The 56,391-nt window shown below is 54.8% G+C and carries 59 protein-coding genes, 5 tRNA genes, 2 rRNA genes and 1 riboswitch (1 of these 67 only partly in view); of the genes, 61 read left to right on the forward strand and 5 right to left on the reverse strand.

Features of this window, described 5'->3' with window-relative positions:
• From BM181_RS09540 to BM181_RS09660, 26 genes are all read left to right on the forward strand, one after another.
• Positions 1–267, forward strand: a 23S ribosomal RNA gene (locus tag BM181_RS09540); the annotation flags it as partial.
• Positions 268–455: 188 nt separating this feature from the next.
• Positions 456–572, forward strand: a 5S ribosomal RNA gene (rrf, locus tag BM181_RS09545).
• 6 nt (positions 573–578) lie between these two features.
• Positions 579–654: transfer RNA gene (locus BM181_RS09550), tRNA-His, on the forward strand.
• Between the two features lie 11 nt (positions 655–665).
• Positions 666–741: transfer RNA gene (locus BM181_RS09555), tRNA-Trp, on the forward strand.
• 7 nt (positions 742–748) lie between these two features.
• Positions 749–839: transfer RNA gene (locus BM181_RS09560), tRNA-Ser, on the forward strand.
• A gap of 114 nt (positions 840–953) precedes the next feature.
• A riboswitch (purine riboswitch) is annotated at positions 954–1,057 on the forward strand.
• Positions 1,057–2,391: an NCS2 family permease gene (locus BM181_RS09565; RefSeq protein WP_075444399.1), complete on the forward strand. Its 1,335-nt coding sequence runs from the start codon at positions 1,057–1,059 to the stop codon at positions 2,389–2,391. (Overlaps the previous riboswitch by 1 nt.)
• Before the next feature lie 241 nt (positions 2,392–2,632).
• Positions 2,633–2,944 (forward strand): 50S ribosomal protein L21, encoded by a 312-nt coding sequence (rplU, locus tag BM181_RS09570; protein ID WP_074515810.1) that lies wholly within the window; start codon positions 2,633–2,635, stop codon positions 2,942–2,944.
• 3 nt (positions 2,945–2,947) lie between these two features.
• Entirely contained in the window at positions 2,948–3,259 is a 312-nt protein-coding gene (locus BM181_RS09575) for a ribosomal-processing cysteine protease Prp (RefSeq protein WP_075444402.1), read from the forward strand.
• A 14-nt stretch (positions 3,260–3,273) separates the two neighbouring features.
• Positions 3,274–3,567 (forward strand): 50S ribosomal protein L27, encoded by a 294-nt coding sequence (gene rpmA, locus BM181_RS09580; protein WP_075429921.1) that lies wholly within the window; start codon positions 3,274–3,276, stop codon positions 3,565–3,567.
• Between the two features lie 183 nt (positions 3,568–3,750).
• On the forward strand, positions 3,751–5,031 hold the full coding sequence (gene obgE, locus BM181_RS09585) for a GTPase ObgE (RefSeq protein WP_075444405.1): 1,281 nt from the start codon (positions 3,751–3,753) through the stop codon (positions 5,029–5,031).
• 23 nt (positions 5,032–5,054) lie between these two features.
• Complete coding sequence (gene yhbY, locus BM181_RS09590) at positions 5,055–5,357, forward strand: ribosome assembly RNA-binding protein YhbY (RefSeq protein WP_075444408.1); 303 nt, start codon at positions 5,055–5,057, stop codon at positions 5,355–5,357.
• A gap of 15 nt (positions 5,358–5,372) precedes the next feature.
• Positions 5,373–6,500, forward strand: coding sequence for a glutamate 5-kinase (gene proB / locus BM181_RS09595; protein WP_075444411.1), 1,128 nt, complete (start codon positions 5,373–5,375; stop codon positions 6,498–6,500).
• 20 nt (positions 6,501–6,520) lie between these two features.
• Positions 6,521–7,777, forward strand: coding sequence for a glutamate-5-semialdehyde dehydrogenase (locus tag BM181_RS09600; RefSeq protein ID WP_075444414.1), 1,257 nt, complete (start codon positions 6,521–6,523; stop codon positions 7,775–7,777).
• Complete coding sequence (locus BM181_RS15315; protein WP_177207194.1) at positions 7,774–7,941, forward strand: hypothetical protein; 168 nt, start codon at positions 7,774–7,776, stop codon at positions 7,939–7,941. The genes BM181_RS09600 and BM181_RS15315 overlap by 4 nt, the downstream gene beginning before the upstream one ends.
• Positions 7,938–8,555: a nicotinate-nucleotide adenylyltransferase gene (gene nadD, locus BM181_RS09605; RefSeq protein WP_075444417.1), complete on the forward strand. Its 618-nt coding sequence runs from the start codon at positions 7,938–7,940 to the stop codon at positions 8,553–8,555. The genes BM181_RS15315 and nadD overlap by 4 nt, the downstream gene beginning before the upstream one ends.
• Positions 8,552–9,148, forward strand: a complete 597-nt coding sequence (gene yqeK, locus BM181_RS09610; RefSeq protein ID WP_371263028.1) for a bis(5'-nucleosyl)-tetraphosphatase (symmetrical) YqeK — start codon at positions 8,552–8,554, stop codon at positions 9,146–9,148. Before nadD ends, yqeK begins: the two co-directional genes overlap by 4 nt.
• 22 nt (positions 9,149–9,170) lie before the next feature.
• Entirely contained in the window at positions 9,171–10,202 is a 1,032-nt protein-coding gene (locus BM181_RS09615) for an LCP family protein (protein WP_143092158.1), read from the forward strand.
• Between the two features lie 5 nt (positions 10,203–10,207).
• Positions 10,208–10,549: a ribosome silencing factor gene (rsfS, locus tag BM181_RS09620; protein ID WP_371263029.1), complete on the forward strand. Its 342-nt coding sequence runs from the start codon at positions 10,208–10,210 to the stop codon at positions 10,547–10,549.
• Between the two features lie 12 nt (positions 10,550–10,561).
• Entirely contained in the window at positions 10,562–11,434 is an 873-nt protein-coding gene (locus BM181_RS09625; RefSeq protein WP_075444423.1) for a CvfB family protein, read from the forward strand.
• A 119-nt stretch (positions 11,435–11,553) separates the two neighbouring features.
• Entirely contained in the window at positions 11,554–12,504 is a 951-nt protein-coding gene (locus BM181_RS09630) for a chemotaxis protein (protein WP_075444425.1), read from the forward strand.
• A 105-nt stretch (positions 12,505–12,609) separates the two neighbouring features.
• The gene (locus tag BM181_RS09635; RefSeq protein WP_075444427.1) at positions 12,610–13,653 is read left to right on the forward strand and encodes an ABC transporter substrate-binding protein; all 1,044 of its coding nucleotides are present in this window, start codon (positions 12,610–12,612) and stop codon (positions 13,651–13,653) included.
• Positions 13,654–13,784: 131 nt separating this feature from the next.
• Positions 13,785–15,116, forward strand: coding sequence for a 30S ribosomal protein S12 methylthiotransferase RimO (rimO, locus tag BM181_RS09640; protein WP_075444429.1), 1,332 nt, complete (start codon positions 13,785–13,787; stop codon positions 15,114–15,116).
• A gap of 11 nt (positions 15,117–15,127) precedes the next feature.
• Positions 15,128–15,610 carry a CinA family protein gene (locus BM181_RS09645; RefSeq protein ID WP_075444431.1) on the forward strand — a complete coding sequence of 161 codons (483 nt, stop codon included), beginning with the start codon at positions 15,128–15,130 and terminating at the stop codon, positions 15,608–15,610.
• Positions 15,611–15,618: 8 nt separating this feature from the next.
• On the forward strand, positions 15,619–17,187 hold the full coding sequence (locus tag BM181_RS09650) for a DEAD/DEAH box helicase (protein WP_075444525.1): 1,569 nt from the start codon (positions 15,619–15,621) through the stop codon (positions 17,185–17,187).
• A gap of 31 nt (positions 17,188–17,218) precedes the next feature.
• Positions 17,219–17,860: a hypothetical protein gene (locus tag BM181_RS09655; protein WP_143092159.1), complete on the forward strand. Its 642-nt coding sequence runs from the start codon at positions 17,219–17,221 to the stop codon at positions 17,858–17,860.
• A gap of 79 nt (positions 17,861–17,939) precedes the next feature.
• On the forward strand, positions 17,940–18,497 hold the full coding sequence (locus tag BM181_RS09660; protein WP_075444433.1) for a hypothetical protein: 558 nt from the start codon (positions 17,940–17,942) through the stop codon (positions 18,495–18,497).
• 104 nt (positions 18,498–18,601) lie between these two features.
• Here BM181_RS09660 and BM181_RS09665 read toward each other — a convergent pair.
• Positions 18,602–18,677, reverse strand: a tRNA-Gln gene (locus BM181_RS09665).
• An 83-nt stretch (positions 18,678–18,760) separates the two neighbouring features.
• A complete protein-coding gene (locus BM181_RS09670; RefSeq protein ID WP_082336259.1) occupies positions 18,761–20,407 on the reverse strand; it encodes a DUF4127 family protein in 1,647 nt (548 codons plus the stop codon).
• A 177-nt stretch (positions 20,408–20,584) separates the two neighbouring features.
• Here BM181_RS09670 and rsmD point away from each other — a divergent pair, with 177 nt between their 5' ends.
• Genes rsmD through BM181_RS09685 form a run of 3 tightly spaced genes read left to right on the forward strand, consistent with a single transcriptional unit; the run spans position 20,585 to position 22,240 of the window.
• Complete coding sequence (gene rsmD, locus BM181_RS09675; protein ID WP_075444437.1) at positions 20,585–21,160, forward strand: 16S rRNA (guanine(966)-N(2))-methyltransferase RsmD; 576 nt, start codon at positions 20,585–20,587, stop codon at positions 21,158–21,160.
• Complete coding sequence (gene coaD / locus BM181_RS09680; RefSeq protein ID WP_075444439.1) at positions 21,157–21,645, forward strand: pantetheine-phosphate adenylyltransferase; 489 nt, start codon at positions 21,157–21,159, stop codon at positions 21,643–21,645. The genes rsmD and coaD overlap by 4 nt, the downstream gene beginning before the upstream one ends.
• A 7-nt stretch (positions 21,646–21,652) precedes the next feature.
• The gene (locus BM181_RS09685) at positions 21,653–22,240 is read left to right on the forward strand and encodes an ATPase (protein ID WP_075444441.1); all 588 of its coding nucleotides are present in this window, start codon (positions 21,653–21,655) and stop codon (positions 22,238–22,240) included.
• A 67-nt stretch (positions 22,241–22,307) separates the two neighbouring features.
• Here BM181_RS09685 and BM181_RS09690 read toward each other — a convergent pair whose 3' ends face one another.
• The gene (locus BM181_RS09690) at positions 22,308–23,783 is read right to left on the reverse strand and encodes an AcpB/EbpR/MafR family transcriptional regulator (RefSeq protein ID WP_075444443.1); all 1,476 of its coding nucleotides are present in this window, start codon (positions 23,781–23,783) and stop codon (positions 22,308–22,310) included.
• 175 nt (positions 23,784–23,958) lie between these two features.
• On the opposite strand from BM181_RS09690, the gene larA reads away from it, so the two are divergent.
• The 17 genes from larA (at position 23,959) to BM181_RS09775 (ending at position 38,102) form a co-directional block, all read left to right on the forward strand.
• Positions 23,959–25,230: a nickel-dependent lactate racemase gene (larA, locus tag BM181_RS09695; protein WP_075444445.1), complete on the forward strand. Its 1,272-nt coding sequence runs from the start codon at positions 23,959–23,961 to the stop codon at positions 25,228–25,230.
• A 42-nt stretch (positions 25,231–25,272) separates the two neighbouring features.
• Positions 25,273–25,995, forward strand: coding sequence for a D/L-lactic acid transporter LarD (gene larD / locus BM181_RS09700; RefSeq protein ID WP_075444447.1), 723 nt, complete (start codon positions 25,273–25,275; stop codon positions 25,993–25,995).
• Positions 25,996–26,102: 107 nt separating this feature from the next.
• Positions 26,103–26,861 carry a nickel pincer cofactor biosynthesis protein LarB gene (gene larB / locus BM181_RS09705; protein WP_075444449.1) on the forward strand — a complete coding sequence of 253 codons (759 nt, stop codon included), beginning with the start codon at positions 26,103–26,105 and terminating at the stop codon, positions 26,859–26,861.
• A 4-nt stretch (positions 26,862–26,865) separates the two neighbouring features.
• Positions 26,866–28,095, forward strand: a complete 1,230-nt coding sequence (gene larC / locus BM181_RS09710; protein WP_075444451.1) for a nickel pincer cofactor biosynthesis protein LarC — start codon at positions 26,866–26,868, stop codon at positions 28,093–28,095.
• An 89-nt stretch (positions 28,096–28,184) separates the two neighbouring features.
• Positions 28,185–28,646, forward strand: a complete 462-nt coding sequence (locus tag BM181_RS09715; RefSeq protein ID WP_075444453.1) for an RpiB/LacA/LacB family sugar-phosphate isomerase — start codon at positions 28,185–28,187, stop codon at positions 28,644–28,646.
• A 78-nt stretch (positions 28,647–28,724) separates the two neighbouring features.
• The gene (locus tag BM181_RS09720; RefSeq protein WP_075444455.1) at positions 28,725–29,228 is read left to right on the forward strand and encodes a YceD family protein; all 504 of its coding nucleotides are present in this window, start codon (positions 28,725–28,727) and stop codon (positions 29,226–29,228) included.
• A 42-nt stretch (positions 29,229–29,270) separates the two neighbouring features.
• Positions 29,271–29,450, forward strand: a complete 180-nt coding sequence (gene rpmF, locus BM181_RS09725) for a 50S ribosomal protein L32 (RefSeq protein WP_033170368.1) — start codon at positions 29,271–29,273, stop codon at positions 29,448–29,450.
• A 154-nt stretch (positions 29,451–29,604) separates the two neighbouring features.
• Positions 29,605–30,183, forward strand: coding sequence for a transcription factor FapR (fapR, locus tag BM181_RS09730; RefSeq protein WP_075444457.1), 579 nt, complete (start codon positions 29,605–29,607; stop codon positions 30,181–30,183).
• Complete coding sequence (gene plsX / locus BM181_RS09735) at positions 30,180–31,208, forward strand: phosphate acyltransferase PlsX (RefSeq protein WP_075444459.1); 1,029 nt, start codon at positions 30,180–30,182, stop codon at positions 31,206–31,208. Before fapR ends, plsX begins: the two co-directional genes overlap by 4 nt.
• Before the next feature lie 44 nt (positions 31,209–31,252).
• Positions 31,253–32,200: an enoyl-[acyl-carrier-protein] reductase FabK gene (gene fabK, locus BM181_RS09740; RefSeq protein ID WP_075444461.1), complete on the forward strand. Its 948-nt coding sequence runs from the start codon at positions 31,253–31,255 to the stop codon at positions 32,198–32,200.
• A 16-nt stretch (positions 32,201–32,216) separates the two neighbouring features.
• Positions 32,217–33,161: an ACP S-malonyltransferase gene (fabD, locus tag BM181_RS09745; RefSeq protein WP_075444463.1), complete on the forward strand. Its 945-nt coding sequence runs from the start codon at positions 32,217–32,219 to the stop codon at positions 33,159–33,161.
• Between the two features lies 1 nt (position 33,162).
• Positions 33,163–33,906, forward strand: coding sequence for a 3-oxoacyl-[acyl-carrier-protein] reductase (gene fabG, locus BM181_RS09750; RefSeq protein ID WP_075444465.1), 744 nt, complete (start codon positions 33,163–33,165; stop codon positions 33,904–33,906).
• A gap of 42 nt (positions 33,907–33,948) precedes the next feature.
• Positions 33,949–34,176 carry an acyl carrier protein gene (locus BM181_RS09755; RefSeq protein ID WP_014423880.1) on the forward strand — a complete coding sequence of 76 codons (228 nt, stop codon included), beginning with the start codon at positions 33,949–33,951 and terminating at the stop codon, positions 34,174–34,176.
• Positions 34,177–34,260: 84 nt separating this feature from the next.
• On the forward strand, positions 34,261–35,205 hold the full coding sequence (locus BM181_RS09760; protein ID WP_075444467.1) for an NAD(P)H-dependent flavin oxidoreductase: 945 nt from the start codon (positions 34,261–34,263) through the stop codon (positions 35,203–35,205).
• A 48-nt stretch (positions 35,206–35,253) separates the two neighbouring features.
• Positions 35,254–36,498 carry a beta-ketoacyl-ACP synthase II gene (fabF, locus tag BM181_RS09765; protein WP_075444469.1) on the forward strand — a complete coding sequence of 415 codons (1,245 nt, stop codon included), beginning with the start codon at positions 35,254–35,256 and terminating at the stop codon, positions 36,496–36,498.
• A gap of 12 nt (positions 36,499–36,510) precedes the next feature.
• Positions 36,511–37,227, forward strand: a complete 717-nt coding sequence (rnc, locus tag BM181_RS09770; protein ID WP_075444471.1) for a ribonuclease III — start codon at positions 36,511–36,513, stop codon at positions 37,225–37,227.
• Positions 37,228–37,292: 65 nt separating this feature from the next.
• The gene (locus tag BM181_RS09775; RefSeq protein WP_075444473.1) at positions 37,293–38,102 is read left to right on the forward strand and encodes an MBL fold metallo-hydrolase; all 810 of its coding nucleotides are present in this window, start codon (positions 37,293–37,295) and stop codon (positions 38,100–38,102) included.
• Between the two features lie 43 nt (positions 38,103–38,145).
• On the opposite strand, the gene BM181_RS09780 is transcribed toward BM181_RS09775, so the two are convergent.
• The gene (locus BM181_RS09780) at positions 38,146–38,583 is read right to left on the reverse strand and encodes a MarR family winged helix-turn-helix transcriptional regulator (protein ID WP_075444475.1); all 438 of its coding nucleotides are present in this window, start codon (positions 38,581–38,583) and stop codon (positions 38,146–38,148) included.
• A gap of 193 nt (positions 38,584–38,776) precedes the next feature.
• On the opposite strand from BM181_RS09780, the gene BM181_RS09785 reads away from it, so the two are divergent.
• The 8 genes from BM181_RS09785 (at position 38,777) to BM181_RS09820 (ending at position 49,271) form a co-directional block, all read left to right on the forward strand.
• Entirely contained in the window at positions 38,777–39,994 is a 1,218-nt protein-coding gene (locus BM181_RS09785) for an efflux RND transporter periplasmic adaptor subunit (RefSeq protein WP_177207195.1), read from the forward strand.
• Between the two features lie 12 nt (positions 39,995–40,006).
• A complete protein-coding gene (locus BM181_RS09790) occupies positions 40,007–43,195 on the forward strand; it encodes an efflux RND transporter permease subunit (protein ID WP_075444477.1) in 3,189 nt (1,062 codons plus the stop codon).
• Between the two features lie 142 nt (positions 43,196–43,337).
• On the forward strand, positions 43,338–44,384 hold the full coding sequence (gene recA / locus BM181_RS09795) for a recombinase RecA (RefSeq protein WP_075444479.1): 1,047 nt from the start codon (positions 43,338–43,340) through the stop codon (positions 44,382–44,384).
• Between the two features lie 36 nt (positions 44,385–44,420).
• Positions 44,421–44,903, forward strand: a complete 483-nt coding sequence (locus BM181_RS09800; RefSeq protein WP_075444481.1) for a regulatory protein RecX — start codon at positions 44,421–44,423, stop codon at positions 44,901–44,903.
• Between the two features lie 130 nt (positions 44,904–45,033).
• On the forward strand, positions 45,034–46,566 hold the full coding sequence (gene guaA, locus BM181_RS09805) for a glutamine-hydrolyzing GMP synthase (protein WP_082336261.1): 1,533 nt from the start codon (positions 45,034–45,036) through the stop codon (positions 46,564–46,566).
• Between the two features lie 144 nt (positions 46,567–46,710).
• On the forward strand, positions 46,711–47,475 hold the full coding sequence (locus BM181_RS09810) for a zinc ribbon domain-containing protein (protein WP_075444485.1): 765 nt from the start codon (positions 46,711–46,713) through the stop codon (positions 47,473–47,475).
• 76 nt (positions 47,476–47,551) lie between these two features.
• Positions 47,552–47,628, forward strand: a tRNA-Pro gene (locus tag BM181_RS09815).
• Between the two features lie 86 nt (positions 47,629–47,714).
• Complete coding sequence (locus tag BM181_RS09820; protein WP_075444487.1) at positions 47,715–49,271, forward strand: ABC-F family ATP-binding cassette domain-containing protein; 1,557 nt, start codon at positions 47,715–47,717, stop codon at positions 49,269–49,271.
• An 87-nt stretch (positions 49,272–49,358) separates the two neighbouring features.
• Here the strand turns inward: BM181_RS09820 and BM181_RS09825 are convergent, their stop codons facing one another.
• Complete coding sequence (locus BM181_RS09825) at positions 49,359–49,904, reverse strand: NADH peroxidase (protein WP_075444489.1); 546 nt, start codon at positions 49,902–49,904, stop codon at positions 49,359–49,361.
• A 320-nt stretch (positions 49,905–50,224) separates the two neighbouring features.
• On the opposite strand from BM181_RS09825, the gene tsaE reads away from it, so the two are divergent.
• The 7 genes from tsaE to BM181_RS09860 form a co-directional block, all read left to right on the forward strand.
• The gene (tsaE, locus tag BM181_RS09830; RefSeq protein WP_075444491.1) at positions 50,225–50,707 is read left to right on the forward strand and encodes a tRNA (adenosine(37)-N6)-threonylcarbamoyltransferase complex ATPase subunit type 1 TsaE; all 483 of its coding nucleotides are present in this window, start codon (positions 50,225–50,227) and stop codon (positions 50,705–50,707) included.
• Positions 50,688–51,422 carry a tRNA (adenosine(37)-N6)-threonylcarbamoyltransferase complex dimerization subunit type 1 TsaB gene (tsaB, locus tag BM181_RS09835; protein ID WP_075444493.1) on the forward strand — a complete coding sequence of 245 codons (735 nt, stop codon included), beginning with the start codon at positions 50,688–50,690 and terminating at the stop codon, positions 51,420–51,422. Before tsaE ends, tsaB begins: the two co-directional genes overlap by 20 nt.
• A complete protein-coding gene (rimI, locus tag BM181_RS09840; RefSeq protein WP_075444495.1) occupies positions 51,422–51,874 on the forward strand; it encodes a ribosomal protein S18-alanine N-acetyltransferase in 453 nt (150 codons plus the stop codon). The genes tsaB and rimI overlap by 1 nt, the downstream gene beginning before the upstream one ends.
• A 16-nt stretch (positions 51,875–51,890) precedes the next feature.
• Positions 51,891–52,931, forward strand: a complete 1,041-nt coding sequence (gene tsaD, locus BM181_RS09845) for a tRNA (adenosine(37)-N6)-threonylcarbamoyltransferase complex transferase subunit TsaD (RefSeq protein WP_075444497.1) — start codon at positions 51,891–51,893, stop codon at positions 52,929–52,931.
• A gap of 120 nt (positions 52,932–53,051) precedes the next feature.
• Positions 53,052–54,509 (forward strand): sensor histidine kinase, encoded by a 1,458-nt coding sequence (locus tag BM181_RS09850; protein ID WP_075444499.1) that lies wholly within the window; start codon positions 53,052–53,054, stop codon positions 54,507–54,509.
• Between the two features lie 5 nt (positions 54,510–54,514).
• On the forward strand, positions 54,515–55,102 hold the full coding sequence (locus tag BM181_RS09855; protein WP_075444501.1) for an ANTAR domain-containing response regulator: 588 nt from the start codon (positions 54,515–54,517) through the stop codon (positions 55,100–55,102).
• A gap of 205 nt (positions 55,103–55,307) precedes the next feature.
• Positions 55,308–56,391, forward strand: partial view of a BglG family transcription antiterminator gene (locus BM181_RS09860; RefSeq protein ID WP_075444503.1) — the 5' portion only. Its footprint extends 1,031 nt past the window's final position; only the first 1,084 of its 2,115 coding nucleotides appear in the window; the start codon lies at positions 55,308–55,310; its stop codon lies beyond the right edge, outside the window.

Below are 56,391 nucleotides of genomic sequence, written 5' to 3' on the forward strand. Positions count from 1 at the left end.
ACATGAGGGAAGCTGCTCCTAGTACGAGAGGACCGGAGTGGACGGACCGCCGGTGTACCAGTTGTTTCGCCAGAAGCATAGCTGGGTAGCTGCGTCCGGAAGGGATAAACGCTGAAAGCATCTAAGCGTGAAGCCTGTCCCGAGATGAAGTATCTCATAGAGTTAATCTAGTAAGACTCCTTGAAGAAGACAAGGTAGATAGGTTGGGAGTGGAAGTGCCGTAAGGCATGCAGCGGACCAATACTAATAAGTCGAGGGCTTAACTTAAGCAGGGCGTTATGCTTGAAGGAGCAGAGCGACGCGCAAGCATTTACGCATCGCTTATGCAAAATTCACGAAGTGAATTTTACGTTCCTATAAAACTGAACGAGCATAGCAAGCCAGTCCTAAAATGGTCTGAATTACATTTTATCTTCTGTATAGTTTTGAGTGGACATGGTTCATTCAACTGAATATCCGGTGACGATGCCTGTATGGTTCCACCTGTTCCCATACCGAACACAGTAGTTAAGCATACAGAGGCCGAAAGTACTTGTCTGGAGACGGACTGGGAGGATAGGTAGTTGCCGGTTTTCATGGCGGCTTTGGTGAAGCGGTTAACACACTGGATTGTGGCTCCAGCATGCATGGGTTCGATCCCCATAAGTCGCCCCATTTTAACTATTAGGGGTATAGCTCAATTGGTAGAGCAACGGTCTCCAAAACCGTAGGTTGTGAGTTCGATTCTTACTGCCCCTGCCATATATATGGAGTGGTACTCAAGAGGCTGAAGAGGACGGTTTGCTAAATCGTTAGGCTGGGTAACCGGTGCGGAGGTTCGAATCCTCTCCACTCCGCCACTTGCAAATATAAGCTCTGACTGATGTCAGGGCTTTTTTTGTTATGTCTTGCCAGAAAATATCTGAAAATTATGGTTTATTTTTCAAATTGACAAGTGTCCCTTTCTTTGCTATCCTGTATTTCGTCATAATTCTTGTATAAGCCCATTGATACGGAATGGGTGTTTCTACCAGACAGCCGTAAACTGTCAAAGTCTATGAGGAGGCTAATTTCTTTATGCAAGCACAAACGGGTCAGCCGACCTTCCTGGAGCGCTTTTTCAAGCTCCGGGAGAAAAACACGACGGTCAAGACGGAGGTTCTTGCCGGCTTCACGACGTTCATCGCATTGGCGTACATCATGTTTGTCAATCCGAACATCCTGGCCGATGCAGGGGTACCGAAAGAGGCCGCAATCGCTTCGACGATATGGATTGCAGCACTTTCGACCATGGTCATGGGCGTGTTCGCTAATTATCCGGTAGCTTTGGCTCCGGGCATGGGACTCAATGCGTTCTTCGCTTACTATGTATGTGGCGTCCTGCATCTGCATTGGACGGTAGCTCTGGGCGCAGTTTTCTTCTCGGGTGTATTGTTCCTTATCCTGACCATCAGTCATATCCGTCAGGCCATCATCAATGCGGTTCCGCAGAATCTGCGCGTAGCAATCGGTGTTGGTATCGGTCTTTTCATCGCGTTCATCGGCCTCAAGGGGACGGGGCTCATCATCAGTGATCCGGCTACTTTCATCACGCTGGGACATGTCACGCAGCCGACGACAGCGCTGGCCCTGTTCGGTTTGATCTTCACCGGGGCATTGATGGCCCGCGAGGTCCAGGGATCAATCCTGCTGGGTATCGTTGCGACGACGTTGCTTTCGATGTGCCTGGGCTATTCGCCGGTGCCGCATTCGTTCACGGATGTCATCAGTACGTCGCTGCCGCATATGGGGGAGACATTCGGTAAGCTCGATATTGCTGGTGCATGGAACTATGGTATCGTATCCATCATCTTCACGTTCACCGTGGTTGAGTTGTTCGATAATATGGGTACGCTGATCGGTCTGACGGCAAAGGCCAAGATGGTCAAGCCAAATGGTGAGATTGAGAACATCGACCGTGCTCTGACGACAGATGCTGTTGGCACGATCTGCAGCTCGATCTTCGGTACGTCGACGGTCACTTCCTATATCGAGAGTGCTGCTGGTATTGCTGCTGGTGGCAAGACGGGGCTTACGGCGGTGACGGTGGCTATCCTGTTCTTGGTTTCGCTGCTGTTTGCACCGCTTATCGGTCTGGTTCCGGGATATGCGACGGCACCGTCGCTGATCCTGGTTGGTGCCCTGATGATGAGCGAGGTCGGCAAGGTGAATTTCGAGGATTTCACCGATGCACTGCCGGCATTCCTGACCATCATCATGATGCCGCTGACGTCATCCATTGCCAATGGTTTTGCTTTCGGCTTTATCAGCTTTGCGTTCATCAAGACGCTTGGCGGCAAGGCTCGTGAGGTGAGCCCCATCATGTGGCTCGTCAGCATCGCGTTCCTGATCAATCTGTTCATGCGCTCGTAACGAGAAACTACTATATAACAACAAGAGACATCACAGTTTTTGGCTGGATGTCTCTTGTTATTTTGGCGATAGTTTTCCTTGACATTGGGCAAGGGCTATGATAAACTTTTCTACTGTAGACGCAAGACGTGCGTCTTGATTGGGCTATAAGGCCCATCCCCAACCGCACAGCGGGGTTCCGTAAATCAGCTGTGTAACAGCTGTACCGCAGCTGGCGAGTAATCTATAGGGAGGTGTTTTCATGTACGCTATTATCAAAACTGGTGGCAAGCAGTACAAGGTTTCCGAGGGTGATGTTATCACGGTCGAGAAGCTGGCTGCAGCTGAAGGCGAGGCTGTTGTCTTTGACGAAGTCCTGACGGTTGTCAACGATGGTGATGTCAAGGTCGGCAAGCCGGTTGTCGCAGGTGCCAAAGTAACGGGTAAAGTCGAGGCTCAGGGCAAAGATAAGAAGATCCTTGTTTTCAAATACAAGGCTAAATCCAACTATCGCAAACGTCAGGGTCATCGTCAGCCGTTCACGAAGGTTGTTATCGAGAAAATCGAAGCTTAATCGATGATTGAGATTCGCATCTTTTCGCAAGCAGATGGGAAGATATCCGGTTTTTCGGTCACGGGCCATAGCGGCACGGCGGAGCGGGGACAGGATATTGTCTGTGCTGGTGTTTCCTCACTGACACAGACCGCTCTTTTGGGCATTATGGAGTACCTGCATCGCGAGGTCGATTACGACATAGCGAGTGGAAAGCTCACAGTGAGGCTCCAGAGCGCACCCGATGATCTCACAGAAGCTATTATGCAATCGATGCTTCTAGGACTGATGGAGATTCAGAAGCTCAGTCCGGAGGCTGTCCGTATCTCAAGGTAACGGAGGTGAATCTAATGTTCATTTTTGATTTGCAGCTGTTCGCTCACAAAAAGGGTGTCAGCTCCACGCGTAACGGCCGCGATAGCGAGTCCAAGCGCCTGGGCGTCAAGGAGCAGGCTGGCACGATCGTAACGGCTGGCAGCATCCTCGTCCGTCAGCGCGGTACGCACTTCCATCCGGGCCACAACGTCGGCATCGGTAAGGATGACACGCTGTTCGCGAAGGTAGCCGGTAAGGTTGCTTTCGAGCGTAAAGGCCGCTACAACCGTCAGGTTAGCGTCTACACGGCTGAAGAACAGGCTATGTAAGCCATGATATATACGGTACCTGCGCGCTTTTTTGAGCTGCGCAGGTATTGTTATATTGAACATATAGTAACGGCGTTAAGTTGCGTTGTGGTGCATAAAGGTAAGAGCCGGTATTGAACACAATGCCGGCTTTTACTTTTATTCATCACAGGGCAGAGAAAAGGTAAGGTTAAGGAGGATACTATGCAGTTTATCGATCGTACACGCGTCATCGTCAAGGCAGGCGATGGTGGTCACGGAAAATCGGCATTCCGGCGTGAAAAATTTGTGCCGAAGGGCGGCCCCTCTGGCGGTGACGGCGGCCGTGGCGGCGATGTCATCTTCGTCGTCGATCCCAATATGAATACCCTGCTGTATTTCCGCTTCCATCGGAAATTTGCGGCGAAGAACGGTGAGAACGGTGATATCAAGAACCAGTATGGTGCTAATGCGCCGGCCTGCTATGTCAACGTGCCGCCAGGGACGATCGTCAAGGACGAGGCAACCGGACAGGTATTGGCTGATCTTACGGAAATCGGCCAGCAGGCAGTTGTCTGCAAGGGAGGCCGTGGTGGCCGCGGCAATGCGAAGTTTGCCAATTCCGCCAACCGCACGCCGACTTTTGCTGAGTTCGGTGAGCCAGGAGAGGCCCGCAACCTGATCCTTGAGCTCAAGCTGCTGGCGGATGTCGGTCTGGTCGGCTACCCGAGCGTCGGCAAGTCGAGTCTGGTGGCCAGCTGCTCGGCAGCACGTCCAGAGATTGCGGAGTATCATTTCACGACGATCACACCGGTCCTCGGCGTCGTCAAGACGGATTATGAGAAGAGTTTTGTCATGGCAGATATTCCGGGACTAATCGAAGGCGCTGCTGACGGTGTGGGCCTGGGGCATGATTTCCTGCGCCACGTCGAGCGCACGAAGCTAATCTTACATATCGTCGATGCTTCGGGGCTGGAAGGACGCGATCCGGTGGATGATTATTACAAAATCAACACCGAGCTCAAGAAGTACAGCGAGAAGATCGCTCGCCGTACGCAGATCCTCGTTGCCAACAAGATCGATATTCCTGAGGCTCAGGAGAACCTGCCGCGCCTCAAGAAGCTGGCCGAGCAGGAAGGGCTGAAGTTCTTCGAGATTTCGGCAGCGACGCGCCAGGGGGTCAGCGACCTCATCAGCTACGTCGGCGAGTGGCTTGACAATTATGTGGAGGAGCCGGAAACGGAAGAGGAAGTCAAGGTCTATGATGAGAATGAGGAGGATCCCGAGAAGGTCACGATCTCGCGCGATATCAGCGGTGACTTTGTCGTCTCGGGCAAATCCTTGGAGAAACTCGTGGCGATGACGAACTTCCTCAACGATGAGGCAGTGCGCCGCTTCCAGTATATCTGGCGCATCAAGGGCATCGACGCAAAACTCAAGGCTAAGGGCATCAAAGAGGGCGATACGGTGCATATCGGTTCGATGGAATTTGAATTCCGCGAATAAATCATTATATAGGAGGAAATAGATTGCTTAGAAATTCATTGACTGGCAAGCAGAAGAGTTTTTTGCGCTCGCTGGGCCAGAAACTCGAACCCGTTGTCATGATGGGCAAGGAAGGCGTCACGCCGACTGTGGTTGAGGCTGCTCGTGAAGCCATCAAGAAGCGTGAACTTATCAAGGTCCGCGTCCTGCAGAACTGCATGGAGGAGCCGGAAGACGCAATCACGATGCTGGCAGAGCGTGCGGATGTGAATCTTGTGCAGATCATTGGCCGCAATGGTCTGTTGTATAAACGTAATTTTGACAAGCCGAAAATCGAACTGCCGTAAAACGGGGGCGATCCTATGAACGCAAGAGAGCGGCTGCGCGATGCCAAGCGCATTGTCGTCAAGGTAGGGACGAGCACGCTGGCCCATGAGACTGGCAAGCTCGATCTTCACCGCATCGATCATCTGATCCGCGAACTCGCGGATCTCCGGAACCAAGGCAAGGAAATGGTACTCGTGTCGTCGGGGGCGATTGCTGCCGGCCTCGGGAAACTGGGATTAGCGAAGAAGCCGGACTCCATTCCGGAGAAGCAGGCCATCGCGGCTATTGGCCAAGGTGTGCTCATGCATATCTATGAAAAATTCTTTGCCGAGTATGGGCAGATCATGGGGCAGGTCCTGCTGACCAAAGAAAATTCGGTCCGTCATAACCAGTACATCCATTCCCGCGATTCCCTGCTGGCACAGCTGGCCATGGGGGCGATACCGGTCATCAATGAGAATGATGCCGTCGCTGTCGACGAAATAAAGATAGGCGACAATGACAATCTTTCCGCCATGGTGGCAACCCTGGTAGATGCCGATGCGCTCATTATCTTATCGGATATCGAAGGGCTCTATACGGCGAATCCGTCCACGCATCCGGAGGCAGAGCTGATCTCTGAGATCCCTGAGATCACGCCGGAAATCGAGAAGATCGCTGGCGGGGCAGGCTCGAAGCTTGGTACTGGCGGCATGATGACGAAAATCCAGGCGGCGCAGGTGGCAATGAGTGCTGGCGTGACGATGGTCATTGCCTCGGGAGCCCGCGATGGCATCATCCGTGATGTCCTGGCTGGCAAAACGGTGGGGACAGTGTTTCCCGCACGCGAGTCGCATCTGCGGGTCCGCAAGAGCTGGCTGGCTTTTGGCAAGCGGCTGGCCGGCGAGCTGGTCGTCGATGACGGCTGTGCGGCGGCAATGCGCGAGAAGGGGTCAAGCCTGTTGGCCGCAGGTGTTGTGGCTTGTGATGGCGACTTTCATGAGGGCAATACGGTGCGCGTGCTCAACCTGCGGCAGCAGGAGATCGCTCGCGGTATCGTGAATTATAATGCCGAGACTTTGCAGAAACTGCTGGGCCATAAGACCGAGGAGTTCTCGCGTCTGATCGGTGGTGAGGGGCCGGAGGAGGTCATTCATCGCGACAATATGGTTCTGATGGTCTGATTACCTGAGGAGGAATTTGGATGGATTTCGAAGCAGAGATGAAGAAGAAGGCCGAGGCTGCCCGTGCGGCAAGCCGCAAGCTCAGCGTTTTGCCGACTGGTGTCAAGAACAAGGCGCTGCTGGCCATGGCTGAGGCATTGGAGAAGCGCAGCTCCGTGATTCTGGCAGCGAATGAACAGGATCTGGAGGAAGCCCGGCAGAAAGGACTCAAGCGCTCCTATCTTGACCGGCTCATGCTCAATGAAAGCCGTATCAGCCAGATGGCCGAAGGGCTGCGCCAGACGGCACAGCTGCCGGATCCCATCAGTCAGGGCGATTATTCGGCGACGCGTCCTAATGGCTTGGAAATCCGCCGGATCCGGGTGCCGCTGGGCGTCATCGGCATCATCTATGAAGCACGGCCGAATGTGACGGCCGATGCGGCTGGTCTCTGCCTCAAATCGGGCAATGCTGTCATCCTGCGCGGCGGCTCCGAGGCTATCCGGTCCAATACGGCCATCAGTTCTCTGCTGGCAAAAGCCGCTTATGAGAATGGCATCCCTGAGGGAGCTTTGCAGTTTGTCGAGTTCACGGACCGTGCGGCTGTGGATGTCATGACGCATCTTTCCGGGCTGCTCGATGTCATCATTCCACGCGGCGGTGCTGGTCTTATCAAGCATATCGTCGCGAACAGCTCGGTGCCGGTCATCGAAACGGGAACCGGCGTCTGCCATACCTTTGTGGATGCATCGGCGGACCAGGCTATGGCCGTTGACATTGCGGTCAATGCCAAGACGTCGCATCCATCGGTCTGCAACGCCATGGAGACGCTGCTGGTGCATAAGGCCATTGCGGCGGACTTCCTGCCGCGGCTTGCGGCGGCTATGGCGGAAAAACACGTCGAGCTTCGTGGCTGTGAACAGGCCTGTGCCATCTGTCCGGCGATGATTCCGGCAACGGAGGAAGACTGGTCGGCGGAATACGGCGACCTCATCTTGTCCGTCAAGGTAGTGGAGGATATCCAGGCAGCCATCAGTCATATCAATCGTTATAATACCGGCCATTCGGAGGCTATCGTTACGACAGATATCCGCAATGCGCACCGCTTCCAGCGTGAAGTGGATGCCGCTGCAGTGTATGTCAACGCATCGACGCGTTTCACCGATGGCTTTGAATTCGGCTTTGGCGCTGAAATCGGCATCAGCACGCAGAAGCTGCATGCACGTGGGCCCATGGGGCTCATGGAGCTTACGAGTACGAAGTATCTGATCTATGGTGAGGGGCAGGTTCGCGGATGAACTGGCTGACTGGTTATGGCCGGACCATCCGCCAGTATCTGGCGACGCCCAAGGGGCGTCATGATGCCAAGGACTATGGACGGGCGATCCTCATCATCCTGCTGACGATGCTGGCAGGATTGGCCTTGCTGGCCAGTTGGGAAGGAGGCGCATTGCTGCCATGACGGAAACAAGACAACTGCGGATCGGCATCATGGGCGGTACCTTCGATCCGATACATATTGCCCATCTGGCAATCGCTGAGGCTGTACGTGAAGAATTCAGCCTGGATCTCGTGCTGTTCATCCCTGCGGCCAATCCGCCGCACAAGCAGGGGCGCAAGGTGGAGCCAGCCTATCATCGCCTGATGATGACCCAGCTGGCGACCTCGTCCAATCCGTTCTTCCATGTATCCAAGCAGGAGCTGGAACGGACGGGGCCATCGTATTCGCTCCTGACGGTACGGGAAGTGCAGCAAAGGTATGGCGAGGCCGCGGAACTCTATTTCATCACGGGCTCGGATACCATCAATGAGCTGCACACCTGGTATCATATCGAGGAATTGCTGCGCGAATGCCATTTCGTGGGGACCACCAGACCAGGGGCTCCTGTCGACGAGGACGCTTTGGTCCGGCAGTTCGGAGCCTTGGCCCGTGAGAAGATCCACTTCCTGGCCGTACCAGAACTGGAAATCTCTTCCACGGTGGTCAGGGCACGCGTGAGGGCAGGCAAGAGCATCAAGTATCTGGTGCCGCCTGCTGTGGAAGCGTATATCAAAAAAGAAGGGTTGTATTCATGAGTTTTGGCATGAGCTATGAGGCCATGGAAGCTGAACTGGCGAGCCGGCTGAAGGACAGCCGTTTCCGTCATTGCCTTGGGGTAGCCGAGACGGCGGTTTTTCTGGCGCACCGCTTTGGTGCCGATGAGAAGCGGGCACGCGTGGCCGGCTTGCTGCATGACTGTGCGCGTGAGTACCGCAATGAGGAAATGCTGGCGGAGGCGCAGCGCCGCGGGATAGCAATCGGCGAAGTGGAGCGGGCGATGCCCCTCCTGCTGCATGCGTATATCGGTGCAAGGCGTGTGCGGGAGATCTATCACGTGGATGATGCCATGGTAGAGCAAGCCATCTGGCGTCACACCGTCGGTGGCACTGGCATGACGGATCTCGACAAGATCATCTGGTTTGCAGATATGGTCGAGCCGGGGCGCGATTATCCAGGTGTCGAGGAACTGCGCCGGCTGGCAAAGACAGCCAGCCTCGATGATATGGTCCTTGAAGGCTTGAGCCAGTCGATCCGTTTCGTTGTAGCGAAGGGCCATCTGATCCATCCCGATACCGTGCTGGCGCGCAACGAGCTGCTATTGAAGAAGAACGGCAGAAATGAACCATAAGAGCAATAAAGAAGGTGCGCCAATGGGAAATGAACAGCAGAATATCACCCGCGAGAATATCATGCGGAAACGGCAGCTGCGGGCAAGACGCCGCCGCCGGGCATTGGCCAGGCTTTTTTTCCTGCTGATATTCTTGGGGGCTGTGATAGCTGGTGTGCTGTTCCTTGGGTATACACTGGTCTCCTGGGGCAGCAATATCTATCACGAATATCAGGCCATGTACAATGGCTACACGGAACGCCAGCAGGCAAGGCGCGGCACCATCGACCCCAAGTTTGATGGCTACACGAACATCCTGGTCATGGGGCTGGACGAAGGTGCTGATGAGACGGCAGGCACGGAGAAGCGTGCCGATACGATCCTGGTGGTCAGCCTCGAGAATGAGACGGGCAAAGTGCGGTTCATCAATATCCCGCGGGACACCTGGGTGAACCTGCCGGAGGGAGGTTCGGCGACGAAGCTCAAGAGCGTCTATGCACTGGGCGGGGCGCCGATGATGGTACGCCAGGTCAGTTCGCTCCTGGGCATATCCATCCATCAGTATGTGGCCTTGGACATGGCGGCCTTTGCGGATCTCATCGATGCGCTGGGCGGCATCGATATCTATGTCGAGGGGGATATGCAGTACGAGGACCCCGAGGCGGATCTGTCGATCCAGCTCAAACAGGGCTATCAGCATCTGAATGGCCAGCAGGCCCAGCAGTATATCCGGTTCCGCAGCTCGGAACTCGGCGATGTCGGCCGCGTGCAGCGCCAGCAGCGTTTTGTGAAGGCTCTTTACCAGAAGCTGCTGCAGTTTGAGACGGTGCCGAAATTACCGGCTGTGGCAGATATCTTCAAGCAGCGCGTCGATACGAGCGCAGAAATCTTTGATTCTGCGCATCTGGCCAACGTCCTGCGCAGCATGAGCAGCGATACGCCAGTGAGTGTCATGCTGCCGGGGTCCGTGGCCCAGGAGGATGAATCGATTTGGGTGCCGGATGAAGCCGGAATCCAAAAACGCATGCAGGAACTCTTTCCTGCCGATACATGGAATAAACCAGAGGAGGAATAAAATTGATGATACAGGGAATGACGGAGGCCATCTGCAAGGCGGCCAGTGACAAGAAGGCACGCGATATCGTAGTGATGGATATGCAGGGGCTCATGTCCTCGACGGATTACTTCGTGATCTGCTCGGCGAATACGGCTACGCAGGTCCGGGCAATCGCAGATAATATCGAAGAGGCTATGGATGAGGCAGGCATCGCCTTCAACCACAAAGAAGGTTATCGCGAAGGTGAATGGGTGCTGCTGGACTATGGTGATGTAGTCGCGCATATCTTCATGCAGGAGGCCCGCGAGTACTATGCGTTGGAGCGTCTCTGGGGCGATGCAGAGCTGACCCCGTACGAAGACTGATTGAGGTCGGAGATGGAAGAGAGAAAAAAGAGAAAATACGGGCCGAGTACGGTCGCGACACTCAAGGTAGCACGTATCGGTGAGATGGGGGCCTTCCTAGATGCGGAAACCGGCAACACGTCGGACGATATCCTGCTGCATAAGACACAGCAGACCGGGCCGGTGGCCGTTGGCGACGAAGTCACGGTATTCCTGTACCTTGACCCGAAGCGCCGGCTGACGGCAAGCATGCGTGTACCGCGCATGAAAGAAGGACAGATCGCCCGCCTCAAGGTCATCAATACGAGCCGGGACGGAGCTTTCCTGGACGTTGGTGCCGAGCGCGGCATCTTCATGCCGTATGCAGGCATGCGCGGGCGGCCCCAGGTCGGTGAGGTGGTATGGGCGAAGCTCTACACCGACAAATCCGGCCGTCTGGCGGTCACGATGGAAGTCGAGGATGAGATGCGCCGCGCCTCGCAGCCGGCGACGAATGTCCGCGTAGGCGATGCGGTCACTGGTGCCATATACAACTACACCGATAGCGGAGCCTTCTTGTTCAGCAACGAACGCTATATCGTGTTCATCGACAACAAAGAGATGAAGACGCGGCCGCGTGTCGGCGAAGTCGTGACGGCGCGGGTGACGTATGTACGTCCGGATGGGCGGCTCAATGCCTCCCTGCGTGAGGTTAAGGAAAAGGCCTTGCTTACGGACTCGCAGCGCATCCTGGAGCTCTTGGCGAGCCGCAATGGCAAGATGCCGTACAGCGATGAATCGTCGCCGGAGGTCATCCGTGACAAGTTCCAGATCTCAAAGGCAGCATTCAAGCGGGCCTTGGGACATCTCTTGCGCGAGGGCCGTGTCGTGGAGAAAGATGGCTGGACCTATCTGAAAGAAAAATGATGGTGCCGGTGGACTTTTTTCAGGAAAGCAGAAGGAATTTGTTGCTTTAAGGCGAATAGAAACATCATAGATGAAATATAAAATGGGATAATACGAATCCGAGTATGGGGGCGAATTGAATGGCAGCAGAAACGAGTGGAGATAAAAAAGGGATCCTGCTTGAGACAGGCACGAATGAGTTTGAGATTGTTGAGTTCAGCATTGGCCATGTGAATTATGGTATCAATGTAGCGAAGGTTCGCGAAGTCATCACGCGCACGCCGGTGACGACTATGCCGCAGGCGCATCCGTATATCGATGGACTGTTCACGCTGCGTGGCAAGGCGATTCCGTTGGTCAACCTGCCGCGCTGCCTGAATGTGCAGACGGGGACGGAGCCGAAGAACATCATTGTAACGGAAATCAATAATTACAATATCGGCTTCTTGGTTGAGAATGTTTCGCGTATCCATCGTATTTCCTGGAAGGATATGGAGCCGGCGCCGGAGGTCGGTGACCAGTCGCGAGTAGTCGGCATCGTCAAGATGAAGGACCGCATCGTGCTCTTGCTTGACTTTGAGACGATCATTGCGGAGATCAATCCGGAAATCAATGCGAAGCTGACCACCTATGAAGAGGCAACTGAGGACGTAAAGGTCAAGCGCTCCAATGTGCATGTTGTTGTGGCAGAGGATTCGCCGATGTTGCGCGACCTTCTGGTCACGACGCTGCATGAGTCGGGGTATCGCTTTGTCCGCGACTTCGGCAATGGCCAGGATGCCTGGGATTATCTGCGGGGCCTGGCTGAACGTGAGGGCAAGATCGAGGATCATGTCGGCGTCATCGTATCCGATGTCGAGATGCCGAAGATGGATGGACATCGACTGCTGAAGCTGGTCCGTGAAGACGAGCGTCTGCAGAGTGTGCCGCTCGTACTCTTCTCGTCGCTGATCAGTGACGAGATGCGTCTCAAGGGCGAGCAGCTCGGTGCATCGGGACAGATTGCGAAGCCGGAGATCAACCAGCTTATCGGTCTGCTCGATAACCTCATCTTCGGGACGCCGCTCCATAAAGACCATCCGGATGCATAAGCCAGCTGGAAACAAGAGATTCTGTGGGACTGCCGCTGAGTTGCGGCGGTCCTTTTCTTATGATAGAATGGTACTGATTAGTATTAAGTGGGAGAGGTATCATCCATGAGAAGGTATACATCTCTTCTGTTGACGTCGTTCCTGCTCCTCTTAGTCGTGGTAGCAGGGTCTGCGTATCTGGCCGGAGCTGGCCATGATGAGCAGCAGCGGCCAAGACAGGAGATCACTGTCTATACGACGCTGCCAGCTGAGCATGTGACCATCCTGACGGCGGCGTATGAGAAGCAGCATGGTGTGCGTGTGAACTTTGTGCCGCTGCCAGCTGAGAAGCTCTTGAACCGTTTGCAGGAGCAGGCGTACAGCGGCAAGGATGGCGAGGCCGCCATGGTGCTGGCTGACCGCGAGACACTGGCGAAGGCTGCGGCTGCTGGCTATCTGGTACCGTATCTGTCCGAGGCTGGCGATCAGGTCCAGGAAGATTTTCGTGAGGAAAACGGCTACTGGGTAGGCGTTTGGTACGATCCGATCGTCTTCTGTGTCAACAAGGATTATCTGAAGACGCAGGCGCATATCCCCGATACTTGGCAGGATCTGGCCAAGCAGAAGAAGGTGCGCATCGGCGTTACGGATTTTTTGGCGGCTGACGCCTCCGCGAACCTGCTCATCAGCATGATCGCGCAGTTCGGCGATGCAGCTGCCTATGACATCTGGCGGCAGCTTCATCCCAAGGTCGTGCAATATGCACGGTATCTGTCCACCCCGGTCCGCCAGGCGGGGATGGGCGAAGTGGATATTGCCGTGGCCGTGGAGAGTGAGACGATCCGCTACATGCAGGACGGCTATCCGCTGCAGGTCGTATATCCAGCCGATGGCACGGCAGCAATCGTGACGGGAACCGGTATGGCGTACCGGGCTGAGCCGAAGGCCCAGCGGGCCGCCAAGGAGTTCGCGGACTGGCTGCTGGGGGATGATGCGCAGCTGGCATTGCAGGAGCGGAGCTTCTATTTCGTGCCGACTAATCCGGGAACGCTGGCTTACAAGATGTTTGCTGGCAAGAATCTGGTGCTGTTCAATCAGCCAGCCAGTTACACGGCACAGCAGAAGCATGATTTTCTTGACCGGTGGGTCAAAGAAGTCCGCTTCAAATAACAGGGATTTGTGATATGAGGGGACAGAGGATACCGCCTGCTGTTGCAGGTTGTATCCTCTGTATCTTCTTGTAACCATTTGCTTTGTGCAGCATGGCAGGAGAGTTTTCCGATTCATATAGGAGGTTTAAAGTGAAAGCAGGTTTTATCAGTCTTGGCTGTTCCAAGAATCTTGTCGATACGGAGGTCATGCTTGGTGAGCTTACAGCGCATGGCATCGAGATAACGCCGGAGCCGGCAGAGGCCGACATCCTCATCGTCAATACGTGTGCTTTTATCCAGTCCGCCAAGGAGGAGTCCATCACGACTGTCCTCAACATGGCGGACTACAAGGAGACGGGGCGCTGTCGCAGCCTGATCGTTGCTGGCTGCCTGGGGCAGCGCTACAAGCAGGAGCTGCTGGATGAGCTGCCAGAGGCCGATGCCATCCTTGGCACCGGCGCCTGGGGCCGTATCATGGAGGCCGTCGAGGAGACGCTCAAGGGCCATCGTGTCGTCATTGCTGGTGAGGATGATACGCTCTATGATGAGAAGACGCCGCGCATCACGACGACGCCGGATTACACGGCGTATGTCAAGATTGCCGAGGGCTGCGACAACCGTTGCGCGTTCTGCGCCATCCCGCAGATCCGCGGCCGTTTCCGCAGCCGCCGCATGGAGGATATCTGTGCGGAAATCGAGCGCCTGACCGAAAAGGGCGTGCGTGAGGTCGTGCTGATCGCGCAGGACAGCACGCTCTACGGCAAGGACATCTATGGCAAGCCGGTGCTGGCTGAGCTTCTGCGGAATATCTGCAAGGTGCCGAAACTCAAATGGGTGCGTACGCTCTACTGCTATCCGAAGTTCTTCACCGACGAACTCATCGATGTCTATGCCAATGAGCCCAAGGTCTGCAAATATGTAGACCTGCCGTTGCAGCATGCGGATAACGATGTGCTGCGTTCGATGCACCGCCCCGATACCCGTGAGGATATGGTGGCACTTCTGGATAAGCTGCGTGCGCGGATTCCGGGGGTCACGATCCGTTCGACGTTCATTGTCGGCTTCCCTGGCGAGACCGATGCGCAGTATCAGACGCTGCGCAAGTTCCTGGAGGAACAGCGGCTCGATCGTGTCGGCGTATTCACGTATTCGCGTGAGGAAGATACGGCCGCCTATGACATGCCCAACCAGGTTTCTGAGGAAGTCATGCAGGAGCGCTATCATGATCTTATGAGCCTGCAGAGCAAGATTTCGGAGGAGGTCAATCAGTCCTTTGAAGGCAAGGAGCTGGAGGTGCTGGTCGAGGGCCGTGATGAGGAGCAGCCGAATATCTGCGTGGGCCGCTCGTACCGCGAGGCACCGGAGGTCGATGGACAGGTCTATGTCGAGAACGATACGGACAGCAAGCCGGGCGACATCATCAAGGTCAGGGTCCTGCAGGGCTTCACGTATGATGTAGTCGGCGAGAAGCTGGCAGACTGACGAGGCGGATCATGAAGAGCATGGAAGAGGTTGTAGGAGATCTGCTGGCCAGCCAGCAGAAGACTATCGCTTGTGCTGAGTCGTGCACCGGGGGGCTGCTGACGAGCCGGCTGACCGATATCCCGGGAAGCTCGGCCTATGTCATGGGCTCTGTGGTCTGCTATACGAATAAGGTCAAGGAGCAGCTGGCTGGCGTGCAGCCGGAGACGATTGCTGCCTATACGGAGGTGTCAGCCGAAACTGCCGGCGAGATGGCGCAGGGCATCCGCCAGCGCATCGGTACCGACATCGGTGTAGGCATCACGGGGCTGGCTGGTCCTGGCGGTGGCAGCAATGGCCAGCCGGTGGGGCTGGTGTACATCGCTGTGGCTGGCGCACGGGGCACAACGATCCGCGAGCACCACTTCCGTGGCGACCGCAAGGAAATCAAACAGAAAAGTGCAGAGACAGCTCTGCAGATGATACACGATTATCTATCAGGAGGAACTTTTTGAAACACGAAATGAAAAAATTTGGCGAGATCGATTTGAGCCGCAAGATCCTGCAGGCCGTGACAGAGATGGGCTTTGAGGAGCCGTCGCCTATCCAGGCGCAGACGATTCCGTTGGCCCTGGAGGGCCATGATGTCATCGGCCAGGCACAGACCGGTACGGGCAAGACAGCAGCCTTTGGCATCCCGACGGTGGAAAAGACTGCCGAGAAGTCGCGCCATATCCAGGCGCTGGTGCTGACGCCGACCCGTGAACTGGCTATCCAGACAGCCGAGGAACTCAACAAAATCGGCAAGTTCAAGCGCGTGCGTACGCTGCCGGTCTACGGCGGCCAGTCGATTGAGCGCCAGATCCGGGCACTGGGACGTGGGGTGCAGATCATCGTCGGCACGCCGGGACGTCTGCTCGATCATCTGCATCGCGGGACGATCAAGCTCGAGCATGTACAGACGCTGGTGCTTGATGAGGCTGATGAGATGCTCGATATGGGCTTCATCGACGATATTGAAAGCATCCTGGAGATGATACCGGCTGAGCGCCAGACCTTGCTGTTCTCGGCCACGATGCCAGCGCCCATCGAAAAGCTCTCGCTGCGCTATATGGATCATCCACAGCGCGTGACGATCACGCGGGAGAATCTGACTGTGCCGCTCATCGATCAGGTCTACTATGAGACGCGCCAGAAATTCGAAGGCCTTTGCCGTGTGCTCGATGTCGAAGAGACTGGCAAGCTCATCATTTTCTGCCGGACGAAGCGTGCTGTCGATGACCTTTCTGCGTCCCTCGATGCGCGTGGCTATTCGGCGGGCGGCCTGCATGGCGATCTGTCGCAGATCCAGCGCGACCGTGTGATGAAGAAGTTCCGTGAGGGGCGCATCGATGTGCTGATTGCGACCGATGTAGCGGCGCGCGGTATCGATATCGATGATATCACGCATGTCATCAACTACGATATCCCGCAGGACCATGAGTCCTATGTCCACCGCATCGGCCGCACGGGCCGTGCGGGCCGTACGGGTGTAGCGATGACGTTCATCGAGCCGAAGGAGTATCGCCAGCTGCGTCTCATCATGAAGCTGGCACATACGAAGATCCAGCGTCGCGAGCTGCCGACGGCTTCGGATATCCTCGAGCGGCAGAAGGACCTCGTCCAGGAGCGGCTGATCAAGACTCTGCAGCAGAATCATTACGACGATTACCATACCATCATTTCGGATGTGGTTGCGGAGGGCTTCGATCTTGTCGATATCGCTGCTGCAGCTCTCAAGCTCTCCCTTGAAGGCTACCAAGAGGAGCCGAAGAGTGCAGCCGACAGCTTCGGGGATACGGGCGGTGCACCGGGCATGGTGCGCCTGTTCCTCAACATCGGCCGCAATCAAAAGATACGTCCGTCCGACATTGTCCGGGCGATTGCCGGTGAGGCAGATATCCCGGGCGATACGATCGGCGTCATCAATATCTATGACCGGTTCACCTTTGTGGAAGTACCAGAGGATGTGGCGGAGCGTGTCATGAATATCATGCACCGCAATACGGTCAAGGGTTATAAGGTTAATGTAGAGCCAGCACGCAAGCGCTGAAGCTCGGTTGATTAGGAAAGAAGGTATCCTGATGAATTGGAACAAGAACATGGCAATGGGCGTTATGGCGGCAATCCTGCTTGGAAGTGCTGCTCCGGCAACGGTTTTCGCAGCTGAGCCGGCTCCGGCAGCTGAGACGGCTCAGGCGCAGCCGGCAAAGCTTGGCTATACTTACACGAGCAAGGAGTATGGTTTTACCATCCAGTGCCCGCAGCGTCCGAATGTTATCCCCGCTAGCCTGCTTTATGAGGGCAAGAAAGGCGAAGTGCTTGTCTTTGACAACGATGGGTACAACATCAAGAATGCCTGGGTTGTCCTGATGGATGCCTTTGATGGGAAGAAGACGCCGGACTTCAACAAGATTAACGAAGAAGAGGCCAAGAAATATCTCAATGACCTGATGAACAGCAATGGTTATGAAGGCATCATGCTGGTGAATCTCAGCGCGACGAACAAGGCGGTCTATGCGGTAACGGCAAAAGAGATCGAGGTCGATACCAATGGGGATGGCAAGTTCGATGCCAAGGCCACGGCTGACACGCAGATGGCAGTGACCTTTTTCCGTGGGGCGAAGGGTGGCTGCTATTCGCTGCAGCTGATCGATAATCCTGTGCTGCGTGACAGTGCCATCAAGCTGTTCCAACAGGGTGTGGCAAGTTTCCAGGAGAAATAAAGCAGGATTTTCCTGTGTGGTGCAGAATTACATATAATGATATGTGATTGCAGCTAAGAATACATTGGGGGATTGCGGGATGAAGCGTAGCAAGAAACAAGGGGTGGCCTTGGCGGCTGCCGCTTTGCTGATGGTGCAGAGCATGGGGATTGCCAGTGCCGGAATGGGCGAGGTAGATTATAGCGGGTTGCCGGGCAGGAATGCAAGGCTGCATTGGGATGCCGTCGGAACGGCACCGAAAGCTGATGCTGAGGCCGGCAAGGCAGCAGCCACGCAGGCACCGAAGGCTGTGCCTATCATCATCACGGCCGCAGACATCGATGCGCAGAAGAAGGCAGGGAAAAAATCTCCGGCAGAAGTCCAGCCGGCAGTATTGCCGCAGCCTCCTGTTGCTCCGCCTGCGCCAGCTGTCCAGCCGCAGCCGGCTCCGGTTGTGGCTCCGGCAAAAGCGGCGCTGCCCGCAGGAAATGTCGTGGAACTGCCGCCAATCCAGGCGGTGGAGGTCAAGCTGCCAGCTGTGGCAAGACCAGCCGCGGCAAAGCCTGTGGTGGAGCTTCCGCCTATCGAGAAGGTGCCTGCGGCAGCGGCCAGCAAGGCACAGACGGTAGAGCTGCCGCCAATCCAGCCAGTAAAATAGACGAAAAGACGCGCAACCAGCGAAGGAGCTGGCTGCGCGTCTTTTGTTTGGCAACGACACAACAAAAAAACCGCTATCCTAACAGATAGCGGTGAAATATGCAATGGCAGGGGTAGCTGGACTCGAACCAACGCATGCGGGATTCAGAGACCCGTGCCTTACCAACTTGGCGATACCCCTGTAAGGTTTCTGACTCAGTGAGCCATCGACATTTATATATTATATAGAGATGGTAGGGAGATGTCAAGAACTTTTTTTGCTAATCATTTAATTTTTCCGGTTGGGAGCATGGCAAAATAGGGAGTGGCCTGCAGCCAGATCTCGAAGGTGCGCGGCCAGGGATAGCTGAGGTCGACGGTCATGTCTTGTAGCAGCAGGGAGAACTGGCCATAGGGCGAGTGGAAGGTCACAGGCTGGCGGAAGGCGCGGGTATTCTTGTAGGCTGCCAGATGATCTTTCATGGCACGCTGCAGCATGCGGTTGGCCCAGCGATGGTTGTGTTCAAGGTCGAGGTCGGCGGTGTTGGTGTAGCCGGCCTTCTGGAGCTCCAGGTTGATGAGGTCAATGTCCTCTTTCAGATAGAAGTAATCTTCGAGCAGCCGATCCTGCAGGAAGGTGATATTGGCTGCTGTCAGGCCAATCGTTTCCTCAAGGCTGGCAGCCTGCTGGCGGGAAACCTCGTAAAGGCTGGCCTGAGCCAGCGCGGTGCCGATACTGTTGCTCGTAGTGTTCCAGCCAGCATAGGCGATAAGCGTATTCACGGGATAATCGCTATTGAGCAGCAAAGGCAGGACGGTTTCCTGGGCCGTGAAATGCTTGCTGAGGTCGACGAGGGCGACGGGGTGGTTGTTTTCGCGCGCCGTTTGCAGATACGCTGCCGTCTGCTGGCGGCTGGCTAAGTCATCTTCATCGCTATTGCAGGTGGAGACAAGCAGTGTGAAATCGGCCTCGCCGGGGGTGTCACTTTCCTGGCCGCCTAGCAGGGCAATCTTTTCGCGGACAGTCTCCGCGGTGCTGATCGCCATATAGGGCATGACGCGGTCCGGTGTGGCTGGCGAGTTGTAGTGCACGAAGATGCGCGGGCGGAAGCCTGCCTGCCGGTTTTTGATGGTGGTCAGCAGCGAGAGGGCGATCTCATCGGCGCCATGGGTCAAAAAGACTCTGTCCGCCGGAAGGTTTTGCTGGGCGATGTATTTCTTCAGCTCGTTCTTTTCGATGTTGGGGATGCTGAAGGGCTCGCCGTCGTCCTGTCCGAGGACGAGCTGGGCCAGGACACCTTCGTGTACCAGGCGGATCAGCGCTTCGTTGAGCTGCTTGTTCTCGGCAAAGTGCGCAAGGTAGCGCGTCATGCTTTCGGCGGGAATAGCCTGTTCAAGGCGGGAAAGCTCCTGCTCGTCGATGGGCAGGCCTTCTGCTTGCCGTCCTTTCAGCCGCGAGTAGGCCAACAGGTCTTTGCGTTCCTGATAGCCGTCGATGGTGTCTTGGGGCGTCTGGCGCGGCAGGATGCTGAAGGCGTAGAGGGGGATGTCGGGATGAGCAGTGTGGAGTCCGCGCAGGTATTGGAGCAGGCTATTGATTTCTGCGGGGGAGGCTTCCTTCTCACGGGCGGCCAGCAGCCCGCCGTAGAGAAGCTGGTCGATGGACAGGATGGCGGCCTGGCTGTTGCCGAGGTTCTGACTGAGCCATTGCCGCATGCCTTGCGTATCCCCGGGCTGTGAGTAATAGTCTTGTATGCTGGTGGGCGGTGCTTCGACGCGAGTGCCAGCGATGCGTCCTGCATCAATGACGAACTGGCGGCACGGGGGGCGTCCGTCGAGCGGGACGAGCAGTACCGTATCGGCCAGCGGCCGTTCAGGCGTGAGCGGTACTGCTGGCCGGGCAGGGCGTAGCATATGCCAGAGCCCGAGCATGAGGACGAGGATGATGAGCGGAATGATATAGTGATGACGTTGTTTCACGGTAAACTCCTATACAGTAAAGATTCTTTGCATATTATACCATACGGGCAGTTCACTATTTGAATAAAATATGGTAAAATGAATTTGTTTACTGTGAGGTAAATAACAGCACAGGATGGAGTGGATGATATGAGAATCATCACGGGGACAGCCCGGGGATGCCGATTGAAGACACCGAAAGGGCAGGACACGCGGCCCACAGCTGACCGCATCAAAGAGTCGCTGTTCAATATCCTGGGGCAGAAAGTACTGGATCGCAAGGTGCTGGATATTTTTGCCGGTACGGGCAATCTGGGCTTGGAAGCGTTGTCGCGTGGGGCGAAAAGTGGTATGCTCGTGGATAAGGCCACGGCTCAGCTCATGCAGGAAAACGCACGGTTGACACGGCTGCAGGATAAGGTTACGGTGCGCGGCGGCGATGTTTTTGCCGAGCTCGGCCAGCTGGACCGCAGCCAGCCAGATTTCGATCTGATTTTCTGCGATCCGCCCTACCACAAGGGGCTCTGGGAGCGGGCACTCAAGCAGATCGACCAGTCAGCGGGCATCATGGCACGCAATGGTATCCTGGTCGTCGAGCATGGTGCTGATGAGAATGATATTCCCGAGCTTGAGCACTTGATAGCAGTCATGAACCGGCGGTATGGACATACCACGCAGCTGACTTTTTTCCAGTGGCGGGCGTATGTCGAGGAGGTGGAGCTGTGACGCGGGCAGTGTGTTCCGGCAGTTTCGACCCGGTGACCAACGGTCATGTTGACGTCTTCGAGCGGGCCAGCAGGATGTTTGATGAGCTGATCATCTGTGTGTTCCAGAATGCCAGCAAAAAGGGATTCTTGCCGGTGGAGCAGCGGGTGGATCTGCTGCGTCAGGCGGTCAGCCATTTGGAGAACGTGCAGGTCATGTCATTCGCGGGGCTCATAACCGAGTTCATGCGCGCGCATGATGCACAGGTCATCGTCCGTGGCATCCGGTCGGTGAAAGACTTGGAATATGAAGAGAATGAAGCGTATATGATTCGTCATATCGCGCCAGAGATTGATACAGTGTTTCTGCTGACGCGGCCGGATTACTCCTATGTGAGTTCATCCGGTGTCCGGGAACTGTTCCGGTTCCATGGCAGTGTCCATGGGCTGGTTCCGGACTGCGTGGAGCAGGCGATGATAGAATTAGAGCAGAGAGAAAGGAAGTAAGCGGTATATGTCAGTACGCGATACCTTGGATAAACTCGAGAATATGGTGGTGGGAGCTTCGCATTTCCCGTTTACGGAGAAGACCCTGATCAATGATAATGAACTCATCCATTATGTAGATGAGCTGCGTAATGATCTGCCCAAAGAGCTCAACCGGGCCGATGAGATCATGCGCAATCGCGAGCAGATCCTGGAGGATGCACGCAAGGAGGCCGAGCAGATCAAGCGGGAGGCCAAGGAATATGCAGAGCGCATCACGGACGATAATGAGATCGTCCAGCAGGCCAAGGAAAAGGCCAAGACCATCCTGCAGCAGACGCAGCAGCAGGAGCGTGAGATCATGGAGCGCACGCAGCAGAATGCTACGCAGCTGCAGAATGATGCGGATGCTTATGCCAACCAGGTGTTTGAGCAGCTGATCGCCCATGTGACAGGAACCTTCCAGGGGGTACGCCAGGCTGAACAGGGCTTGCAGCAGGCACTCAATGTCCTGCAGCAGGCAAAGACGCAGATGAACCAGCAGGCTGCACGCCAGGCACAGCAGGCCGCTGCCGTGACGGCAGCACAGCTGGCCGAGCAGCAGGAAAACGAATAAGACAATATAAAAGGAAAGCAGCCTTGTCCACTGGACAAGGTTGCTTTCCTTTTATATTGTCCCTGCTTCAGCAGGATTGTGCCTGCCTGGTACGTAGCCGGGTCAAAAGCTCCTGCAACAGCTCCCATTCGCGGGGATTGAAGGCCGTGTGGATGGACAGGGAGAGATGTCCGGGGGGCTGGATGGGGGCTGGCAGATTGGTGATCAGCAGGTCATAGTCGACATGCGTAGAGACGAATTGCAGATGGAAGTCATCGCGGAACCGGGAGATGATTTCCTGCTTGATCTTTTCTTCATAGATCGGGCCATAGTCGGTCAGCAGGGCGAGATGGATGACCGGCTCGGCTGCTGCAAGGTCAAAGTATTGGCTGCAAAGCAGGATGTAATGGGGAAGCAGATAACAGGTATCGGTGAAGCAGCGGCCACAGGGATGGGGCGCGAGGGCTTCGTAGAGCTTCTGCATGTGGCGGGCGAAGCGGGGATATGTCGTCTGGTATGTCTTGAGGAAAGGATAGCGCTCCAGCAGGTCGGAACTGCCGCTCAGCAATGCGCCGTGGAAGTGCAGGCGGTGCAGCTTCTGGCGGAAGCTCGGGGCCCCCATGCCAATCCAGCTCGGGAAATAGCGGGCAAAGACGGCCATGAAGTGATCGGTGGCTGTGAGGGGCAGGCAGTCGAAGCCACGGGCATCGCGGGCGGCTGCAAACAGGCGTTGCTGCACATTGGCGCCAAAGGGGAAGGCATGCAGCAGATAGAAGACAAATTGGCATTCTGCGGTCAGGATGGGAAGGCGGAAGCGCTGGAAGAATCGTTCGATGGCGGGAAGGCAGGCGTGATACGCTTCATTGTCGAGGCCGAGCTCAGCGGGCAGAGGCGAAGACAGGCTATGGCGCAGGCTCATGCGGTGGACAATGATGGCGAGCCAATAGGAGAAGTGCTTGCGGTCGCTGATGGACATCGGAAAGTCGAGCGCGCCGAGGATATCTTCGATGGCATTCATGATGCGCTGGCGCGAGATATCAGGAAATGGCCAATCGTAGCCGCGGTAGATCTGCAGGTAGAAGTTATTGAAGAAATAGCGGAGCTGCATCTCATCGCCGGAAAGTTTCATATCGGCGGCATCAAGGGTCAGGGAGAAGGCTGCCACAGCATCACGCATCGGGGCAAGCGCACGGTACAGTGAAGCCTGGCTCAGATAGTGGGTCAGGCAGAATGACGTGGTCGTATCCACGGTTTCGAAGAACATGGCATGGAAAAAGGAATAGGTCAGCGACTCCTGGGCAAACTGTGTGTAGACCACATGGATGTTGAGCCAGGGAGCCCGGCTCAGACGGATGCCGAGGGCAGTATTGCGCTCGATGACAAAAGCCTGAGGGAAACGCTCCTCAAGATGCATCGTGAGGCTTTGCAGGTATTTATGGATGGTTCGCTCTGAGAGCTGGAGACCGGCTGCGAGTTCCTGGCAGGAAAAGCAACGGTCATCAGAATCGAGCAGGCTAAGCAGCGCGTATTCTTTTTGCAGGGATTTGTCGAGAATGGGGAGCAATGGATATCCTTCTTTCTGGCTTCGTTTTGTTTCGCAGTTTTTGCCGTATTTGACGGCAGGATTTGATGCAATAAGCTGGTGTGTTTATGTTACGCTATATGCGTCTTGTGGAAGGCGATATTGTTATGGTCTATTGTACTGGAAATAGGAGGATTTGGAAAGAGAGGTTTTTGACATGAAGTTGTCTTTACCTTATGACAAGGGAACTATGGCTGCTGAGGTGGCTGATGAGAATCTGCTGGCTGTACTGGAATCCAAGGCGGCAGGCTATAAGGCAGACAAGGGGCAGCAGGAGCTGGTCGAGGCGTCACTGGATAATCCTATCGGCTCACCGCGCCTGGAGGAACTGGTGAAGGGCAAGAAGAACATCACCATCATCAGCTCAGATCACACGCGGCCGGTACCCTCGCATATCACGATGCCAATCTTGCTGCGCCGCATCCGTTCGGCGGAACCGGAGGCAAATATCAGCATCCTGGTAGCGACGGGCTTCCATCGTCCGTCAACGCATGAGGAACTGGTGGCCAAATACGGCGAAGAGATCGTCAACAAGGAGAACATCGTCATGCATGTTTCGACGGATGATGCTTCGATGGTCAAGATCGGCACGCTGCCAAGCGGCGGCGAATGCATCGTGAACCGTACTGCGGTCGAGGCAGACCTGCTGATTGCTGAGGGGTTCATCGAATCGCATTTCTTTGCTGGTTTCTCGGGCGGCCGCAAAGCGGTACTGCCGGGGGTGGCCTCATACAAGACCATCATGGCCAATCATTGCGGCGAATTCATCAATTCGCACCATGCGCGCACTGGCAATCTGCTCGACAACCCGATCCATCGTGATATGGTCTATGCGGCTCGTACTGCCGGCCTGAAGTTCATCCTCAATGTCGTGCTCAATGAGGACAAAGAAATCATCGGCTCCTTTGCTGGTGAGCTGGAACGCGCCCATGAGAAGGGCTGCGAGTTTGTCGCAGATCTGGCGCATGTGCCGCAGGTGCAGGCGGATATCACGGTGTCGACCAATGGCGGCTATCCGCTCGACCAAAACATCTACCAGGCAGTCAAAGGTATGACGGCAGCCGAGGCGGCCAACAAAGAAGGCGGCACTATCATCATGGTGGCTGGCTGCGCGGATGGTCATGGCGGCGAGGGCTTTTATCACAATCTGGCAGATGCAAAAACACCGCAGGAGTTCCTGCAGAAGGCAATCAATACGCCGCGCCTGGAGACAATCCCGGATCAGTGGACGTCGCAGATTTTGGCGAGAATCCTTGCCCATCATCGAGTCATCATGGTATCAGATCTGGTTGAGCCGCAGCTCATCACCGATATGCATATGGAGCTGGCCAAGAGTTTTGACGAAGCCCTGCAGAAAGCCTATGGCTATGAGGGCCGCGATGCGAAGGTGGCTGTCGTGCCCGATGGCTTGGCAGTCATCGTCGGCTGAGGAATAAAGGAATAAGAGAAGAAAGATAGGAGAACGAATTCAATGGAACATCAATTGTTGGCAGAGTTCATGGGCACCGCCCTGATGATCATCTTTGGTATCGGCGTGCACTGTGATGATACGCTGGTGAACACGAAATACAATGGCACGGGGCACATCTTTGCGATAACGACCTGGTCGTTTGGCATCACGGTATCCCTGTATCTGTTCGGCGATGTCTGCATCAACCCGGCCATGGTGGTGGCGCAGGCTGTGCTGGGGAATATTTCCTGGGGGATGGTGCTGCCGATCTCGCTGGCAGAGCTTGCCGGCGGCTTCTTCGGCGCGGCAATCATGTGGTTCTGCTATGCGGACCATTTCAAGGCTTCGGTGGGAAAGATCGATCCGGTGCGGATCCGCAATATCTTTTCCACGACGCCGGGCATCCGCAATCTGCCACGCAATTTCTTCTGCGAGTTTTTTGCGACGTTTGTCTTCATTTCGGGCATCTTGGGCATCCTGCGTGCCTGCCAGGGCCCTGCTGCCATGCTGGCACCGATAGCCATCGGCCTGCTGGTCTGGGCCATCGGCATGGGCATGGGCGGTACTACAGGATTTGCTATGAACCTTGCCCGCGACATGGGCCCGCGTCTGGCGCATGCCGTGCTGCCGATCGAGAACAAGGCGGACAACGATTGGCAATACGGCATCCTGGTGCCGGGCATTGCTCCGTTCTTTGGTGCTGCGGCAGCAGCAATTTTCATGCGCGGATTCTTCAACATCTGATCGATCGGCGCAAGCCTTCCCTGCGGGGAAGGTTTTTTCGTTAAGAGGAATTTTTCCTTTCAGCGCGAATACATTAAATTGGTTGGATATAGAATTGAGGTGGCCAGATGACTGAGGAGGAGATCGCGCGCCTGTTGCGCGAGTATAAAGAGGGGAATGTCGCTGAGGCGGAAGCTGTGAAGGCAATCGCAGAGGCGCCCTTCGAAGAGATGCGGTTCGCAGAAGTGGATCATCATCGCGAATTGCGGCAGGGAATGCCCGAGGTGATCTATGCAGCTGGCAAGACGCCTGAGCAGGTGCGGGATATTTTTTATTCGTTATATACGCACAGCAAGGGGAATCTGCTGGCTACCCGGGCCGATCGGTCGCATTACGAGAGGGTACAGGAAAAAGTACCTGCCGCCGTATACGACGAGACAGCGCGGCTCATTTACCTTGACCGTGATACACGCATCACGCGTGATGCGGCCCACAAGATCCTAATCCTGACGGCTGGGACCAGCGATATTCCCGTGGCGGAAGAGGCTCGGCTGACGGCCTATCTGTTCGGCAACTGCGTGGAGACCTGCTATGACTGCGGGGTGGCCGGCATACACCGGCTGTTTGCCCATCTGCCAGCGATAAAGGCGGCGAATGTCATCGTGGTCATTGCAGGCATGGAGGGGGCGCTGGCAAGCGTGGTCGGCGGGCTTACCGATAAACCCGTGATTGCCGTGCCGACAAGTGTAGGCTATGGGGCGTCATTCCATGGGGTGGCAGCGCTGCTGTCGATGCTCAATAGCTGTGCCATGGGCGTATCTGTCGTGAATATTGATAATGGCTTTGGGGCGGGAGCTCTGGCCAGCAAGATAAATAAATTGAGGTGAAACGATGCGGGCGATATATTTGGATTGCTTTGCCGGAATCAGCGGCAACATGTTTTTAGGCGCTTTGCTGCAGGCTGGTGTGCCAGTGGCTGTACTGGAAAAGGAATTGGCGAAGCTGCCGCTGCAGGATGAATTCCAGCTGGAAGTCTCTTCGGTCGTGAAGAATGGCATCCATGCAGAGTTCGTGGAGGTAAAGCTGCGGCAGGCGCAGCCTGGACATCATCAGGAGCATCATCATGGACATCATCATGCGCACCAGCATGTGCATCGGACGATGCGTGATATCCGTGGGATGCTGGAGCAGTCCTCCCTGGCAATGCCTGTCAAGCAGCAGGCCCTGTCTATCTTCACGGAAATCGCCAAGGCTGAAGGCAAGGTGCATGGCAAGCCGGCAGATGAGGTGGCCTTCCATGAAGTGGGAGCCGTCGATTCCATCGTGGATATCGTCGGGGCGGCAATCTGCCTGGATTACTTAGGCATAGAGCGCGTCTTTGCTTCGAAGCTGACGCTGGGCAGTGGGTTCGTTTCCTGTGCCCATGGGCTCATGCCGATCCCCGCACCGGCAGTTGCGGAACTCTTGCTGGGCTGGCCGTCTGAGCAGGGCTCGGAGAAGAAGGAGCTGGTGACTCCGACTGGTGCAGGCATCGTCAAGACCTTGGGGGTGTACAGTGAGGGAATCCCGCAGGGGTTCACGGCAGAATGCATCGGCTATGGTGCGGGCAGCCACGAGCTGGAGATCCCGAATGTCCTGCGGGTTTATCTGGGAGAGTATCAGGGGGCGGCCAGCGGACCGTTGGCAATCCTTGAAGCCAATATCGACGATATGAATCCCCAGATCTATGGCTACCTGTTTGATAAATTATTGGCAGCTGGTGCACTGGATGTCTGGACGACACCGATCTTCATGAAGAAGAACCGGCCAGCGCAGAAGCTGTCGGTGCTCGTCGATGAAGCGGCGAAGCCTGGATGCGTGAACCTCATCTTTTCGGAGACGACCAGCATCGGCCTGCGCGTCATGCCTGTCGCCAAACGCTTGGAGGCGTCGCGCCACACCGCGAAGGTCGAGACAAAGTATGGCGTGGTGGACTGCAAAGTAAGCGCCTGGGATGGCAAGCTCTGCAGCCTGTCGCCGGAGTATGAAGACTGCCGCCGGCTGGCTGAGGAGAAGTCCGTACCGCTCAAGGCGGTGCAGCAGGAGGCAATAGAGGCATTCAAGGAGCGGCTGGGGGAATGAGCACAGCTTGCTGGCTGCCCTGTTGACAAATAGGAAGCCGCTCGTTAAAATCAAAGTATTATTTAATGATGGAAACGGGAGGTTTTTTCATGAAAATAGCAATGGCAAACGATCACGCAGGCACGAGCCTGAAAAATGAGATCAAAGCCTATCTGGAGAGCGAAGGCCATGAGGTCAAGGATTTCGGCACGTATGATGCAGAGTCCTGCGACCTGTCGGATTTTGTCTATCCGGCAGCAATGGCGGTAGCCAAAGGCGAGTGCGAGCGTGGCATCTTTGTCGATGGCGTCGGCTATGGCAGCGCCATGATTGCCAACAAGCTGAACGGCATCTATGCCGTAGTCTGTCAGGATCCGTTCTGTGCCCAGCTGGCCCGCCAGCACAACGATAGCAATGTCCTGTGCCTGGGCGGCAAGATCATCGGCGGTGCCATCGCGATGGAGACGGTCAAGACCTGGATGCATACGGACCCGCTGACGGCGGAGAAATATGTGCGCCGCGTCCAGAAGGTCAAGGAAATCAACGACAAACATTGCGTGCCAGTGAAGTGAATACCGCGCTGGCCGGTAAAGGAGATTTTCTTGACAAACGAAATGACGGTCGCTATAATGGATTGAGGTTGATGCTGAATGATGAATGTTAATATTGCTGAATTGAAAACCGATTTAGGCAGGGAGCTTCCCTTTTCCTTTACAACGACTGCCGCGGAACTTGATGCCGTAAGCGATGATTACCAGTTCGAGGGGCCAATTAAGGTCACAGGAACGGTGGTCTATACGGGATCGTGCTGGCGTGTGGCCGGAAAGATTGAGGATGTGAAGACCTTTGTCTGTGGTCGGTGCCTGGCTGAATGCCGTGAGGATCAGGTCCATGATTTTTCAGAGGATTTCAGCCGGGAGGCAGCGGAAACAGAAGACTTAGTCAATGTGTTTGAGGGAGATATGCTGGATATCCAGGATATGATCCGGGATACCCTGCTTGCGGCCCAGCCGCTCAGTAATATCTGCAAGCCCGACTGCAAAGGGCTTTGTCCGGTGTGTGGGCAGAATCTGAATGAGGGCGATTGCGGCTGTGATCGTTTCGTTCCAGATCCGCGCATGGCAGCATTACAGCAATTATTGAAAAAGGACTGAGTTCCCCGTAGGAACACAAAGGCTTAAGGAGGTGTATCCGACATGGCAGTACCAAAGCGTAAAACTTCCAAGGCTCGTCGCGATCAGCGCCGTGCTAACTGGAAATTAGAGGCTCCGGGTTTCGTTTCTTGCCCGCAGTGCCACGAGCCGAAGATGCCTCATCATGTATGCCCGGAATGCGGCTACTATGATGGCAAAGAGGTTGTCAAGGCAGCAGAGTAATAGAAGCTGTATAAGCAGGACGAGTGTTGTCCTGCTTATTTTATTGTTTTCAGACAACTGACCCTTGCATTTTTAGTACATACCATTTATAATAGACCATTATATGAGACTGTAGTAGCAGGTACTAAAGATTGAAGCGAAGGGAGGTGTTCGAATGGCAAGGGTGAAGAAGAAGGAACGTCAGGAGATGTTGCTGGCACAGGTACGGGAGAAGCCGTTCCTGACCGATGAGGAGTTGGCCAAGAACCTGGAGGTCAGCGTCCAGACGATTCGCCTTGACCGTTTGGAGCTTGGCATACCTGAGCTTCGGGGACGCATCCGCAATATGGCGGAAAAGGCGCAGAACAAGGTCAAATCCATCCAAAGCGGTGAGGTCGTCGGCGAACTTATCGATCTGGAGCTGGGGCGTTCGGGCATTTCCTTGCTCCGCATAACGGAAGATATGGTTTTTGCCAAGACGCAGATCGCCAAGGGACACTATATGTTCTCGCAGGCTGACTCACTGGCAATCGCAATCATTGATGCGCCGATGGCTGTCACCGGTGTGGCCAATGTCAAGTACAAGGTACCGGTTCATGTGGGCGAGAAGCTTATCGCCAAGGCTGAAGTGGTGAAAGTCAGAGGCAATAAATTCTTTGTATGGGTGAAGACCCATAATGAAACCCAGGAAGTTTTCCGTGCGAAGTTCATCGTAGTTTCGTGGGGAGATAAGTTAGGGGGTAAAACTTCGTGAAGATTGCAGTTGACGCAATGGGCGGTGACTATGCACCGGAACAGATCGTGTTCGGTGCCGTCCGTGCGGCAAAGAAATATAAATGTGAGATTGTGCTGGTCGGCGATGAGCCGCGTATCCGGGAAGTACTCAGCCGCGAGACAGGCTGGGAGAAACTCGGCATAACGATCCACCACACGACAGAGGTCATCGGTATGGACGAACATCCAGCAGATGCGGTCCGTACCAAGAAGGATTCTTCTGTCGTAGTAGCGACGCAGCTCGTGAAGGAAGGAAAATGTGATGCAGTGCTGTCTGCCGGCAGTACTGGCGCTGCGGTCACGGCTGCCCAGCTGATCCTCAAGCGCATCCGCGGCATTGGCCGGCCGACAATCGCTACGCCGATGCCGACGTCGAAGGGCGTTACCCTGCTTTTGGATTCTGGCGCCAATGTGGATTCCAAGCCGGTGCATCTGGTACAGAGCGGCCTGATGGGCTCTATCTATGCTGAGTATGTATTTGGCATCAAGAATCCGAGGGTCGGACTCCTCAATATTGGTGAGGAGGAGACCAAGGGCAATGAGCAGGCGAAGGAGACCTATGCGCTGCTCAAGGAGATGCACACTATCAATTTCGGTGGCAATGCGGAGGGCCGTGATGTCCCCAAGGGCAATTTCGACGTGGTAATTTGTGATGGATTTGTTGGCAATGTTGTGCTAAAATTTGCAGAGGGCCTGGCCAAGACCATCATGAAACTGATAAAAGAGGCCATCAAGGATGGCGGTATCCTGGCAAAGCTCGGGGCACTGCTGCTGATGCCGACGCTCAAGAAACTCGGCAAACGGCTGGATGCTTCGGAGTATGGCGGCGCGCCGCTCCTGGGGGTCAATGGTGTCTGCATCATCAGCCATGGCTCGTCGAATGCGAAGTCGATCTGCAGTGCAATCGGCGTGGCCAATGACTATGTCAACGGCAATGTCATGGAGCATATCCAGGAGGCTTTGAGTCAGGAAGAGGTCTTGACCAATGACAGCGAGAAGAAGTGAGGTCAATCCTGCATCGCGAAATGGGCTAAGGAGGACAAATTTTAATGTTTGAGAATAATGAAATCTGTAAGTTGCTGAACATAAGGTACCCGATCCTGCAAGGTGGTATGGCCTGGATTGGTACGGCAGAGCTGGCTTCGGCTGTATCGAATGCCGGTGGCCTTGGCATCATCGGTGCTGGCCATATGCCGCCGGATATTCTGCGCGCGGAGATTCAGAAATGCAAGGGCTGGACGGATAAGCCGTTCGGCGTCAATATCATGCTTATGAGCCCGTTCGTCAAAGAGGTCATGCAGGTAGTCATCGACGAGCGCGTTCCGGTCGTCACGACTGGTGCTGGCAATCCGGGCGAGTATGTTCCGGCACTCAAGGAGATCGGCACGAAAGTCATCCCGGTCGTCGCATCGGTAGCTTTGGCTAAGCGCCTCGTCCGCACGGGTGCTGATGCGGTTATCGCTGAGGGCACGGAGTCCGGTGGCCATATCGGTGAGATCACGACGATGGCTCTGCTGCCGCAGGTTGTCGATGCTGTTGATGTACCGGTCATCGGTGCTGGTGGTATCGGTGATTCCCGCGGCATGACGGCAGCTTTTGCGCTGGGGGCCAAGGCTGTGCAGATGGGCTCGCGTTTTGTTATGAGTGAGGAATGCATCGCACATCCGGATTATAAGAAGATGGTATTGCATGCCAAGGATCGTTCGACGGTGGTTACGGGCCGCAAGCTCGGTCATCCGGCTCGTGTACTTGCCAACAAGCTCACGCGTAAATTTGAGGAGCTGGAGGCAGCTGGTGCATCTAACGAAGAACTGGAGCAGCTTGGCGTTGGTTCGTTGCATCGTGCCACCCATGAGGGCGATGTCCAGAATGGTTCCGTAATGATTGGCGAAATCTCTGGCATGCTTAACGATATCAAGCCGGTAAAACAGATCATTGAAGACATCGTAGCTGGTCTGCCAGGTGTCATCGATACGATCCAGCAGGATTGCAAATAATTGGAGGTAGTTCATAGTGAATAAACTTGCATTTGTATTTCCAGGTCAGGGCGCTCAGGCTGTCGGCATGGGCAAGGATTTCTGCGAGCAGTATGATGTAGCGAAGAAGCTCTTCCAGCAGGCCGATGAGGCGCTGGGATATTCCATCAAGGAGATGTGCTTTGAGGGTCCGGCTGAGGATCTGAAGCTGACGGCTAACACGCAGCCGGCAATCCTCACGATGAGCGTCATTGCCAACGAGATCCTCAAGGAGCATGGCATCCAGCCGGATGTTACTGGCGGCCATAGCCTTGGTGAGTATTCGGCACTGGTTGCTGCCGGTGTACTGGACTTCCAGGACGCTGTGCTGCTCGTGCACAAGCGCGGCCAGTTCATGCAGGAAGCTGTTCCTGTCGGTCAGGGCGGCATGGCTGCTATCATCGGTTTGGCTGATGAGGTCATCGTGGATGCCTGCGCGAAAGCTACGGAAAATGCAGGGGAAGTCCAGGCTGTCAACTTCAATTGCCCAGGCCAGACGGTCATCGCTGGCACGACGGCTGGCGTTGAGGCTGCTGTTGAGCTGCTCAAGGAGGCTGGTGCCAAGAAGGCTGTGATCCTGCCGGTATCGGCGCCGTTCCATTCCACGCTGATGAAACCGGCGGCTGAGAAACTTGCTGCTGAGCTCGACAAGGTAACAATCCGCGATGCGAAGATCCCGGTTGTCTCGAACTTCACGGGCGAACTGGAGACCAAAGCTGAGGAGATCAAGGCAAACCTCGTTGCGCAGGCGGATCATCCGGTCAAATGGATCGACTGCGTCAATACGATGAAGGCGTTTGGTGCTGATACCTTTGTCGAGGCTGGCCCGGGCAAGACGCTCTGCGGCTTCAACCGCCGTATCGACAAGGCGCTCACGAGCATGAACGTAGAAAATCTCGAAAGTTTGCAAAAAACGCTTGACTATTTCAAGGAGGTTCGCTAATATGCTTTTAGACGGAAAGGTTGCGCTGGTAACTGGCGCATCGCGAGGCATTGGCCGTGCCATTGCCATCCGCCTGGCCAGCGAGGGAGCCAAGGTTGCCATCAATTACGCCGGCAACACGGCTAAGGCAGAAGAGGTCAAGGCGGAGATCGAGAAGAATGGCGGCGAGGCCATTCTGGTCCAGGCAGATATCTCGAGCACCGAAGCTGTTGACGCAATGGTCGAGAAAGTTGTTGAGGCTTTCGGGCAAATCGATATCCTGGTCAACAATGCAGGCATCACGCGTGACGGCCTGCTCATGCGCATGAAGGATGAGGACTTCGACGCAGTCATCAACACGAACCTCAAGGGCGTGTTCTACTGCACGAAGGCTGTTTCCAAGCTCATGATGAAAAAACGCAGCGGCCGCATCATCAACATGGCATCGGTTGTCGGTCTCATGGGCAATGCTGGTCAGGCAAACTATGCCGCAGCCAAAGCTGGTGTCATAGGCTTCTCGAAGTCGGCAGCTAAAGAGCTTGCCGCACGCGGCATCAATGTCAACGTGGTCGCACCGGGCTTCATCGCCACGGATATGACGGCTGCCATGACGGACAAGGCGAAAGAGGCTACGCTGGCAGGTATCCCGCTTAAGCGCATGGGCCAGCCGGAAGATGTAGCTAATGCTGTGCTTTTCCTTGCATCGGATTATGCATCCTATATCACGGGCCAGATCGTCAATGTAGACGGCGGCATGGTTATGTGATATAACTATATAGGAACTTTTATTTTAAGGAGGTGAAACTTCATGACTTTTGATAAAGTAAGAGATATCGTTGTTGAGCAGTTAGGTGTTGAGGCTGACGAGGTTGCCCTCGAGTCCACTTTCATCGATGATCTGGGTGCTGATTCCCTGGACATTGTTGAGCTGATCATGGCTTTCGAAGAGGAATTCAATATTGAGATCCCGGACGAGGCTGCTGAGAAGATCAAGAGCGTTCAGGATGTAGTTACCTACATAGACCAGAACAAATAAGTTTGAGCGTCTTACCTGTTTGAAAATCCCGTGAAACTTGTTTCGCGGGATTTTCTCAAGGTAGGATTGATTGGAGGAGTAACATTGAAACTTCCAGAGCTGAAAATTGGCAATAAGATCGCAAAAGTTCCAATCCAGCAGGGTGGTATGGCGATTCGTTTGTCAACGGCCCGTCTGGCGGCAGCTGTAGCTAACGAGGGCGGTATCGGCCTCATTGCCGCATCTGGTATGAGCCATGACGAACTGCGTTATGAAATCCGGCTCGCACGTTCGCTTACATCTGGTATCATCGGCATCAATATCATGGTAGCAGCCGCAGATTTTGCTGAGGTTGTCAAGACAGCGATTGATGAGGGCATCGACCTCGTAGTTGCTGGTGCAGGTTTTTCCCGTGATATGTTTGCGCTCGGCAAGGAATCCGGAACGCCGATCGTTCCGATTGTTTCTTCCGTTAAATTAGCTAAAATTTCAGAGCGTCTTGGCGCGGCTGCCATTGTCCTTGAGGGCAAAGAGGCAGGTGGACATCTCGGCACGGACACGTCGGTACGTGATCTCATCGCAGATGTCAGCGCAGCTGTGAATATCCCGGTTATTGCAGCCGGTGGCGTACTGCACGGCCAGGACATCGTTGATTTGATAAAGATGGGCGCTGCTGGCGTCCAGATGGGGTCGCGTTTCGCTGCTTGTGAGGAATCCAATGCCGCACCGGCCCTCAAGGAATACTATCTGAAATCGAAACCAGAGGATATCGTGGTAATCCACAGCCCTGTAGGTCTTCCGGGTCGCGCTGTACGCACGCCGTTCTCGGCAAAAGTCATGGAAGGCCCTGTACCGCCGAAGCAGTGCGATGCCTGCCTCAAGGCATGCAAGCACAACTTCTGCATCATCCGCGCGCTCACACGGGCGCAGCAGGGCGATGTGGAGACCGGCCTGGTCTTCACGGGTGAATACATGCCGAAGATCGATAAGATCATGTCGGTGCATGATATCTTTGCGCAGCTCAAGGCGGAAGCCGAAGCTGCAGACTGAGCAGACGTTCTAGAGGACGACTAAGATAATTGAGAGGAGTCATTCGTTTTGAGTAATCGTGTAGTAATCACTGGTCTGGGTGCCATTACCCCGATTGGTACGGGTAAAGATGAATTCTGGAAAGGCCTGATGGAGGGCCGCAATGGAATCGATAAGATCAGCCGCTTTGATGCGTCTGAGTATGGTGCGCAGATTGCTGGTGAGGTCAAGGACTTCGATCCGACGGCATACATCGATAAGAAAGAGTCCAAGCGCATGGATCGTTACACGCAGTTCGCGGTAGCTGCTGCTGGCATGGCCATCGAGGATGCGAAGCTGGATCTGGAGAAAGAGAACCTCGATCGCATCGGCACGTTCGTTGGTGCTGGCATCGGCGGTATCGAGACGATGCATTCGCAGTATGAGAAGCTGTTTGCCAAGGGCCCAGGCCGCATCAGTCCGTTCTTCATCCCGATGATGATCGCGAACATGGCTGCCGGCCAGGTATCCATCACGTACAAGCTGCATGGCCCGTCCAGCTGCATCGTTACGGCTTGCGCTACGGGTTCCAACTGCATCGGCGATGCTTTCCGTGTCATCCAGCGCGGTGATGCGGATGTCATGATTGCCGGCGGTACGGAGGCTGCTGTCTCTGAGGCTGCTGTGGCTGGCTTTGCCGCTATGAAGGCTCTCTGCATGGATCACAACGATGACCCGGCTCATGCTTCCCGTCCGTTCGACAAGAACCGCAGCGGTTTCGTCATGGGCGAGGGTGCAGGCCTTGTTGTTCTCGAGAGCCTTGAGCATGCAAAAGCCCGCGGTGCGCATATCTATGCTGAGGTTGTCGGCTATGGTGCGAACTCCGACGCATATCATATGACGAGCCCGGCTCCGGGTGGCGAGTTCCAGGCAAAATGCATGCAGGCAGCGCTCGATGACGCTGGCATGAAGGCAGAAGATGTCGATTATGTCAATGCGCATGGCACGTCCACGCATATGAATGATGAAGGTGAGACGCTGGCAATCAAGGCAGTCTGGGGCGAAGCCGCTAAGGACGTTTCGGTTTCCTCGATCAAGTCGATGACTGGTCATCTGCTCGGCGCTGCTGGTGGTGTCGAGTGCATCGCTACGGCAATGGCTATCGAGAATGACATGCTGCCGCCGACGATGAATTATGAGACGCCGGATGAAGGCCTCGATCTCGACTACGTTCCGAATAAGGCCAAGGCCAAGACGGTCCGTGCGGCTATGTCCAACAACTTCGGTTTTGGCGGCCACAATGCCTGCCTGCTGCTCAAGAAGTACGCAGAGTAATGGAGGCTGACGATGGAAAAGATCCTGTCGGAGAAACGTGAGCAAGAGCTTTGCGGACTGGCAGCGGCTCTGGGTGTGGAGTTTACGAATCTGAACTTCCTGCAACAGGCGTTGACGCATACTTCCTATGCGAATGAATCCAAGGGGAACATCGTCCATAATGAACGTCTCGAATTTTTAGGAGATGCTGTGCTGGAGCTTGCCTCCAGCACTTATCTTTATCAGCACTTCCCGCAGATGCCGGAGGGGCAGCTGACAAAGACAAGAGCGAGCATCGTCTGTTCGGCGACGCTGGCAAAGCTGGCGGCCAGGCTGCATCTTGGTGATTATCTGCTGCTGGGCCGTGGTGAGGAGATGGGCGGCGGCCGGACGCGGCAGACGAATCTGGAGGATGTGTTCGAGTCGGTCATTGGTGCGATTTACCTTGACCAGGGCTGGGAGACGGCAAAAGACTATGTCATCCGCCAGCTCATGCCGGAGTTTGAGCGCGCCAAGAGCGGTGCGATCCTCAAGGATTACAAGACAATCCTGCAGGAGGAAGTCTACCAGCATGAGGGACAGAATGTGTCTTACGAGCTGGTGGCCGAAGAGGGCCCTGACCATGACAAGCGGTTCACGTTCCAGGTCCGCATCACTGGCAAAGTGATGGGACAGGGGACGGGGCATAGCAAGAAGGAAGCTGAGCAGCATGCAGCACGCGAGGCACTTGCAAGACTCAATCAGAAATAGGCAAAGGCGCTGGCAAATGCCAGCGCCTTGTTTTATAATGTAGACAGAAGAAAGGGGAGAGCGATATGCGCAAGTTGGTGATTCTCGGGACAGGGTTTGCGATGGCGACCAAATGCTTCAACACATGCTTTTTTCTCGAGCTTGAGGATGGAAGCCTGTTCCTGACGGATGCTGGTGGCGGCAATGGCATTCTGCGCCAGTTGGAAGTGACAGGGTTTGATTACCAGAAATGCCAGCACATGTTTGTGACGCACGGGCATACCGATCATGTACTGGGGGTGATCTGGGTGATCCGCAAGGTAGCAGACCTGATGAACAAGGGCAAGTATGAGGGAAAGTTCCATATCTATTGCCATGATGTCGTCAGGGAAATGCTGCTGAGGATGACGGAGATGACGCTCAAGAAGAAGGACTTTGCCCGCGTTGGCAGCGACATCCTGATCCATGAGGTCAAGGATGGGGAAGCCGTGGAATTGCCGCAGTTCAGGCTTACGGCTTTCGACATCCTGTCGACGAAGGCCAAACAGTTTGGCTACTGCCTGCAGTTCGCCGATGGGATGAAGTTCACCTGCCTGGGGGATGAGCCGTACAATGAGCATGATCGGGCATATGCTGAGCAGGCGGACTGGCTGCTTGCGGAGGCTTTCTGCCAGTACAAGGACCGTGAGGTGTTCAAGCCCTACGAGAAGAATCACAGTACGGTCAAGGAGGCCAGCGAGCTTGCTGAGCTCTTACGAGCCAAGAATCTCGTGCTCTACCATACGGAGGACAAGCATCTGGCGACGCGCAAGCAGGAATATGCGGCTGAGGCCAGACAATATTATCAGGGCAATGTTTTTGTGCCAGATGATCTGGATGTCATCGAGCTTGGCTGATGACAAGGAAAAGGAGTGTTTCGCGTGCGAAACACTCCTTTCCTCAGTTGATGAACATTTTCTCGAGCAGTTGATTGAAAGTCAGGATCGAGTCGCTGAGTTGAGCGGTTTCATCCTCGTTCAGCTGCTGCATATGCTGGTTGAATAGCTGCCGGACGCGTTCGTTCTGATCGTCGAGGATCTTCTGGCCAGCCGGGGTGAGCGTGATGACGCTGCGGCGGCGGTCATGGGGATCCGGCGCTTTCTGTACCATCCCGTTGCAGACGAGCTTGTCGATGACGGTGGTCATCTGCTGTTTGGAAATATTCAAGATATGGCTGATATCCGTAATGGATACGGATTCTTCTGTGAATATGACCATCAAGGCACCGAATTGATTCAGCGGGATCGGCAGCTTTGTCTGGCGGTAGAAATTGTTGTGAATCAGAATCAACGTTTCGATGAATTTTTGTGAGACATTTGGCGTTGATAGATTGTTCATAGATACGGATTACCCCTTTTATTAGAGTGTGATTAAATATCAAGCATTTAATCCTGCATAAGCGGCATTATCTTGACTTTTATTTAAATATAATATACTATATATTTCATCAATAGTAAACATTTATTTACTATTTCAGCCCAGCTTGAAGCTGATAGAAATGGGAATGGAATGTTATAAGGAGGTTTAACGATTGTTTTTGACGAAAAACAAAAAGACAAAGGCGCTGGTAATCGGCATTTCGCTGGCTATCTCCGCAAGCTTTGCCGTTGCTGGCTGCGGTTCTAACGGACAGCAGGCACAGCATCAGGGCGCCCAGGTCAAGGCCATGCAGGTCATCCAGCAGGATACGCCGTTGACCAGTGAATTTGCCGGCCAGATTGTGGGTAAGGACGAAGTGAAGGTTCAGTCCAAGGTATCCGGCAATGTCGTCGAAAAGTATGTGACGGGCGGTCAGTTCGTACAGGCGGGGCAGCCGCTCTACAAGATTGATTCGCGCCAGTATGAGTCGGCAGTCCTGCAGGCACAGGCAAATCTCGCGCAGTCTGAAGCGACGCTGAGCAATGCGGAAACCGACCTCAACCGCTATCGCCAGCTGCTTTCGTCGCAGGCGATTGCCGAGCAGACGGTTGCAACGCAGCAAGCACAGGTGAATTCCTACAGTGCGCAGGCTTCGGCCAATGCAGCACTGCTCCGCAAGGCGCAGCAGGATTTGGCTGATACGGTTATTTATGCGCCGATGAGCGGCCAGTTGTCGGTCGATGATGTGGCAGTAGGTACATTTGCTGCTGCGGGCAATACCAATCTGGTCACGATTGGTTCATCAAATCCGGTATTTGCGCAGTTTAGCATTTCGGAGTCAGATTATCTGAAATTCATGAACAATGCTGCGCTTCAGGGGGGCAATGGGATGTCGCCAACCGTGTCGATTACCTTGTCGGATGGCACGGTTTATCCGATCGACGGTCAGATTGTCCAGTCGGACCGTGCACTTTCGAACAATACGGGTACGCTGACCGTCAAAGCTCTGTTTGACAACCCGGATGGGCTGCTGCTGCCGGGCATGTTTGCGCGTGTGCGCCTTTCGGGTGAGATCGTCCCGAATGCAATCCTCGTTCCCCAGCGTGCTGTCCAGCAGCTTTTGGGCAAATCCTTCGTCATGGTAGTAGGTGAGGATGGTAAGTCCAAGGCGCAGGCAGTAACACTTGGTGACAAGGTCGGCAGCTATTACATCATCAAAGATGGCCTGTCAGCGGCTGATGTGGTGGTTGTTGAAGGTCTTTCGAATCTGCAGGAAGGTGTTGATCTGACGGTTACGATGGTAACTGCTGATGATATGGGCTTCTCGCTGACGTCCGATCCGACGCTGTTTGATTCGAATACGATTGCAGCTGCTGATTCGAAGAAGTAAGGAGGCAGCATTTTGTCAAAATTCTTTATACACCGGCCGATATTCGCTATCGTCATCTCGATTATCATCGTGATTGTTGGTGTGCTCGCGGCAGTGCAGCTGCCTATTGCGCAGTATCCGCAGATTTCTCCGCCGACGGTTTCGGTCAGCACGACCTATACTGGCGCGAATGCTGCGGTCGTCAATGAGACGGTCGCACAGGTCGTCGAGCAGCAGATCAACGGTACGCAGGGCATGGATTATATGTCCTCAAACTCCGATGATACAGGCCGTTACAGCCTTTCCGTTGTATTTGAGAATGGCACGGATGGCGATATGGACTCCGTCAAAGTACAGAACAATGCGGCAACGGCAACTGCGAGCCTGCCAACTGATGTACAGACGGTCGGCCTTACAACGCGAAAATCCTCGAACGATATGGCCTACATGCTGTCGCTTTATTCGCCAGATGGCACTTATGACCGCGCGTTCATGAAGAACTATGCAGACATCTACTTGCTGGATCAGCTTCAGCGAGTTCCGGGTGTCGGTAATGTCCAGATTTTCGGTGCAGATTATGCGATGCGTGTCTGGCTCAATCCGGATAAGCTTGCGGAGCTGGGCCTTACAGTAGCAGACGTGACAGCGGCTATCAAGGAGCAGAATGTGCAGGCTCCGGCTGGTACTGTTGGTGCTATGCCTGTGGCTAATGGCCAGGAAAAGCAGTACACAGGCAAGATTTCCGGCCGTTTGGTAACACCGGAGGAGTTCGGCAATGTCATCCTGCGTTCTTCGGATGGCCAGTTCGTCCGGTTGAAGGATGTTGCCCGCATTGAGACGGGAGAGAAATCCAGCTCGATCATCTCGAAGTTCAACGGCTATCCTTCTGTTGGTTTCGGTATCAATCTGACGAGTGATGCCAATGCCATGCAGACGGTTGCCGGCGTTCGTGCTATCCTTGACAAGGCGAAGCCGAATCTGCCGCCAAACCTCAAGATGGCCCAGATTTTTGACTCGACGAATTATATCAATGCGTCCATCAAGGAAGTGCTTGAAACGTTCTTTGAGGCATTGGTTCTGGTTGTATTGGTCATCTTCTTGTTCTTGCAGAATTGGCGGGCAACATTGATTCCTTTGCTGGCTGTGCCGGTATCCCTTATTGGTACGTTGGCAGCATTCGTCGTGTTGGGCTTTTCTATCAACACCTTGACATTGTTTGCCATGGTGCTGGCTATCGGTCTTGTCGTCGATGATGCTATCGTCGTCATTGAGAATGTCGAGAAGCACATGGAAGAAGGCTTAGAGCCAATCGATGCAACGGAGCGGGCAATGGATGAGGTACAGGGACCGGTTGTTGCTATTGCCTTTGTACTGGCAGCTGTATTTGTACCGGTTGCATTCCTCGGCGGCATGACGGGTATTCTTTACCGTCAGTTTGCCTTGACGATTGCCGTGTCCATGGCTTTATCGGCGTTTGTGGCACTTACGCTTACGCCGGCGCTCTGCGCGATGATCCTCAAGAAACATGAGGCTAAGGATGATGAAGGCAGGCTGGGCCAGTTCTTCCTGGCATTCAACCGTTGGTTCGAGCGTACGAAACGTGGTTATATGGGGATCGTGGCGCAGTTCATCCGCCGTACGCGCTTGGCCTTCCTGTTCATGATTATCGTCTGCATCATTGCGGGGGCAGTCTTTAAGGTACTGCCATCGACTTTCGTACCGAATGAGGATCAGGGGTATCTCTTTGCTGCTGTCCAGCTGCCTGAGGGTACCTCGATGAATCAGACGCAGAAATCCATCGATAAGCTTGCGAAGGCAGCGATGGAAAATGTTCCGGGGGTTGAGAATGTCATGGCCATCACAGGTTTTGATATTCTGTCAAGCGGTGCGAAACCGAGCGCAGGCATGGTTGTCCTCGGCATGAAGGACTGGACGCAGCGAACAGATCGTGCGATGTCTGTTGATTCAGCTGTTGGCATGATGTTCGGCCTGGGGGCCAAAGTCACGCCGGAAGCTACGGTTATTGCGATGAATCCGCCGGCTCTGCCGGGCCTGGGGGCTGTGGGCGGCTGGTCGCTGCAGCTGCAGGATATGTCCGGCCATACGGATCAGGAGCTGGCTGAGGTCACGAACAAGATCGTCGCGGCTGCTAACCAGCGTCCTGAGTTGCAGGGTGTGCGCTCAACGTTCAAGATGACGTCGCCAACCTATGAATTCGAGATTGACCGTGAGCGCGTCAAACAGCTTGGCGTACAGCTCTCGGATGTATTCACGGCTATGCAGGTCAACTATGGTGGCTCGCAGGTCAATGACTTCAACCAGTTTGGCCGTTCGTACAAGGTCATGCTGCAGGCAGATACGCGTTATCGCAGTGAGGCAGAGTCGACGAAGTTTATCTTTGTCAAGAGCAGCACGGGGACGATGGTTCCGCTGGATACGCTGCTGAAGCCGAAACTCAGCTCGGCACCGACATCGATTTCCCGCTTCAATGGTACGCGTTCCATTGCTATCCAGGGCAATGCGGCGCAGGGCTATTCGTCTGGTCAGGCTATGCAGGCCATTCAGGAAGTTGTTCATGAGAACACGGACAACGGCTTCAACATCGAGTGGTCTGGCCAGAGCCGTGAGGAATCGAAGGCCTCGAGCTCGACGCTGCAGGTTCTCGTCCTGGCTTTGGCATTCGTATTCCTTTGCCTGGCGGCACTCTATGAAAGCTGGAACGTACCATTTGCGGTCTTGCTGACAGTACCGACTGGTATCATGGGTGCGCTGGTCTCTGAGTACGGCCTTTACATGCTGGGGGCACTGTCCGGTCACCCGAATGCTGGTTTCCAGAACAGTGTTTACATGCAGATCGGTATCATCATGATCATCGGTCTGGCGGCGAAGAACGCCATCCTGATCGTCGAGTTTGCGAAGGTCCGTGTCGACCGCGGCATGGAGCCGGTCAAGGCGGCTATCGAGGCAGCAGGCTTGCGCCTGCGCCCAATCCTCATGACTTCGTTCGCGTTCATCATCGGCTGCCTGCCGCTGGCTATAGCCAGTGGCGCTGGTGCTGCTGCGCGTAACGGCATGGGCGTGGCTGTAGTTGGCGGTATGCTCTTCGCTACGGCATTGGGAATCTTCTTGATTCCTGTGTTCTTTGTAGCGATGGAGTGGATGGCTGCCAAGCTTGGCTTGCTCAAGCAGCAGAAAAAGAGAACATCCTCGGATTACATGTGATTCGGGAATACAGCTTCCCTTCTCCTCGGAGAAGGGAAGTTTTTGTATCTGTGCATCCGAAAATAAACCTTGCAAAAGGAACAATTGTTTTATATAATATCTACAGATAAAATCGTGAGTTCGAAAGGAGCTGTTAGTAAGAATGGCAACGGATAAGAAAGAGGCATTGGCCAGCGCGCTGAAACAGATTGAGAAGGATTTCGGCAAGGGCTCGATCATGCGCTTGGGCGACGCCAAGGCGAATATGAACGTGGAGGTCATCTCGACGGGCATCCTGCCGCTCGATATTGCACTGGGAGTGGGCGGCGTGCCGCGTGGCCGTATCATCGAGGTCTATGGCCCGGAGTCTTCGGGTAAGACGACGGTCACGCTGCATATGATCGCTGAGGCCCAGAAGGCTGGCGGCATTGCGGCTTTCATCGATGCCGAGCATGCGCTCGATCCTGTCTATGCGCAGAAGCTTGGCGTCAACATCGATGACCTGCTGATCTCGCAGCCGGATACGGGCGAGCAGGCGCTGGATATCGTCGATGCGCTGGTGCGCAGTGGTGCCATTGACATCATCGTCGTCGACTCAGTTGCCGCGCTGGTGCCGAAGGCTGAGATCGAGGGCGAGATGGGCGACAGCCATGTCGGTCTGCACGCGCGTCTCATGAGCCAGGCTATGCGCAAGCTCACGGGTATCATCAGCAAGAGCCAGACCGTTGCAATCTTCATCAACCAGATCCGTGAGAAGGTCGGTGTCATGTTCGGCAACCCAGAGACGACGACGGGTGGTCGTGCCTTGAAGTTCTATTCCTCGGTTCGCCTGGACGTGCGCAAGATCGACAAGATCACCCAGGGGCAGGATGTCATCGGCAGCCGCACGCGCATCAAGGTCGTGAAGAACAAGGTGGCACCGCCATTCAAGATGGCTGAGTTCGATATCATGTACGGTGAGGGTGTATCGAAGATGTCCAGTATTATCGATATGGGCGTTGAGATGGATATCGTCGACAAGAGTGGTGCCTGGTTCTCCTATGAGGGGACCCGTCTGGGGCAGGGCAAGGAAAATGCCAAGCAGGCCCTCAAGGAGCAGCCGGAGCTCTGTGCAGAGATTGAGGCCAAGATCCGTGCCAAGCTGCTGGCGAGTGAGGAAATCGCTGAGGTACAGGCACCAGCTGGTGCTGAGCCGGAAGCCGAGGCATAAATAGCGATGTGGAAGTATCAGCGATCTGAGGAGGATATGACGGCAGAGCCAACACGCCGTCCGCGCAAGCCGAAAAAGACGGCCTTGATGACGGCTGTTGATCTGCTGGCCAGACAGGAGCACAGCGAAAAAAAGCTGCGGGAAAAGCTGCTGCGCAAAGGGTATGCTGACGACGAGGTGCAGCAGGCCATCGACCGTCTGGTGGAAAAGCATTATCTGAACGATGCGGATGCCTGTGCCCGCCAGTTCGAATTCCTCTATCATGAGAGCCGCAGTTCGGTGCGGCAGATCTGCGTCAAGCTCATGCAGCGCGGGTTCGGATCGTCGCTGGTGAATGCCTGCATTCCCGCTGACACGTTTGCGCGTGAGAAAGCGGCTGCCTTGCGCGTGCTGGCGCTCAAGTTCAAGCCGGCAGCTGACCGGCAGAAGATGATGGCCAATCTTTACAGCAAGGGGTTCGATTCGTCGGCGATACGGGCTGCAGTCGAAGAATTCCAACAGGCAGAGGAAGATGAATAGCCAGGCAAGAGCCTTGCGCAGTGATGCGCAAGGCTTTTAAAATAGCATTTCTTATGATATAATCGTTAAAAAGCTTTACACGTTACTGTACTTAGAGGAGGAACAAATTTTGAGCAAGCCTGCCAATGAAATGATTCTGGTTCTGGATTTTGGTGGCCAGTACAACCAGCTGATTGCACGCCGCGTCCGTGAGAACCATGTCTATTGCGAGGTACATCCGCATACGCTGAGCCTGGACAAGATTCGTGAGATGGCACCGAAGGGCATCATCCTGACCGGTGGCCCGAACAGTGTCTACAAAGAAGACTCGGCCAGCTGCAGCCCGGAACTCTTCGAGCTCGGCATCCCGGTCATGGGCATCTGCTATGGTTCCCAGCTCATGTCGCATCTGCTGGGCGGCAAGGTCGCCACGGCACCGACGAGCGAGTATGGCAAAACGGAAGTCACGATTGCGGAGCAGGGCTCGAAGCTTTTCCAGGGCGTCGATGAGAAGACGATCTGCTGGATGAGCCATACCGACTACATTGCAGAGGCACCGGCAGACTTTGTGGTAACGGCTTCGACGCCGGTATGCCCGGTGGCGGCTATGGAAAATGCAGCTAAGAAGCTCTATGCAACTCAGTTCCACCCCGAAGTCATGCATACAGTACAGGGCAAGACGATGCTCAAGAACTTTGTCTATGAAGTTTGCGGCTGTGCTGGCGAATGGAAGATGGATTCCTTCGTCAAGAGAACCGTAGAAGAGCTCAAGGCTAAAATCGGCAAGGGCCGTGCGCTTTGCGCTCTGTCAGGCGGTGTGGATTCCTCGGTGGCAGCCGTTCTCCTCTCCAAGGCCATCGGCAAGCAGCTGACCTGCGTATTCGTCGATCATGGTCTGCTGCGCAAGGACGAAGGCGATCAGGTCGAGGCAGTATTCGGTCCCAATGGTTCCTATGATGTCAACTTCATTCGCGTCAATGCCAAGGACCGCTTCTATGCAAAACTGGCTGGCGTCACGGAACCGGAGCAGAAGCGCAAGATCATCGGCGAGGAGTTCATCCGCGTATTCGAGGAAGAGGCGAAGAAGATCGGCGCTGTCGATTATCTGGTACAGGGCACGATTTACCCTGATGTCATCGAGAGCGGTTTGGGGAAATCGGCGGTCATCAAATCCCATCACAACGTGGGCGGCCTGCCGGACTTCGTCGATTTCAAGGAAATCGTCGAGCCGCTGCGCCTGCTGTTCAAGGATGAGGTCCGTGCGGCTGGCCGCGAGCTCGGCATTCCCGAGTATCTCGTCAACCGCCAGCCCTTCCCAGGTCCGGGTCTTGGCATCCGCATCATCGGCGAGGTGACAGAGGAGAAGGTCAAGATCGTCCAGGAGGCGGATGCTATCTATCGCGAAGAGGTGGTTAAAGCAGGTGCCGACAAGAATCTTGGCCAGTACTTTGCTGCCCTTACGAATATGCGCAGCGTCGGTGTCATGGGCGATGGCCGTACCTATGACTATGCGATTGCCCTGCGGGCTGTCATGACCAGCGACTTCATGACAGCAGAGAGTGCGCAGCTTCCTTGGGAAGTCCTGCAGAAGACCACGACCCGTATCGTCAATGAGGTAAAAGGCGTCAATCGCGTCATGTACGACTGCACGGGCAAACCGCCAGCAACGATTGAGTTTGAATAATCCATAAAGAAAAGACAGCAGGAATCCAGCAGGAGGGATTCCTGCTGTTTTTGTTTTCAGGAACTGGCTCCTGGGGCTATGGCAACCAGCAGTTGCGTGAAATCTGCGGCCGCCTGTTTTATAATGAAAGTGGAGGGATGAAACATGAAAACGCATGAGGTGATTTTAGCACTGCGGAACAAGGCAGGCCTTTCGCAAGAAGAGTTGGCGCAGAAGATTTTCGTGACCAGGCAGGCAGTATCCCGGTGGGAGCAGGGCGAAACAGTTCCCAATACCGAAACATTGAAGCGGTTATCCCAGGTGTTTGATGTTTCAATCAATACCCTGCTGGGATCGCCCCGCAAGCTGATCTGCCAATGTTGCGGGATGCCGCTGGAGGATCCGCTGATTGGCAGGAACAAAGATGGGTCACTCAATGAAGACTATTGCAAATGGTGCTATGCGGATGGGATCTTCACTTATAGCAATAAGGAAGAGCTATTGGCGGTCTGTGTCGGGGAACTTAGGAAACAAGGCTTTTCGGAGCAGCAGGCCAGAGAGTATATGGAAGAGAAACTGCCGAAACTCGCTTACTGGCGGCGGCATGAGGAGTTTTGCGATGGCGGCGGGCTTGCCGCATTCAAAGACCGCTTGGTAGAAGAGTTGAATGGGCTTTCCATCGAGGGAATGCCAAAAGTGGAGGCAGTGCATCCGCTGGTGGGAAGCTATGTGAATCTGGCCTATGGCTTGCCCAGCGGCGAACGGGTGAAATTCCTGGATGATGATAAAACCTACTGGGGAAATCAACTGCCAGGTGCGGCTGGCAGCAGTCGGTGCTTTGGGGTACTGGCAGACAAGGAGTTCCTGCTGGTCTGCACTTATGAAGAAGGAGGGAAGAATTCCGAACTGCTGGTATATAGAAAAAGATAGATCTTATAATAACATTGATACGATGTGCGGATAAGTCTTTACAAATAAAAGAAAATACCGTATAATATATTTTGTTCGGGACGTAGCGCAGTTTGGTAGCGCGCTTCCTTGGGGTGGAAGAGGTCGTGGGTTCAAATCCCGTCGTTCCGACCATTATATGATCGTTAAAGTGATTCAGCTTCGGCTGGATCACTTTTTTTCAATCAGGATAGCTAGGCTGGCATGAAAGGAAGTAATACATGAGCATTTTGAACGTATCTCATTTATCCCATAGCTACGGTGGACGGGAAATCTTTGAGGATGTGAGTTTCCGCCTGCTGAAGGGCGAGCATGTTGCGCTGGTGGGCGCCAATGGTGAGGGTAAATCGACGTTCCTGTCAATCATCACGGGGCAGCTGACACCAGATGCCGGTACGATCGAGTGGGCGAAGCGTGTCAAGGTCGGCTATCTCGACCAGCATGCTGTGCTGCAGGCGGGCATGACCATTCGCGATGTATTGCGCACAGCCTTTGATGATATGGTCAAGGCTGAGCAGGAAATGCTCGCGGCCTACGATAAGATGGGGGACGCTACGCCGGAGAAAGTCGATCAGCTCATGAAGGATGTGGGCGATATCCAGGATATGCTTGAGGCTGGCAGCTACTATACCATCGATGCGCGCATCGAGGAGGTATCTGGCGGTCTCGGACTCCGCGATATCGGCCTTGACCGCAAGGTTGACGAGCTTTCAGGCGGCCAGCGCACGAAGGTATTGCTGACGAAACTGCTGCTGCAGAATCCGGAGATCCTGATTCTTGATGAGCCGACGAATTATCTGGATGCTGAGCATATCCAGTGGCTGACCACGTATCTGCAGAACTATGAGAATGCCTTCATCCTTGTGTCGCATGATGTGCCATTCCTCAACGCGGTCACGAATGTCATCTATCATGTGGATAACCTGAGTCTTGACCGCTATACGGGCAGCTATGAGAAATTTGAGGAGATGGCAGCTTTGAAACGCCGTCAGGAAGAGGCGGCATATGAGCGCCAGCAGGCGGAGATCAAGAAGGAGCAGGACTTCATCCAGCGCAACAAGGCTCGTGTCGCCACGCGCGGCATGGCCAACAGCCGGCAGAAGCGCCTCGACAAGATGGAGGTGCTGACGAAGCGTCAGGAGAAACCGAAACCGCATTTCCATTTCCAGTCCGACCGCACGCCGTCGCGCTTTGTCATCGAAGGCAAGCGCCTGGTGCTGGGCTATGACATGCCATTGACGAATCCGGTGGACATCCAGGTGGAGCGCAATAAGAAGATTGCCATCCGCGGCACGAATGGATTGGGCAAATCGACCCTCTTGAAGACGATGCTCGGCATGATACCGCCGATTTCGGGCAAGGTAGAGCTCGGTGAGTTTGTCTCTGTTGGCTATTTCGAGCAGGAAAGCGCGGCAGGCAATCAGAACACTGCCCTGGAGGCGCTTTGGCAGGAATATCCAGGGATGAGCAATTTTGAGGTGCGGGCAGCACTGGCAGCCTGCGGCCTGACGAATGAGCATATCACGACGAAGATGCTCGCCCTATCGGGCGGCGAGGCGGCTAAGGTACGGCTCTGCAAGATCATGCAGAAGCCGGTCAACCTGCTGGTACTCGATGAGCCGACAAACCATCTGGATGTCGAGGCCAAGAAAGAGCTCAAGCGTGCTATCAAGGAATACAAGGGCACGGTCCTGCTTGTTTCCCATGAGCCGGATTTCTATGAGGACATTGTCGACTCGGTTTGGAACATCGAGAAATGGTCGACGAAAATCATCTGATAGACCTATAAAGCCAGAAGGGCCTGCATCTGATTGAAGATGCAGGCCCTTCTGGCTTTATATTGTGTTTGATTTGGAAGCAGGGAATCAGTTGCCGAAGTAGCGGTCGAACAAGCCTTTGAACCCACGGCCATGGCGAGCTTCGTCTTTGGCCATCTCATGAACCGTGTCATGGACAGCGTCGAGGTTCAGCTGCTTAGCCAGCGTAGCCAGTTCTTTCTTGCCAGCGCAAGCACCATGCTCGGCGTCGATGCGCATGGAAAGGTTCTTCTTCGTGCTGTCGGTCAGGACTTCGCCGAGGAGCTCAGCGAATTTTGCAGCATGCTCAGCTTCTTCGAACGCATAGCGCTTGAAGGCTTCGGCAATCTCCGGGTAACCTTCACGGTCAGCCTGGCGCGACATAGCGAGGTACATACCGACCTCAGAGCACTCGCCGGTGAAATTCTGGCGGAGACCCTCGATGATGCGCGGATCGACATCCTTGGCCGTACCGACATGATGCTCATCCGCATAGGTCATCTCGCCGCTCTGCTCTACGAACTTGCTGGCAGGAGCCTTGCAGATCGGGCACAGCTCCGGAGCCTGCTCGCCCTCATAGACATAACCACAGACGGTGCAAACGAATTTTTTCATAATAAAAGACCTCCTAAAAATTATACACACAAACCAATAATCATTTGTTATTGGTGTAACTCACTTGGTATGCTTCAATTATATGCTATCCTTCCGGAAATAGAAATAGCCAAAAAGCGTCAAAAATCAAGATTATCTTACGGATACGATCATATACTTTCGATAACGATGGTTATCGCATATTTTCAAAATAAAATATTAACAAATAATAATTATTGATTAGGCGGAGGCGATGTTGGTTTACCATGTGTCCGGTTCGTGCTATAATAAGGATTTGAATGATGTTTTTTAAACACGATTTATAGGAGAGTAAATAACAAATGTTTACCTGTATGACGAATTCTCCCGAAGAGACTGTACACCTAGCCGAGCTGGTAGGTCAGAAGATCCGGGAGGGAACCGTGCTTTGCCTGGAGGGCGACCTGGGGGCCGGTAAGACTTTGTTTGTGCAGAGCCTTGCTCGTACCTTGGGCGTCGAGGGAGAGGTGACAAGCCCGACATTCAATCTGATGAATGTATATGAAGGGATTTGCCGCATCTACCATTTTGATCTTTACCGGCTGGAGACAGAAGCAGAGCTGGATGACATTGGCTTTTATGAGTACACGGAAGAGCCAGAGGGGATCGTGGTCATCGAGTGGCCAGATAAATTCCCAGAGTCATTGCCAGAGGATTATGTGAAGGTATGCATTCAGCGGACCGGCGTTACGGAAGAGGGACGTCGTTTGACGTTCTCGTGTGTCGGTGAGAGGAATCAGGAATTCATAAAGGAGTTGGAATCATTTGTCCATACTAGCCATTGATACGGCTACGCAGGTATCAAGTGTAGCGGTGGCATCACCGGGGAGACTGTCGGCAGAGCTGACGATGCAGGCAAAGCTTACCCATTCGGAGACGCTTATGCCGCATATCGAGCAGGTGCTGAAGATGGCCGCCGTGCCCAAGGATAAAATCGAGGGGATTGCCGTAAGCATCGGGCCGGGCTCGTTTACGGGACTGCGCATTGGCCTGGCGGCTGCCAAGGCGATGTCGTATGCACTGGATGTGCCATTGGTCGGCGTTTCGACGCTGGCGGCTCTGGCATATCACTATCCGGTGGCAGGTGTCCGCATCGTCTGCCTGCTGGATGCCCAGAAGGGCAATGCGTACGCAGAGACTTACCGTTGGGAGCAGGGGAAACTGCAGACTGTTGATGCGGTACGGGTAGCACCGATCAGCGAGATCATCGAGTGGTGCGGCCGTATGGATGAGCCGGTAGTCCTGCTGGGCGATGCTGTGCAGAAGAAGATTGCCGGCAAAGTGGATCTGCCGGCAGGTGTGACGGTGGCACCAGCACATCTGCTGATGCCACGCGCTGCCTGTGTGGCGATGCTTGGCCTTGATGAACTGGCCGCAGGCCATACCGATAATGTCATGAATCTGGAGCCTGTCTATATCCGCCGCAGTGAGGCTGAGGTGCTTTGGGAGAAACGTCATCCGGAAGAGGCGCAGAAGACTTTGCCGACGGAGGCCATGTGATGGAAGTGAAAGAGCTGGATTTTCGCGAGATGGCACCAGAGGATGCCGACGCTGTAGAAGTCGTGGAGAAGGCCTGCTTCTCGATTCCGTGGTCGCGCGATTCGTTCTGGAAAGAAGCGGCCAATGAGAATACGCTGTATCTGCTGGCACTTGACGGCGAGCGGGTCATTGGCTATGCTGGCTGCTGGATCTCCTTTGAGGAGTGCCAGATCACCAACGTAGCTATCCTGCCGGAATACCGCGGGCAGGGCATTGGGACGAAATTGTTCGGTGCCATCATCGAGGCGGTCAAGGCAAAGGGCGTGACCGCGATGACGCTGGAAGTCCGTCCGTCCAATGCCCCTGCAAGAGCGCTTTATGCACGCTATGGGTTCAAGGATGCCGGGCGGCGTCCCCATTATTACCAAGATGATGGCGAAGATGCGATCATCATGTGGAATACGAAACTTTGATGGATGGAGAGTATGTATGGAGAAGGAAAACAAAGAAGAATTGTTGACGCTGGCTATCGAGTCGAGCTGCGATGAGACATCGGCAGCTGTACTTCGCGGCGGCCGCACGATACTTTCCAATATCATCTCGACACAGATCCCCGTCCATCAGAAGTTTGGCGGGGTCGTGCCGGAAATCGCATCGCGCAAGCATATCGTCAACATCATGCCAGTCATCGATGAGTGCTTGCAGAAGGCAGGCGTGAAGCTTGCCGATATCGATCAGGTGGCTGTCACCTATGGGCCGGGATTGGTTGGTGCGCTGCTGGTCGGCGTATCGGCGGCTAAATCGCTGGCGTTCTCGCTGGGGGTACCGCTCATTGGGGTCAACCATCTGGAAGGGCATATCTTTGCCAATTTCCTGTCGACGCCAGACTTGGAGCCGCCGTTCATGGCCTTGGTCGTCTCAGGCGGCCATACGGCTCTGGTCGATGTCCGTGGCTACAATCATTTCCATATGATGGGACAGACGCGGGATGATGCGGCTGGCGAGGCGTTTGACAAGATCGCCCGTGTCATGGGGCTGCCGTATCCGGGTGGCCCGCGCATCGACGCGTTGGCGAAGGAGGGAAATCCGCTGGCTATCGATTTCCCGCAGGCCCTCAACGAGAAAGGCAATTATGAGTTCAGCTTCAGCGGTCTCAAGTCGGCCGTGCTCAACTACATCAACAGTGAGAAGATGAAGGGGCATGAGCTTAATAAGCCGGATATTGCGGCTTCCTTCCAGCGTTCGGTCATCGAAGTTCTGGTGGCCAAGGCGTTCCAGGCCGTCGAAGAAGCCGGCCGTGATACGCTGGTGCTTGCAGGCGGCGTGGCTGCCAACAGCGGCCTGGAGGCCAGGCTGCGTGAAGAGGCGGCCACGCGCGGCGTGAGATTCCTGTATCCGAGCAAGATCCTTTGCACGGACAACGCGGCCATGATCGGCTGCCGCGGCTATTACCAGTCGCTGTCGGGACGCTTCAGCGATCTGTATCTCAATGCTGTGCCAGGATTGGGACTGGAAGATAAAGAAGAATAAGTGTATAATAAGAAAAGAGATTGCTCAACGGAGAGATGAACGCGGGAGCAGTCTCTTTTTTTCTATGGACGTTCAGCAGAAGGACTGTTCAGGAGAGACAAGGATGGAGGTCGTTGATGGATGAACATGGCAGAGCTTTGCCGGCAGTATACGGATCTTTCGACGCGTGAGATCGGACGGTTGGAGTGCATGCGGACGGTGTTTCCCTTTCTGGCAGATCTGGCGCATGGACAACTCAAGGTCTATGTGCCGGCCAAGGTGGCGGGCAAGCTTGTGATTATCGCGCAGGAGCGGCCGCATACGATCTACATGTCCAAGCGTGACTCGGAGTATGGGCGGCTGCAGCCAGCCATCGAGGAACCGCTGGTGCAGGATACCCTGGCCACGGGGATGCCGGGCAAGGGGAAGCGGGAGTGGACGTATGGTTCGCTCATTGATATGTACACCTATGCGATCCACGATGGCACGAAAGTCATTGGCGTGATAAGCTTTGAAGTCGATGGCGACCGGCTGCAGATCGATGGTTATCCCTGCTTGCTGGCGACAGCTGTCGATGTCCTCAACAATGCGCGCAAGAGCGTAGAGGCCCAGCAATATCAGCCTTTGTCATCAAGCGATGGCATCTTGATCACGGATCAGTACAGCCGCATCGTATTTGCCAATGCAGCGGCCCAGCGCATCTATCGCGTGCTGGGGGTCGGCAGCCTGCGGGGCTGCCACTTGTTTGACCGCCAGCTGACGCGTCATGTCCGGCGGGAAACGATGGAGCGCGAGCGGCCTTGGCAGAAGGAACTTGTTGCTGGCGATCTCACGCTGATTCGGCGGCAGATCGATCTGCAGGAGGGAGGCCAGCTCGTAAGGCGCATCGTCATTTTGTCTGACGTGACTGAGACGCGGGCCAAGGACAAGGAAATCCGCATCAAGTCAGCGGTCATCCAGGAAATCCATCATCGGGTCAAGAACAACTTGCAGACCATTGCGAGCCTGTTGCGCTTGCAGGCCCGGCGCAGTCAGTCGGAGGAAGTCAGGCAGGCCTTGCAGGAGAGTGTCAATCGCGTGCTGTCGATTTCGGTCGTGCATGAATTCTTGTCCCAGCAGGGCGAGGAGGCCATCCATGTCCAGCAGGTCATGCAGCAGATCTTTGATCTGGTCGGCCGCAATATGGCCGACAGCGAGTTCTTGATCCGCACCGAGTATACGGGGCCTGATGTCGTACTGCCGTCGAAATACGCGAGCTCTCTGGCTCTCGTGCTCAATGAGCTGGTGCTCAATGCGATGGAGCATGCTTTTGCAGGACGCAGTTCCGGGCTTATCGGTCTTTCCGTCCGCGAGGATGACGACCACTGGCACTTAGATCTCTATGACGATGGCTGCGGCCTGCCAGAAGATTTCCGCCCGCAGCGCACGCGGTCACTCGGCCTGTCGATTGTCCGCACGCTGGTCGAGGGTGACCTTGAGGGGACTTTTGCCTTGGAAAATGATGAACGGGGCAGCGGCTATGGTACGCATGCCTATATCCGCCTGCCCAAGCCGGAGCAGGAAATTACAAGTGATGTAGTACAAAGCCTGGAGGAATGATAGGAATGAAAAAGAAGTCACTGCGGCTTGTCGTTGCCGACAATGAGTCGATTATTCGTCTGGACCTTAGAGAGATGCTCGAAGATGCAGGGCATGAGGTGGTCGGGGAGGCCATTAATGGGCGCAAGGCCGTGGAACTCACGCGCATGCATCGTCCGGATCTTGTCATCATGGATATCAAGATGCCAGAGATGGATGGCATCACGGCGGCCCGCAAGATTGCCGATGAGAAATTGGCGCCGGTGCTGCTGCTCACGGCGTTCAGCCAGGCGGATATCGTCGAGAAGGCCAAGGACTCGGGCGTGCTCGGCTACCTGGTCAAGCCGGTGCAGGAGAGCAATCTTTTTCCTGCCATCGAGATCGCGCTCTCCCGCTGGGAGGAGATGCAGGGCATGGAGCTGGAGCTTGGCAAGCTCAAGGACTCGTTGGAGACGCGCAAGCTGGTCGACCGTGCCAAAGGCATCCTGATGGCAGCTCATAAGCTCGGGGAGCAGGAAGCCTATCGGCGGATCCAGCGCTATGCGATGATGAAGCGCCTGAGCATCAAGGAAGTGGCTGAGGCGATTGTCAAGGCAGCTGGCGGCAAGGTATAAAAGCATAAAATTTTTTATAGGAATGTTTGTGGAGAGCCTGTCAGATAAGGCTCTCCATTTTTGTCTTGTTTTGTATTGGACAACGGTAAATGTCTTTGACTTGTGCGGTATGCAGTCGGAGGTTATAATAAAACTATCGAAACAAGAGCAAAGAAATCTTGCTTCGGTATCTACAAGCTTCTGAGTGATCATAGGAGGCAACAGGATGAATGTAAAAGAACGTACCGCGGCAATCCTCAAGCTGCTCGTGGATGGACAGCGCCCGTTCACGACAGCAGGAGAGCTGGCGGAGAATCTCGGGGTCAGTGCGAAGACCATTTCGCGCGAACTGCCGGGGGTGGCAGGTGCGTTGGAGAAATATGGCCTTGCCTTGAACAAGAAGAAAGGGGCAGGATTTGCCATCGCTGGTGCCGAGGATGCCATTGCGTCTTTGAAGGAATCTTTGGGGCAGGTGAATGACCACAATTATACACCGCAGGAGCGGCAATCGATCATCGTGAGCCGCTTGCTGCCAAGTCATGAGCCGGTGAAGCTCTTTGCCTTATCATCACTTCTCGGAGTGACAGACAGTACCATCAGCAACGACCTCGACAAGCTCGAAGGCTGGTTTAAGGGACATGGGCTGAAGCTTGTCCGCAAGCCGGGGCTGGGTGTCTACGTCGAGGGCGAGGAGCAGAGTATCCGGCAGTCAATCGTCGCATACATCTATGATAATATTGAAGAAAATGAATTATTGGAGCTCGTCCACGCCAATCTCGCGGACGAGCAGGAAAAAGTCAACCAGGCAGCAGGCTATCTGCTCGATCTGGTCGACAAGGAAATCATCCATCGTCTGGAGCGGCTGATCCGCCAGGCGGAGAAGGAACTGGAGACGCGTTTGTCGGATCAGGCCTTCATCGGCTTGACGGTGCATCTGGCACTGGCCGTCCAGCGCATCCGCAAGCAGGAGCGCATCCATATCCGGCCGGGATTCCTGGCGGAGCTGAAGCAGAAGCAAGAATTCCAGACGGCAGGGCATATCGCGGCAGAGATCGCTAAGGAGTTTGAGCTGCCGATCACTGAGGATGAGATCGGGTATATCACGATGCATCTTCTGGGAGCGCGCAGCCGCTACCGGGACAATGAAGCCACCGACGCCGTGCTGGATAACTTCCATCTGGTGCGGCTGGCCAAGGCTATCATGAAGGCCGCTGAGGAGGAGACAGGCGTCAGCCTGTACCGCAATTCGGAGCTGCTCACTGGTCTTGTCAATCATCTTGGTCCGTCGATAAGCCGTCTGCAGATGCAGA

The organism is Pseudoselenomonas ruminantium, from assembly GCF_900113715.1.
In the GTDB taxonomy this organism is placed as follows: Bacteria; Bacillota; Negativicutes; order Selenomonadales; family Selenomonadaceae; genus Selenomonas_A; species Selenomonas_A caprae.

What these genes read in the sequence shown, in the direction of transcription:
- BM181_RS09650 (WP_075444525.1), top strand. Translation starts at nt 15,619, where the DNA reads ATGAAAAAATTTGGCGAGATCGATTTGAGCCGCAAGATCCTGCAGGCC.
- BM181_RS09715 (WP_075444453.1), top strand. Translation starts at nt 28,185, where the DNA reads ATGAAAATAGCAATGGCAAACGATCACGCAGGCACGAGCCTGAAAAAT.
- recA (WP_075444479.1), top strand. Translation starts at nt 43,338, where the DNA reads ATGGCAACGGATAAGAAAGAGGCATTGGCCAGCGCGCTGAAACAGATT.
- BM181_RS09775 (WP_075444473.1), top strand. Translation starts at nt 37,293, where the DNA reads ATGCGCAAGTTGGTGATTCTCGGGACAGGGTTTGCGATGGCGACCAAA.
- BM181_RS09575 (WP_075444402.1), top strand. Translation starts at nt 2,948, where the DNA reads ATGATTGAGATTCGCATCTTTTCGCAAGCAGATGGGAAGATATCCGGT.
- rplU (WP_074515810.1), top strand. Translation starts at nt 2,633, where the DNA reads ATGTACGCTATTATCAAAACTGGTGGCAAGCAGTACAAGGTTTCCGAG.
- larD (WP_075444447.1), top strand. Translation starts at nt 25,273, where the DNA reads ATGGAACATCAATTGTTGGCAGAGTTCATGGGCACCGCCCTGATGATC.
- tsaE (WP_075444491.1), top strand. Translation starts at nt 50,225, where the DNA reads ATGTTTACCTGTATGACGAATTCTCCCGAAGAGACTGTACACCTAGCC.
- BM181_RS09810 (WP_075444485.1), top strand. Translation starts at nt 46,711, where the DNA reads ATGAAAACGCATGAGGTGATTTTAGCACTGCGGAACAAGGCAGGCCTT.
- BM181_RS09780 (WP_075444475.1), bottom strand. Translation starts at nt 38,583, where the DNA reads ATGAACAATCTATCAACGCCAAATGTCTCACAAAAATTCATCGAAACG.
- rpmA (WP_075429921.1), top strand. Translation starts at nt 3,274, where the DNA reads ATGTTCATTTTTGATTTGCAGCTGTTCGCTCACAAAAAGGGTGTCAGC.
- fabG (WP_075444465.1), top strand. Translation starts at nt 33,163, where the DNA reads ATGCTTTTAGACGGAAAGGTTGCGCTGGTAACTGGCGCATCGCGAGGC.
- BM181_RS09820 (WP_075444487.1), top strand. Translation starts at nt 47,715, where the DNA reads ATGAGCATTTTGAACGTATCTCATTTATCCCATAGCTACGGTGGACGG.
- BM181_RS09855 (WP_075444501.1), top strand. Translation starts at nt 54,515, where the DNA reads ATGAAAAAGAAGTCACTGCGGCTTGTCGTTGCCGACAATGAGTCGATT.
- BM181_RS15315 (WP_177207194.1), top strand. Translation starts at nt 7,774, where the DNA reads ATGAACTGGCTGACTGGTTATGGCCGGACCATCCGCCAGTATCTGGCG.
- obgE (WP_075444405.1), top strand. Translation starts at nt 3,751, where the DNA reads ATGCAGTTTATCGATCGTACACGCGTCATCGTCAAGGCAGGCGATGGT.
- BM181_RS09825 (WP_075444489.1), bottom strand. Translation starts at nt 49,904, where the DNA reads ATGAAAAAATTCGTTTGCACCGTCTGTGGTTATGTCTATGAGGGCGAG.
- BM181_RS09850 (WP_075444499.1), top strand. Translation starts at nt 53,052, where the DNA reads ATGAACATGGCAGAGCTTTGCCGGCAGTATACGGATCTTTCGACGCGT.
- rnc (WP_075444471.1), top strand. Translation starts at nt 36,511, where the DNA reads ATGGAAAAGATCCTGTCGGAGAAACGTGAGCAAGAGCTTTGCGGACTG.
- fapR (WP_075444457.1), top strand. Translation starts at nt 29,605, where the DNA reads ATGGCAAGGGTGAAGAAGAAGGAACGTCAGGAGATGTTGCTGGCACAG.
- BM181_RS09685 (WP_075444441.1), top strand. Translation starts at nt 21,653, where the DNA reads ATGTCAGTACGCGATACCTTGGATAAACTCGAGAATATGGTGGTGGGA.
- nadD (WP_075444417.1), top strand. Translation starts at nt 7,938, where the DNA reads ATGACGGAAACAAGACAACTGCGGATCGGCATCATGGGCGGTACCTTC.
- BM181_RS09630 (WP_075444425.1), top strand. Translation starts at nt 11,554, where the DNA reads ATGGCAGCAGAAACGAGTGGAGATAAAAAAGGGATCCTGCTTGAGACA.
- BM181_RS09800 (WP_075444481.1), top strand. Translation starts at nt 44,421, where the DNA reads ATGACGGCAGAGCCAACACGCCGTCCGCGCAAGCCGAAAAAGACGGCC.
- BM181_RS09645 (WP_075444431.1), top strand. Translation starts at nt 15,128, where the DNA reads ATGAAGAGCATGGAAGAGGTTGTAGGAGATCTGCTGGCCAGCCAGCAG.
- BM181_RS09615 (WP_143092158.1), top strand. Translation starts at nt 9,171, where the DNA reads ATGGGAAATGAACAGCAGAATATCACCCGCGAGAATATCATGCGGAAA.
- larB (WP_075444449.1), top strand. Translation starts at nt 26,103, where the DNA reads ATGACTGAGGAGGAGATCGCGCGCCTGTTGCGCGAGTATAAAGAGGGG.
- tsaD (WP_075444497.1), top strand. Translation starts at nt 51,891, where the DNA reads ATGGAGAAGGAAAACAAAGAAGAATTGTTGACGCTGGCTATCGAGTCG.
- BM181_RS09600 (WP_075444414.1), top strand. Translation starts at nt 6,521, where the DNA reads ATGGATTTCGAAGCAGAGATGAAGAAGAAGGCCGAGGCTGCCCGTGCG.
- larA (WP_075444445.1), top strand. Translation starts at nt 23,959, where the DNA reads ATGAAGTTGTCTTTACCTTATGACAAGGGAACTATGGCTGCTGAGGTG.
- rsfS (WP_371263029.1), top strand. Translation starts at nt 10,208, where the DNA reads ATGATACAGGGAATGACGGAGGCCATCTGCAAGGCGGCCAGTGACAAG.
- fabK (WP_075444461.1), top strand. Translation starts at nt 31,253, where the DNA reads ATGTTTGAGAATAATGAAATCTGTAAGTTGCTGAACATAAGGTACCCG.
- BM181_RS09635 (WP_075444427.1), top strand. Translation starts at nt 12,610, where the DNA reads ATGAGAAGGTATACATCTCTTCTGTTGACGTCGTTCCTGCTCCTCTTA.
- proB (WP_075444411.1), top strand. Translation starts at nt 5,373, where the DNA reads ATGAACGCAAGAGAGCGGCTGCGCGATGCCAAGCGCATTGTCGTCAAG.
- larC (WP_075444451.1), top strand. Translation starts at nt 26,866, where the DNA reads ATGCGGGCGATATATTTGGATTGCTTTGCCGGAATCAGCGGCAACATG.
- yqeK (WP_371263028.1), top strand. Translation starts at nt 8,552, where the DNA reads ATGAGTTTTGGCATGAGCTATGAGGCCATGGAAGCTGAACTGGCGAGC.
- BM181_RS09670 (WP_082336259.1), bottom strand. Translation starts at nt 20,407, where the DNA reads ATGCTCGGGCTCTGGCATATGCTACGCCCTGCCCGGCCAGCAGTACCG.
- BM181_RS09565 (WP_075444399.1), top strand. Translation starts at nt 1,057, where the DNA reads ATGCAAGCACAAACGGGTCAGCCGACCTTCCTGGAGCGCTTTTTCAAG.
- rpmF (WP_033170368.1), top strand. Translation starts at nt 29,271, where the DNA reads ATGGCAGTACCAAAGCGTAAAACTTCCAAGGCTCGTCGCGATCAGCGC.
- BM181_RS09755 (WP_014423880.1), top strand. Translation starts at nt 33,949, where the DNA reads ATGACTTTTGATAAAGTAAGAGATATCGTTGTTGAGCAGTTAGGTGTT.
- BM181_RS09720 (WP_075444455.1), top strand. Translation starts at nt 28,725, where the DNA reads ATGATGAATGTTAATATTGCTGAATTGAAAACCGATTTAGGCAGGGAG.
- rsmD (WP_075444437.1), top strand. Translation starts at nt 20,585, where the DNA reads ATGAGAATCATCACGGGGACAGCCCGGGGATGCCGATTGAAGACACCG.
- BM181_RS09660 (WP_075444433.1), top strand. Translation starts at nt 17,940, where the DNA reads ATGAAGCGTAGCAAGAAACAAGGGGTGGCCTTGGCGGCTGCCGCTTTG.
- guaA (WP_082336261.1), top strand. Translation starts at nt 45,034, where the DNA reads ATGATTCTGGTTCTGGATTTTGGTGGCCAGTACAACCAGCTGATTGCA.
- BM181_RS09625 (WP_075444423.1), top strand. Translation starts at nt 10,562, where the DNA reads ATGGAAGAGAGAAAAAAGAGAAAATACGGGCCGAGTACGGTCGCGACA.
- rimI (WP_075444495.1), top strand. Translation starts at nt 51,422, where the DNA reads ATGGAAGTGAAAGAGCTGGATTTTCGCGAGATGGCACCAGAGGATGCC.
- BM181_RS09655 (WP_143092159.1), top strand. Translation starts at nt 17,219, where the DNA reads ATGAATTGGAACAAGAACATGGCAATGGGCGTTATGGCGGCAATCCTG.